General features: G+C 64.7%; 43 protein-coding genes and 2 pseudogenes (2 of these 45 only partly in view). 15 read left to right on the top strand and 30 right to left on the bottom strand.

The genetic code is table 11. From position 1 onward, the window contains the following. From OKW30_RS07745 to OKW30_RS07720, 6 genes are all read left to right on the top strand, one after another. Nucleotides 1-760, top strand: the 3' portion of a protein-coding gene (locus OKW30_RS07745) for an MFS transporter (RefSeq protein WP_429346417.1). 524 nt of this gene lie to the left of the window's left edge; only the last 760 of its 1284 coding nucleotides appear in the window; its start codon lies beyond the left edge, outside the window; it ends in the stop codon at nt 758-760. Between the two features lie 51 nt (nt 761-811). Continuing rightward, the gene (locus OKW30_RS07740) at nt 812-1792 is read left to right on the top strand and encodes an amidohydrolase family protein (RefSeq protein WP_429346416.1); all 981 of its coding nucleotides are present in this window, start codon (nt 812-814) and stop codon (nt 1790-1792) included. A 565-nt stretch (nt 1793-2357) separates the two neighbouring features. Beyond that, entirely contained in the window at nt 2358-3818 is a 1461-nt protein-coding gene (locus tag OKW30_RS07735; protein WP_187630384.1) for a DUF3375 domain-containing protein, read from the top strand. A 2-nt stretch (nt 3819-3820) separates the two neighbouring features. Next, nucleotides 3821-4477, top strand: coding sequence for a DUF4194 domain-containing protein (locus tag OKW30_RS07730; RefSeq protein ID WP_090800540.1), 657 nt, complete (start codon nt 3821-3823; stop codon nt 4475-4477). Continuing rightward, complete coding sequence (locus OKW30_RS07725; RefSeq protein WP_429346415.1) at nt 4470-7841, top strand: ATP-binding protein; 3372 nt, start codon at nt 4470-4472, stop codon at nt 7839-7841. Before OKW30_RS07730 ends, OKW30_RS07725 begins: the two co-directional genes overlap by 8 nt. Further along, nucleotides 7838-9022, top strand: a complete 1185-nt coding sequence (locus OKW30_RS07720; protein WP_429346414.1) for a Wadjet anti-phage system protein JetD domain-containing protein — start codon at nt 7838-7840, stop codon at nt 9020-9022. Before OKW30_RS07725 ends, OKW30_RS07720 begins: the two co-directional genes overlap by 4 nt. A 92-nt stretch (nt 9023-9114) precedes the next feature. Here the strand turns inward: OKW30_RS07720 and OKW30_RS07715 are convergent, their stop codons facing one another. Continuing rightward, on the bottom strand, nt 9115-10827 hold the full coding sequence (locus OKW30_RS07715; protein WP_429346413.1) for a DEAD/DEAH box helicase: 1713 nt from the start codon (nt 10825-10827) through the stop codon (nt 9115-9117). On the opposite strand from OKW30_RS07715, the gene OKW30_RS07710 reads away from it, so the two are divergent. Next, nucleotides 10771-11559, top strand: coding sequence for a hypothetical protein (locus tag OKW30_RS07710; protein WP_429346412.1), 789 nt, complete (start codon nt 10771-10773; stop codon nt 11557-11559). The two genes, OKW30_RS07715 and OKW30_RS07710, sit on opposite strands and share 57 nt — an antisense overlap. A gap of 582 nt (nt 11560-12141) precedes the next feature. Here OKW30_RS07710 and guaA read toward each other — a convergent pair. The 3 genes from guaA to guaB all read right to left on the bottom strand — a co-directional run bounded on the left by guaA (nt 12142) and on the right by guaB (nt 16151). Continuing rightward, nucleotides 12142-13725, bottom strand: coding sequence for a glutamine-hydrolyzing GMP synthase (guaA, locus tag OKW30_RS07705; RefSeq protein WP_429346411.1), 1584 nt, complete (start codon nt 13723-13725; stop codon nt 12142-12144). A 215-nt stretch (nt 13726-13940) separates the two neighbouring features. Next, entirely contained in the window at nt 13941-14684 is a 744-nt protein-coding gene (locus OKW30_RS07700; protein WP_429346410.1) for a hypothetical protein, read from the bottom strand. A 6-nt stretch (nt 14685-14690) separates the two neighbouring features. Further along, entirely contained in the window at nt 14691-16151 is a 1461-nt protein-coding gene (guaB, locus tag OKW30_RS07695; RefSeq protein ID WP_429346409.1) for an IMP dehydrogenase, read from the bottom strand. Nucleotides 16152-16468: 317 nt separating this feature from the next. Here guaB and OKW30_RS07690 point away from each other — a divergent pair, with 317 nt between their 5' ends. Next, a complete protein-coding gene (locus OKW30_RS07690; RefSeq protein WP_184066148.1) occupies nt 16469-17455 on the top strand; it encodes a DMT family transporter in 987 nt (328 codons plus the stop codon). A 69-nt stretch (nt 17456-17524) separates the two neighbouring features. On the opposite strand, the gene OKW30_RS07685 is transcribed toward OKW30_RS07690, so the two are convergent. Next, a complete protein-coding gene (locus OKW30_RS07685; protein WP_184066151.1) occupies nt 17525-17857 on the bottom strand; it encodes an RnfH family protein in 333 nt (110 codons plus the stop codon). Further along, nucleotides 17854-18291, bottom strand: coding sequence for a type II toxin-antitoxin system RatA family toxin (locus OKW30_RS07680; protein ID WP_018417666.1), 438 nt, complete (start codon nt 18289-18291; stop codon nt 17854-17856). The genes OKW30_RS07685 and OKW30_RS07680 overlap by 4 nt, the downstream gene beginning before the upstream one ends. Nucleotides 18292-18391: 100 nt before the next feature. On the opposite strand from OKW30_RS07680, the gene smpB reads away from it, so the two are divergent. After that, nucleotides 18392-18838 (top strand): SsrA-binding protein SmpB, encoded by a 447-nt coding sequence (smpB, locus tag OKW30_RS07675; protein WP_013089686.1) that lies wholly within the window; start codon nt 18392-18394, stop codon nt 18836-18838. A 100-nt stretch (nt 18839-18938) separates the two neighbouring features. Here smpB and OKW30_RS07670 read toward each other — a convergent pair whose 3' ends face one another. The 3 genes from OKW30_RS07670 to ppsA all read right to left on the bottom strand — a co-directional run bounded on the left by OKW30_RS07670 (nt 18939) and on the right by ppsA (nt 22950). Then, a complete protein-coding gene (locus OKW30_RS07670) occupies nt 18939-19886 on the bottom strand; it encodes an SPFH domain-containing protein (RefSeq protein WP_184022647.1) in 948 nt (315 codons plus the stop codon). Between the two features lie 87 nt (nt 19887-19973). Continuing rightward, nucleotides 19974-20429 carry an NfeD family protein gene (locus OKW30_RS07665; RefSeq protein ID WP_090805347.1) on the bottom strand — a complete coding sequence of 152 codons (456 nt, stop codon included), beginning with the start codon at nt 20427-20429 and terminating at the stop codon, nt 19974-19976. A gap of 118 nt (nt 20430-20547) precedes the next feature. After that, the gene (ppsA, locus tag OKW30_RS07660) at nt 20548-22950 is read right to left on the bottom strand and encodes a phosphoenolpyruvate synthase (protein WP_184066154.1); all 2403 of its coding nucleotides are present in this window, start codon (nt 22948-22950) and stop codon (nt 20548-20550) included. A 515-nt stretch (nt 22951-23465) separates the two neighbouring features. On the opposite strand from ppsA, the gene ppsR reads away from it, so the two are divergent. Beyond that, nucleotides 23466-24281, top strand: a complete 816-nt coding sequence (ppsR, locus tag OKW30_RS07655) for a posphoenolpyruvate synthetase regulatory kinase/phosphorylase PpsR (RefSeq protein WP_184066329.1) — start codon at nt 23466-23468, stop codon at nt 24279-24281. Between the two features lie 58 nt (nt 24282-24339). Here the strand turns inward: ppsR and OKW30_RS07650 are convergent, their stop codons facing one another. From OKW30_RS07650 to rpsB, 16 genes and pseudogenes are all read right to left on the bottom strand, one after another. Beyond that, entirely contained in the window at nt 24340-25128 is a 789-nt protein-coding gene (locus OKW30_RS07650; protein ID WP_184022645.1) for a TrmH family RNA methyltransferase, read from the bottom strand. 92 nt (nt 25129-25220) lie between these two features. Continuing rightward, a complete protein-coding gene (gene rnhB / locus OKW30_RS07645) occupies nt 25221-25970 on the bottom strand; it encodes a ribonuclease HII (protein ID WP_429346408.1) in 750 nt (249 codons plus the stop codon). Then, on the bottom strand, nt 25967-27136 hold the full coding sequence (lpxB, locus tag OKW30_RS07640; RefSeq protein WP_429346407.1) for a lipid-A-disaccharide synthase: 1170 nt from the start codon (nt 27134-27136) through the stop codon (nt 25967-25969). Before lpxB ends, rnhB begins: the two co-directional genes overlap by 4 nt. 3 nt (nt 27137-27139) lie before the next feature. Beyond that, the gene (gene lpxA, locus OKW30_RS07635) at nt 27140-27928 is read right to left on the bottom strand and encodes an acyl-ACP--UDP-N-acetylglucosamine O-acyltransferase (RefSeq protein ID WP_184066163.1); all 789 of its coding nucleotides are present in this window, start codon (nt 27926-27928) and stop codon (nt 27140-27142) included. Nucleotides 27929-28027: 99 nt separating this feature from the next. After that, the gene (fabZ, locus tag OKW30_RS07630; RefSeq protein WP_006048683.1) at nt 28028-28492 is read right to left on the bottom strand and encodes a 3-hydroxyacyl-ACP dehydratase FabZ; all 465 of its coding nucleotides are present in this window, start codon (nt 28490-28492) and stop codon (nt 28028-28030) included. A gap of 186 nt (nt 28493-28678) precedes the next feature. After that, nucleotides 28679-29791 carry a UDP-3-O-(3-hydroxymyristoyl)glucosamine N-acyltransferase gene (gene lpxD / locus OKW30_RS07625; protein ID WP_429346406.1) on the bottom strand — a complete coding sequence of 371 codons (1113 nt, stop codon included), beginning with the start codon at nt 29789-29791 and terminating at the stop codon, nt 28679-28681. 94 nt (nt 29792-29885) lie between these two features. After that, entirely contained in the window at nt 29886-30407 is a 522-nt protein-coding gene (locus OKW30_RS07620) for an OmpH family outer membrane protein (protein ID WP_026225318.1), read from the bottom strand. 89 nt (nt 30408-30496) lie between these two features. Continuing rightward, a complete protein-coding gene (gene bamA / locus OKW30_RS07615; RefSeq protein ID WP_184066169.1) occupies nt 30497-32800 on the bottom strand; it encodes an outer membrane protein assembly factor BamA in 2304 nt (767 codons plus the stop codon). 67 nt (nt 32801-32867) lie between these two features. Further along, the gene (gene rseP / locus OKW30_RS07610; RefSeq protein WP_184066172.1) at nt 32868-34262 is read right to left on the bottom strand and encodes an RIP metalloprotease RseP; all 1395 of its coding nucleotides are present in this window, start codon (nt 34260-34262) and stop codon (nt 32868-32870) included. A gap of 7 nt (nt 34263-34269) precedes the next feature. Beyond that, the gene (locus OKW30_RS07605; protein WP_429346405.1) at nt 34270-35475 is read right to left on the bottom strand and encodes a 1-deoxy-D-xylulose-5-phosphate reductoisomerase; all 1206 of its coding nucleotides are present in this window, start codon (nt 35473-35475) and stop codon (nt 34270-34272) included. Nucleotides 35476-35485: 10 nt separating this feature from the next. Beyond that, a pseudogene (locus OKW30_RS07600) lies at nt 35486-36308 on the bottom strand (phosphatidate cytidylyltransferase). Further along, nucleotides 36302-37081, bottom strand: a complete 780-nt coding sequence (uppS, locus tag OKW30_RS07595; protein ID WP_184022637.1) for a polyprenyl diphosphate synthase — start codon at nt 37079-37081, stop codon at nt 36302-36304. The pseudogene OKW30_RS07600 and the gene uppS overlap by 7 nt, the downstream one beginning before the upstream one ends. Nucleotides 37082-37143: 62 nt before the next feature. Next, a complete protein-coding gene (gene frr, locus OKW30_RS07590; protein WP_090800586.1) occupies nt 37144-37704 on the bottom strand; it encodes a ribosome recycling factor in 561 nt (186 codons plus the stop codon). Nucleotides 37705-37801: 97 nt separating this feature from the next. Further along, entirely contained in the window at nt 37802-38515 is a 714-nt protein-coding gene (gene pyrH / locus OKW30_RS07585) for a UMP kinase (protein WP_090800588.1), read from the bottom strand. Nucleotides 38516-38737: 222 nt separating this feature from the next. Continuing rightward, nucleotides 38738-39619, bottom strand: a complete 882-nt coding sequence (gene tsf, locus OKW30_RS07580; protein WP_184066181.1) for a translation elongation factor Ts — start codon at nt 39617-39619, stop codon at nt 38738-38740. A 218-nt stretch (nt 39620-39837) separates the two neighbouring features. Next, the gene (rpsB, locus tag OKW30_RS07575) at nt 39838-40590 is read right to left on the bottom strand and encodes a 30S ribosomal protein S2 (RefSeq protein ID WP_013089705.1); all 753 of its coding nucleotides are present in this window, start codon (nt 40588-40590) and stop codon (nt 39838-39840) included. A gap of 554 nt (nt 40591-41144) precedes the next feature. Between rpsB and map the strand changes: the two genes are divergently transcribed. From map to OKW30_RS07560, 3 genes and pseudogenes are all read left to right on the top strand, one after another. Continuing rightward, nucleotides 41145-41954: a type I methionyl aminopeptidase gene (gene map / locus OKW30_RS07570; RefSeq protein ID WP_184022635.1), complete on the top strand. Its 810-nt coding sequence runs from the start codon at nt 41145-41147 to the stop codon at nt 41952-41954. 29 nt (nt 41955-41983) lie between these two features. Then, a pseudogene (locus tag OKW30_RS07565) lies at nt 41984-44564 on the top strand ([protein-PII] uridylyltransferase). 6 nt (nt 44565-44570) lie between these two features. Then, complete coding sequence (locus tag OKW30_RS07560) at nt 44571-46769, top strand: pseudouridine synthase (RefSeq protein ID WP_429346404.1); 2199 nt, start codon at nt 44571-44573, stop codon at nt 46767-46769. Nucleotides 46770-46865: 96 nt separating this feature from the next. On the opposite strand, the gene def is transcribed toward OKW30_RS07560, so the two are convergent. The 5 genes from def to OKW30_RS07535 form a co-directional block, all read right to left on the bottom strand. Next, complete coding sequence (gene def / locus OKW30_RS07555) at nt 46866-47399, bottom strand: peptide deformylase (protein WP_090800596.1); 534 nt, start codon at nt 47397-47399, stop codon at nt 46866-46868. Further along, the gene (ligA, locus tag OKW30_RS07550) at nt 47396-49462 is read right to left on the bottom strand and encodes an NAD-dependent DNA ligase LigA (protein WP_429346403.1); all 2067 of its coding nucleotides are present in this window, start codon (nt 49460-49462) and stop codon (nt 47396-47398) included. The genes def and ligA overlap by 4 nt, the downstream gene beginning before the upstream one ends. A gap of 166 nt (nt 49463-49628) precedes the next feature. Continuing rightward, nucleotides 49629-50945, bottom strand: a complete 1317-nt coding sequence (locus OKW30_RS07545; RefSeq protein ID WP_184066197.1) for a cell division protein ZipA C-terminal FtsZ-binding domain-containing protein — start codon at nt 50943-50945, stop codon at nt 49629-49631. A gap of 113 nt (nt 50946-51058) precedes the next feature. After that, the gene (smc, locus tag OKW30_RS07540; RefSeq protein ID WP_429346402.1) at nt 51059-54577 is read right to left on the bottom strand and encodes a chromosome segregation protein SMC; all 3519 of its coding nucleotides are present in this window, start codon (nt 54575-54577) and stop codon (nt 51059-51061) included. Between the two features lie 184 nt (nt 54578-54761). Beyond that, entirely contained in the window at nt 54762-55823 is a 1062-nt protein-coding gene (locus tag OKW30_RS07535) for a DMT family transporter (protein WP_187615382.1), read from the bottom strand. 304 nt (nt 55824-56127) lie between these two features. On the opposite strand from OKW30_RS07535, the gene dapC reads away from it, so the two are divergent. Together dapC and dapD are read left to right on the top strand one after the other, a co-directional pair. Then, nucleotides 56128-57348: a succinyldiaminopimelate transaminase gene (gene dapC / locus OKW30_RS07530; RefSeq protein WP_429346401.1), complete on the top strand. Its 1221-nt coding sequence runs from the start codon at nt 56128-56130 to the stop codon at nt 57346-57348. Between the two features lie 73 nt (nt 57349-57421). Continuing rightward, nucleotides 57422-57671, top strand: partial view of a 2,3,4,5-tetrahydropyridine-2,6-dicarboxylate N-succinyltransferase gene (gene dapD, locus OKW30_RS07525; RefSeq protein WP_184066209.1) — the 5' portion only. 578 nt of this gene lie beyond the right edge of the window; the window shows 250 of its 828 coding nt (coding positions 1-250); the start codon lies at nt 57422-57424; its stop codon lies beyond the right edge, outside the window.

Raw genomic sequence — 57671 nt, 5'->3', positions numbered from 1 at the left:
GTTCACGCATGAGGCGCTCGAGTCGTGGGCATGGCGCATTCCGTTCCTGCTTGGTCTGCTGATCGGCCCGGTCGGCTTCCATATCCGCCGCAACCTGCCCGAAACCGAGGCGTTCCAGAAGCTCGGCGCGCGCGTGAAGGTGCCGTTCTCGCGCGTCGTGATGCACTATCCGCGCGAGTTGTTCGTCGCGACCGCGCTGTCGGCCGCGCTCAACGTGATGGCCTACGTGATCATCACGTATCTGCCGATTTACGCGGTGCAGAACCTGCATATGCCGGTGACGCTGCCGTTTTCCGTGCTGCTCGCGAGCGTGCTGCTGCGCGTGGTGACGATTCCTCTATTCGGTCATCTCGCGGATCGCATCGGCGGCGAACGCATGATTCGCGTCGCGCTCGCGCTGTTTCTCGTCGTGCTGTACCCCGCTTACTACTGGATCGTCAACGCGCCGTCGTTCGCGTCGATCATGTCCGTCGAACTCGGCTTCGCACTGCTGATCAGCGCGTCGAACGCGCCGATTCCGACCGCGCTCGCCGGCCTGTTCCCGACCGAAGTCCGCTCGACCGGCCTCGCGATCTCGTACAACATCGGCGCGGCCGTTTTCGGCGGCTTCTCGCCGATGGTGCTGACGTGGCTGCTGCACGTGACTGGCAACAACATGATGCCGGCGCATTTCTGCGCGGTGTTCTTCGCGCTCGGCCTGATCGGCGCGTTCATGCTGAAACGCCGCGCCGCGCCGGTGAACGAGTTCGCCACCCAGTAGCCCGCTCATCCCCGTTTTCCTCTCACCCGCACTTTCTCCGGGAGATCCCGCATGCCTGTCATTGACGTTCATACGCACATCTTCACGCACAAATGGCTCGAACTGCTGCGGCAGCGCGGCGGTGCGTACAACATTCAGACGCGCCCCGACGGTCAGCAGGAAGTGTTTCGCGGCAACACGCCGGTCGTGATTCCGCAAAAAGGCCACTTCGATTTCGACATGCGGATCCGCCAGATGGATGAATCGGGCATCGATATTTCGGTCGTGTCGCTGACCTGCCCGAACGTGTACTGGGGCGATCAGGCAACCAGTTGCCTCGCCGCGCGCGAATCGAACGACACGATCGCCGAAGCACAGGCCAAATATCCCGGCCGCATCCGCTGGTTCACGTCGCTGCCGTGGGAATATCCGGAAGCGGCGCTCGAAGAACTGCGCCGCGCCTGCGAGAACGGCGCGAGCGGCGTGATGGTGCTCGCGAACATCGCGGGACGCAGCCTCACCGATCCGATGTTCGCGCCGATCTGGGCCGAGATCGACCGTCGCGCGTTGCCGGTGCTCGTGCATCCGACCGATCCGCCCGGCGTCGATCTGATGGACATGACGAAGTTCGATCTGAGCTGGGCGGTCGGTTTCATGTTCGACACGACGCTCGCCATCACGCGCATGATCTTCGAAGGCTTCTTCGATCAGTATCCGGATCTGAAGCTCATCGCGTCACATGCGGGCGGCGCGTTGCCTTATCTGGCGGGCCGCTTCGAGAAAGGCAACGAGGTCGAGATCCCGCAACGTCGCAAGATGAAGCGCAAGCCGATCGATTATCTGCGCCATATCTACTACGACTGCATCACGTATAGCCCGGCGTCGTTCGAATTTCTCGTCTCGGTGGTCGGCGCGGATCGCGTGATGTTCGGGACCGACTGGCCGCATCAGGTGTACGACATTCGCGGCGCGTTCGCCAACACCGCGCGTCTGCCGAAGGAGCAATGCGACGCGATCCGCGGCAACAACGCGCTGCGGGTCTTCGGGTTCTGACGCGAGTCGCGGCGGCAGCTACCTGCCAGGAACCGTCAGCTGGTCGCCACCTACGCGGCGCTGCTCGACGATCCGATCGCGCGAGCGCCGCGGTAGTCGTCGCGCGCGGTGCAAGGGCGAGGTGTCGTTGCGAGAACAGAATTGCCAGCGTATTCCGGCGCATCAGCTCCTCCGATCGTGCCGGTACGTGCGGGACCGTCCAATCACTCCCACTCGATCGTCAATCAACCGGCTGGAGCCTTGTGGGAACGGCGTTTCCGCCTGGTCACGCGGGGTCGATACCGTCACGAAATTCTAGCTCGGCAGTTAATGGCTTCCATTGCACGGCATTGGACAATAGGCACCCGCTCCGTTTAAAAAGCCAGCAAGACCGAGCATCTGAAGCCGATTCGATACCGTGAGCGAACCCCTGCGCGGGCGCCCACGTACACCGCCAGAAACACCGTGAGATTCATTCCAGAGCGGAGCCTTGCAAAATTGGGATGACAATCGGAGTAGGATACTGGCCTTTTGAGCCAAAGATCGGCGATCTCCTCAGGGGTGCCGAACCCGTCATCTCGCACCGATGCCCCTCGACTACCCTACCCTCGATGCGCTGCGCACGCGCCATCCCGCTTGGCGCCTGTTACGCTCCGACCACGCGCCGCTCGCTGTCAGCTTCCTGCACCGCGTGTTCGTCGCGCCAAACGTGCGCGTGGTGGCGGCTCCGCTTCTTGCCGAAGCACTCGAAGATGAGCTTTACGCGTTGCGCGAACAACTCGGCGATGACGCCTTCCCGAAGCCGGCGCTCGAGTATCTGAACGACTGGGCCAGCCCTGAAAAGGGATGGTTGCGCAAGTACTATCGCCAAGGATCCGATGAACCGCAGTTCGACCTGACACCCGCCACGGAGAAAGCGATCGCGTGGCTCGGCACGCTGACGGAACGCAGCTTTGTCGGCACGGAATCGAGGCTCTTGACACTTTTCGAGCTGCTGCGGCAGATGGGCGAAGGCAGCGAGGCGGACCCCGAAAAGCGTCTTGCCGAGCTCCACACGCGGCGCGGCCAGATCGACGAAGAAATCGCCCGCGTGGAGGCCGGTGACGTTCGGCTGCTCGACGATGCCGCGCTCAAGGACCGCTTTCAGCAATTCATGCAGATGGCGCGCGACCTGCTCACGGATTTCCGTGAAGTCGAACAAAACTTTCGGCTGCTGGACCGACATGTGCGCGAGCGAATCGCGCTCTGGGAAGGATCGAAGGGTGCGCTCATCGAGCAAATCATGGGCGAGCGCGACGCGATCGCCGATTCGGACCAGGGCAGCAGCTTCCGGGCGTTTTGGGACTTCCTGATGTCGAGCCGCCGTCAAGAGGAACTCTCGAAACGGCTCGAGCGTGTGCTGGCGCTGCCGGCGGTCATGGAAATGAGGCCCGACGCGCGCACGCGGCGCGTCCACCATGACTGGCTGGAAGCCGGCGAGCATACGCAGCGCACGGTAGCTCAGCTCTCGCAGCAGCTTCGACGCTTCCTCGACGATCAAGCGTGGCTCGAAAACCGCCGCATCATGGACATTCTGCGCGGTATCGAAACGAAAGCGCTTGCGCTGCGCGAAGCGCCCCCACCAGGCTCCGTCATGGAGATCGAGACCGCATCCACTGACATCGAGCTGCCGATGGAACGCCCGCTTTACGCGCCGGCGCTGCGCCCTATCATTGCCAACGTCTCTATCGAAACCGGTGAGGCGAACCTCGATGCCTCGGCACTCTACACGCAGATCGTCGTCGATCGCGCGCGCCTCGCAGGCCATATCCGCCGATGCCTGCAAGATCGGTCGCAAGTGACGCTTGCCGAACTGACCGCTTCGCAGCCTCTCGAGCATGGGCTCGCCGAGCTTGTCGCCTATTTGCAACTGAGCGCCGAAGCTGGATCATTTCGCGCGACCGTCGATGAGACCATTTCCGATACGATCGAGTGGCAGGCGAACGACGCCAACGGAACACCAATCATTAAGCGCACGACGATGCCGCGTGTGATTTTCACAAGGTAGAGATGACGGAAGAACAGCAAGCCTCGTCGCCTGGTCGAGGCGATTTGTCGACAGTTGCCATCGCGCTGCTCAAGGGCGTGGTTTATCGTGATGGAAACGAGCGCCTCTGGGCCGCACTGCTCGAATTGCAGACGCACGCGCGCGACTACGTCGCCGTGCTTGGCCTCGAGCTCGTCGTGGACGAGGCGGAAGGCTACGCCTTCGTAAAAAGCCGCGCCGCGCATGACGCTGAAGTCGATGGGGAACAGGCCAAGCTACCCCGGCTCGTTGCCCGGCGTCCACTCTCGTTCCCCGTGAGCCTGCTGCTCGCGCTGCTGCGAAAGAAGCTGGCGGAATGGGATGCTGGCGGCGGCGACACGCGGCTCGTCCTTGCGCGCGAGGACATCGTCGAGCTCGTACGCGTATTCCTTCCCGCGAGCACCAACGAGGCGCGCCTGGTCGATCAGATCGATACACACGTGAACAAGATCGTCGAGCTCGGCTTCCTACGCCGGATGAAGACCACGAGCGGACCGCCCACATTCGAGGTGCGGCGCATTCTCAAGGCGTTCGTCGATGCGCAATGGCTGCTCGATTTCGACGCGCGGCTCGCGAGCTATCGGGCGCACCACCTTCAAGATTCGACGGTTTCTGACCAACAGGAGAGTCGCGATGAATGAGCCGCGTACGCTCGGCCTCGATTTTGCCGTCGACGACGCCCTGACGGGCTTTCGCCTCGAGCGGCTCGAGGTTTTCAATTGGGGAACCTTCGACCAACGAGTCTGGGTGCTGCGGGTCGATGGCCGCAACGGCCTGCTGACAGGAGACATCGGCTCCGGCAAGTCGACGCTCGTCGACGCCATCACCACCCTCCTCGTGCCCGCGCAGCGCATCGCCTACAACAAGGCGGCAGGCGCGGACAGCAAGGAACGTACGTTACGCTCGTATGTGCTTGGCTACTACAAGTCGGAGCGCAACGAGGTCACGGGGACGGCCAAGCCCGTGAGCCTGCGCGACCATAACAGCTATTCGGTGATTTTGGGCGTGTTTCGTAACGCCGGGTACGATGCCACAGTCACACTCGCGCAGGTGTTCTGGATGAAAGACGCACAGGCTCAACCCGCGCGATTCTTCGTCTGTGCCGAACGCGATCTCTCGATCGCCGCCGACTTCTCGCGCTTCGGCACCGAGATCGCACAGCTGCGCAAAAAGCTGCGCGGGCTGGGTGCCGAAATCGAGGACACATTTCCGAAATACAGCGCCTGGTTCCGGCGGCGCTTCGGAATCGAAAACGAGCAAGCGCTCGAGCTCTTCCATCAAACGGTATCGATGAAATCGGTGGGCAATCTCACCGACTTCGTACGCAGCCACATGCTTGAGCCGTTCGACGTTGCACCGCGCGTCGACGCACTGATCACTCACTTCGACGATCTGAATCGCGCGCACGAGGCGGTACTGAAAGCCAAGCGCCAGGTGGAACTGCTGACACCGCTCGTCGACGACTGCGATCGCCACAGCGAGCAAGGACACGTTCTCGACGGCTGGCGAGCGTGCCGTGAAGCACTGAAACCCTACTTCGCCGGGCTCAAGCTCGGCCTCATCGAGCGCCGCCTCCAATTGCTCGACGAGGATCACGCGCGTGCAATATCACGCAAGGCGCGGCACGAAGAAGCGCGCGACCAGGCGCGCCAGCGCGTGGACGATTTGCGCCGCGCCGTGGCCGAACAAGGCGGCGATCGCATCGCGCAGCTCGAGGTCGAAATCCGCCAGCACGAGCGAGAAAGCGCGCGTCGCCGCGAACGCGCGCAACGCTATGCCACCATCGTTACGCTGCTCGGCGAAACCGAGGCCACGGATGAGGCCGCATTCGCTTCCCAACGCCAACGTCTGGCCGAGCGGCGCAGCTCGCTCGTCGACGACGAAGCGCAAGAGCAAAATGCGATTACCGAATGGAGCGTGGCCTTTCGCGAAGGGAAAGCGCAGCGTGATCTGCTAGAGGACGAAATCGCGAGCCTGAAAGCTCGACGTAACAACATCCCGAAGGAACAAGTCGCGATGCGGGCGAGCCTATGCTCGGCGCTCGGTCTGGAGGAAGACGCCCTGCCGTTCGCCGGCGAACTCATTCAGGTGCAAGAGGATGCGCGCGATTGGGAGGGCGCCGCCGAGCGCGTCCTGCGCAACTTCGGCCTGTCGCTGCTCGTGCCCGACGAGCACTATGCGAACGTCGCGGCGTGGGTCGATCGCACTCATCTCCGGGGGCGGCTCGTCTACTTTCGCGTGCGCTCTGAACGCGCCGCGCGTGCAGCCGAGGCCATCGAGCTACACCGCCACTCGCTCGCGCACAAGCTCGCGATCAAGCCCGATTCGCTGTTCTATGGCTGGCTCGAGCGCGAAATCGGCCGCCGGTTCGACTATGCATGCTGCGATACGCAGGAGCAGTTTCGGCGCGAGATGCGCGCGATCACGCGTGCGGGCCAGGCAAAAGCGCTTGGCGAGCGCCACGAAAAAGACGACCGCCGCGCGCTTGACGATCGCAGCCGCTACGTGCTGGGTTGGAGCAACACGGCCAAAATTGCCGCCCTCGAAGCACAACGGCGAGCGCTCGAGGTTCGGCTTGGCGAGATCGGACAGAAGCTTGGAGAAGCTCAAAGCGAGCACGCGAAGGTGCGCGAGCAGCTCGAAGCGCTTGCGCGCATCGGCGAGTTCGTCGACTTCCGCGACATCGACTGGGCAAGCTGCGCGACCGCGATCGCACGTCTGGCAGACGAAAAAGCCCGCCTCGAAGCGGCAAGCGACGCCCTCGCGGAGCTAACGGCCCAATTGGACTCGGCGCAAGCGTCGTTGACAGAGAGTGAAGCGGCGATCTCGGAAACCGACTCGGAACTGGGCGGTATCCTGGCCAGGCGGGAGGCAGCGCAAACGTTGCGCGACGAGACGCACGCGCTCGTTGCGCAAGTGAATGCCGAACTTGCCGAGCGAATCGAGGCGCTGCGAGCGGAGATTCTCGGCGAACACCAGCTTTCCGTCGAGTCATGCGACAACCGCGAGCGGGACGTGCGAGAGGCGTTGACAACCCGTATCGACAACGAAACGAAGTCGCTCGGCCGCCTTGCCGAAAAAATCGTCAAGGCCATGGCGGCCTTCAAGGATGCCTACAAGCTCGAAACGGCCGACTTCGACGCGAGCCTCGACGCGACCTCAGAGTACCGTGACATGCTCGCGCGGCTGCAAGCGGACGATCTGCCGCGCTTCGAAGCGCGTTTCAAAGAGCTGCTCAACGTCAATACGATCAACGAGATCGCCAACTTCCACGCCCAGCTCGCCCGCGAACGGCAAACGATCAAGGAACGTATCGAACGCATCAACGAATCGTTGCGACAAATCGACTACAACGCGGGCCGATACATCGTCCTCGAGAGTCAGTCCAGCCCCGACGCGGAGATCCGCGAATTCCAGAGCGACCTGCGTGCTTGCACCGAGGGCGAACTCACCGGCTCGGACGATAGCCAATACTCGGAGACCAAGTTCCTGCAAGTCAAACGGATCATTGACCGCTTCCGCGGCCGCGAAGGGTTGACCGAGCAGGACCGGCGCTGGCGCGCCAAAGTGACCGACGTGCGCAACTGGTTTCTGTTCGCCGCCAGCGAGCGTTGGCGTGAGGACGACAGCGAATACGAGCACTATTCGGACTCGGGCGGTAAATCGGGCGGCCAGAAGGAAAAGCTCGCCTATACGATCCTTGCCGCGAGTCTCGCCTATCAGTTCGGCCTCGAATGGGGCGCCGTGCGTTCTCGATCGTTCCGCTTCGTCGTCATCGACGAGGCGTTTGGACGAGGCTCCGACGAATCGGCGCAATACGGTCTCACATTGTTTCAAAAACTGAACCTGCAACTGCTGATCGTCACGCCGCTGCAGAAGATTCACATCATCGAGCCGTTCGTTTCGAGCGTCGGATTCGTTCAGAACGAGGGCGGACGCGCCTCGAAGCTGCGCAACCTGTCGATCGAGGAGTACCGCGCGCGCAAGGCGGAGTTCGAGCAATGAATTGGACGACGACCGCCGAACTGCGCGTTCGCCTCCAGCGCCTATGGGAGCGCGGCGAATGGCTGCGGAGCCTCGTAGACGGCACCGAGGGGCTGTTCCCGCTACGTCTGACGATAAAAGGCCCGAGCTCGTCCGAATTGGCCGAACGCTTCGACGCGGTACGCGCATGGATCGCGGAGATTGCCGCGACACCGCGCGTACGCATCGAATGGCGAGAAATCAATCATCGAATTCTCGGCCTGCAGCGTTTGCCACAAGCAGCTTGGGTGGACAGTCTGGACGATGCGCTCGCGGTCGCCGGCAAGCGCCGCGACGCAGCGCAGTTCGAGCGGCTGCTCGAAATCACACGCTTCCGCCAGCCGAAGCTCACCACGTGGCTTGCGCAGCGCCCGTTGCAAGCACTCGAATTCGCAGGCGATTGGGAACGACTGCTGGCAGTCGTCGATTGGCTGCAAGCACATCCGCAGCCGGGCGTATATCTTCGCCAAGCCGAAATCGCCAACGTCGACACGAAATTCATCGAGGCGCGGCGCGGCGTCCTCGCCCAATGGCTCGATCTCGTGCTGCCGTCGGAGTCAATCGACAGCAGCCGGACAGCCGCCGCCCAATTCGCTGCTCGCTACGGGTTCCGCGAGAAGCCGCCTCGGATTCGATTTCGCGCGCTCGATGACAGGCTCGCCGTTCTGCCCGGCATGGGCCGGCCCGACATCGCACTCGACGCTGACAGCTTCGCGCGCCTCACACTGCCATGCCGCCACGTGTTCATCACGGAAAACGAGATAAATTTTTTGGCGTTTCCCGACGTTCCGCAGTCGATCGTGCTCTTCGGGGCGGGCTACGGTTGGGAAGCTCTCGAGCCGGCGCGATGGCTCACGGACTGTGCGCTCCACTACTGGGGCGACATCGACACGCACGGCTTCGCCATTCTCGATCAATTGCGCAGCCGGTTCCCGCATGTTGGATCGTTCTTGATGGATCGCGCGACGCTGGTGGCGCATGAAGCGTTCTGGGGAGAAGAAGGCGATCAGGTCACGCGCGATCTGCCGCGGCTCACTGCCAAAGAGCGGGAACTCTTCGATGACCTCCGCGACAACCGGATTCGCCATGGATTGCGGCTCGAGCAAGAGCGCGTGGGATTCGGGTGGGTCAGGGCGGCGCTCGAAGAGCGGGCTTGCGCTTAGAACTTCCCCATCTCACCGCCAGGTACAACTCGAATACGACTCGAAGCAGGCCGCCTCGAAGATGCCTGCCCCAACTCCCACGTTCAGCGACTCTAGTTTGCGCTGCCGTTGCGCAGCAGAGCATCCGAGATCGTCGACAGCACCTCAGCCAGTCGTCTTGCCGTCTCGGGAGATGGCAGCGGCAACCTGAGACTTCGCGCGCCCGTCACGGCATCGCGCTCGACCCACGGGTGTGCGGCAACCGCGCCGTCGCCCGGCTCATTCAACGCCGACGCCAGCGCCGCGCCGAACTGCAGCAACCCTGACCACGGTTCGAGGGACGCGCCTCGTGGCGCTGTATCGATGGTCGAAGCTTGAGGCCGCTCTCCGGTACCGGCGAAATCGGTTTCCACGACGCTCGCGTCACGCGCCGCGTCGCCGGACACGACTGCGCCGCTCGCGGCTTCCTCCGCCGCGGCCATGACCTCGCTCTCTCCCATGCGCCCCGCGACGTTTTCGACATCCTTCATGAAGCGGGTCAGGCGCGAACCACCGAGCAGAATTTCGCTGGCGCCGCCATCGAGGATGCCTTCCGCCAGCGAGCGCTTGAAAGCCAGCACCGACAGCATGCCCTCCTCGATCGTTCCCTTCGCGATGTAATTGACGACTTGTACCGGCTTTTTCTGGCCCAACCGATAGATGCGCGCGATGCGCTGTTCCAGCACCGCCGGGTTCCACGGCAGATCCATGTTCACGAGCGTCGCCGCGTGCTGGAGGTTGAGCCCCGTGCTACCTGCGTCCGTCGACAGAAATACCCGACAGTCCGAATCGTCCCGAAAGCGCTGCACCAGCGCGGGCCGATTTTCCGACGGCACGCCGCCATGGAAGCTGACGTAGCCGATGCCGAGCTTCTTGAGCCGGCGAATGACTATCTCATGCGTGCGCGTCCATTGGCTGAACACCACGACTTTCTCGTCCGGCTGCGTGAAAAGCGACTCGAACAACGTCGCCAGCTCGTCGGCCTTCACGCCATGATCGGTTTCCTGGTCCAGCAGATAGGTGCTGTTGCACGACATGCGCATGTTCTGCAAAGCGCAGGTGAGGCGCCGCTGGTCCTGATCCGACAGAAACCTGGTGTTACGCCAGCGCCGGACGATTTTGGCCACGATGTCCGCGTTTTCCGTGTGATACGCCATCTGCAGCTCGGTCATGGGCACCAGCAGATTCTGGTCGGTGCGCCCGGGCAACTGCAGCAGCACCTCGGACTTGCGACGCCGTATCATGATCGGTGCCAGGGTCTGGCTGATCTTCTCGAGGCCCGTGTATCCTGTCACGCGTCCCGCCTCGTCCTTGACCTGATGTTCGTGCAGCAGCTTCCACGTGGGCCCGAGACGGTGCTGGTCGACGAATTGAACGATGGAAACGAGTTCCTCCAGCTTGTTTTCGAGAGGCGTTCCCGTCAGCACGACGGCATAGGGGCTGTCGATTCGCTTGAGAGCCTTCGCCGCAATGGTGTTCCAGTTCTTGATGCGCTGCGCCTCGTCGACGATGACCAGCTCCGGCGCCCACGCGGAAATCACGTCAAGGTCCGATTTCAGCTTCTCATAGTTGGTGATCTTGTAGAGATCCTGGGCCGCATATTCGCCCCGCCTCTGGGCAAGGCCGCCCGCGACTACCCTCGAAGCGTGGCCGGAGAACCGCGTGATCTCGCTCTGCCACTGATACTTGAGCGAAGTCGGGCAAATCACCAGCACTTTCGACACGCCAAAATGCCGGATCAGGATTTCCGCCGCCGCGACGGCCTGCACCGTCTTGCCGAGGCCCATTTCGTCGCCGATCAAGGCGCGCCCGGCACGCACGGCGAACAATGCGCCTTCGGCCTGGTACGGATAGAGCGGCACCTTGAGCAGCTTCTTCAGCGAGGGCGTCGCCCCTCCTTGCGGAAACTGCCCGTCGAGCATCCCGGCACGCCGCGCCGCATCGTTTCGGCCGGCGATGAAATCGAGCGCGTCGTCATGGGCGCGCAATTCGTGCCCGGCCTTCGCCACCCTGGAGAGAAAGCGCCCGAGATCGTCGAAACGGTCCTCCGGCAGATGCCATCGCCGAGACTCGTCGAACAAAGCGGCGGCCGCTTTGGCTACCTTTGCCGGACAATCCGCGCCGGCGCGAAAATGGACCGCTCGCCCTCCCTCGTTTCGCAAATACAGCTCCGAGAATGCGGGCTGATAACCACGGGCGAAGGCCGCCTTTGCGCCTCGCTTGCGCAGCAGTCGCGACAAGGTAAATTCAATGTGCTTGCAGGTGCCGAGTTCGTTGGTGGCGTAATCGGGACAGTCGCAAAAGTTGTCGCCCGGGCAGGTCCCACGAATCGACACGCGATAGCTGAAGTTCGACTCCGGATTGCCGACGCGGAATTCGGAGAAATACGTCTCCGTCCCGAGATTCTCCAGCGAGAACGCTTGCTCTTGCCCGAATTGCCGACGCAAGGCGCGCTGCCAGTCGGCGGGCGACATGTGATCGGGGGCGTGGATGCGGGAAAGCTTCGAGGATCGACGTGACTTGGTGGAAGAGTGTTTGCTAGTCATGACTTGACGTGATATTTGCGCGACCGGCCCGCTCCAACAATGCGAAGTCCAGCGGGTCTCGGATTGCCTCCCACGCGGGCAGATCCAGTCAATCCGCCAACGGCTGAATCCGCCCCCGGATCGAGTCCGTAACGCGTCGTTGATTGCCTACCGGCTCGGTAAAAAAGAGGACACACAGTATATCCCGGGCCTCGTCCTCCATCGCCCGCAGATTCGACACACAAGGTGGCACTCAGCACCGGCACTACCACATTCACCAACCACAAGACCTACAGACGCCCGCAAACCCACGCGGAGTCTAGCTTTTCGGGGAAAACTTTACCGTCATGCCCAGAATCGCATGACGGTAACAATTGAAACCCGAATTTCGAACGGAACCATACCGTCCGGTTTACCGACACTTGTGCCGTCTTTGATACCGTCAAATACGCCCAGCTTTCTACGGAATGGTGGAGATACTCATTAAAAATCAAATACTTAGAGGCAACGTTGCACTCTGATAGGCAATCCGAACACGCCTCGTAAGCCATTGATTTAATTGAGATATTTTTACCCTCATTCCCACTCGATCGTCGCAGGCGGCTTCCCCGAGATGTCGTAGACGACCCGGTTGATCCCGCGCACTTCGTTGATGATCCGGTTCGACACATGCCCAAGCAGTTCATGCGGCAGATGCGCCCAATGCGCGGTCATGAAGTCGAGCGTCTGCACCGCGCGCAACGCGACGACGTACTCGTAGGTGCGCCCGTCGCCCATCACGCCGACGCTCTTGACCGGCAGGAACACCGCGAACGCCTGGCTCGTCAGGTCGTACCACGACTTGCCGGTTTCCTTGTCGATCGTGTTGCGCAGCGTCTCGATGAAAATCGCGTCCGCGCGGCGCAGCAGGTCCGCGAAATCGCGCTTCACTTCGCCGAGGATCCGCACGCCCAGCCCCGGACCCGGGAACGGATGGCGATACACCATCGAGTGCGGCAGACCCAGCTTCACGCCAAGCTCGCGCACTTCGTCCTTGAACAGCTCGCGCAGCGGTTCGAGCAGCTTCAGGTTCAGCGTCTCCGGCAGACCACCGACGTTGTGGTGGCTCTTGATGGTTTGCGCGGCCTTCTTGCCCTTGCCCGCCGATTCGATCACGTCCGGATAGATCGTGCCTTGTGCCAGCCACTTCGCGTCGGTCAGCTTGCCGGCTTCGGCCTGGAACACTTCGACGAACTCCGCGCCGATGATCTTGCGCTTCGCTTCAGGATCGGTCACGCCGGCGAGCTTGCCGAGGAATGCTTCGCTCGCGTCGACGTGAATCACCTTCACGCCAAGGTGATCGGCGAACAGCGCCATCACCTGCTCGGCTTCGTTCAGGCGCAGCAGGCCATGGTCGACGAACACGCAGGTCAGTTGATCGCCGATCGCGCGGTGCAGCAGCGCCGCCGCCACCGACGAATCCACGCCGCCCGACAAGCCCAGAATGACGTGCTCGTTACCGACCTGCTCGCGAATCTTCGCGACGGCTTCGTCGATGTAGTGGCCCATTTCCCAATCGGCCTTCGCGCCGCAGATCTGCAGCACGAAGCGCTCGAGCATCGCGCGGCCCTGCACCGTGTGCGTGACTTCCGGATGCCATTGCAGGCCATAGAAGCGGCGCTGCTCGTCGGCCATCGCGGCGATCGGGCACGATTCCGTCGATGCCATCAGTGCGAAACCCGGCGGCATCTCCAGCACCTTGTCGCCGTGGCTCATCCATACCTTCAGCATGCCGTGGCCTTCGGACGTGGTGAAGTCGCTGATGCCTTCGAGCAGGCTCGTATGGTTGCGCGCGCGCACTTCGGCGTAGCCGAATTCGCGCAGATGACCGATGTCGACCTTGCCGCCGAGCTGCTGCGCCATCGCCTGCATGCCGTAGCAGATGCCGAGCACCGGCACGCCGAGTTCGAACACGGCTTGCGGCACGCGCGGCGTGTCTTCCTCGGTGACCGAGCGCGGGCCGCCCGACAGAATCACGCCCTTCGGCGCGAAGTCGCGGATGAACGACGCGTCGACGTCGTACGGATGGATTTCCGAATACACGTTGGCTTCGCGAACGCGACGTGCAATCAGTTGGGTGACTTGCGAACCGAAGTCGAGAATCAGGATCTTGTCATGCATGGCAGCGGACGGAATCAGAAGTGAGCGGATACGGAATGCCGCGCGCGAGGCGCGGCGTCGAATTCAAAGCGGTCCGCGCGGCGACGGTCTTGGCGCGGCGCGGACAGCCAACATTACGATGAAGCACAAGGGCGCGGCCAACCACGGAACTCGCCGCCTGCGATGCGCGCGAACGAAATCCGGTAGCTTCGGCAAACGGCCTCGCGCGCGGCGCTTCAATCATGAAACGGCGGGCGGGGTGCGCCGGGCACGTCGTTGCTGGTGTCGCGCGCAGCGCGTTCGGACTCGCTCAGGCCGGGCTCGCTTGCGGCCGGATGAAGCGGCGCGGTAGTGGCAACGGAAGCCGCGGCAGCCGGATTGGCCGGCCGCGTGACCGGCACGACGGGCTCTGGCACCGGCTCGGCGTGATAGACCGGAAAGCCCGCTGAGGCACGTGGCTCGCGCGCGTTGTCGCGTTCGGGTTCACGCTGCCGTGCGGCATCCTTTTCGGCTTCTTTCGCGGCACGCTTATCGGCACGACTGTCGGCCTTGCTCGACGAGGGCTTGACCACGATCCCCTTCTCGCGCCGCCGCACCGCACCCGACAGTCGCACGCCGCCGAGCCCGATCACCACCAGCACGACACCGGCCAGCACCGCCACCATCTGGCCGAAACCGGTCAGCGACGGCGTATGCAGCCCGAGCAGCCAGACCAGCATCAGCACGCCGATCAGCCAGTGCACATGACCGACGACCTTCGCGACCGTCGAGGTCAGCGCCCCGTCGAACGACGCATGCACCGCGAGCCACGCGAGCCCGATCAGCGCGACGCCGAACGCCTGGCCGACCAGCATCGGCTCCGTTGGCACCAGTTGCAACGCGTCGTACAGCGAGGTCCACGGCGTCAGCACGAACAGCAGCCCGAGCGCCAGCAGCAACAACGCATCGAGGATCAGTACAACGCGCAGCAGTGGCTTCATGGGCGTTTAGTCCACGTGGTAGTTGGGCGCTTCCTTGGTGATTTGCACATCGTGCACATGCGACTCGCGCAGGCCCGCACCGGTGATCTGCACGAACTCGGCCTTCTCGTTCATTTCGGCGATGGTTCGGCAGCCGCAGTAGCCCATGCTCGCGCGCACGCCGCCGATCAGCTGGAACAGGATCGCGTTGACCGAACCCTTGTACGCGACGCGACCTTCGATGCCTTCCGGCACCAGCTTGTCGATGTTGGCCGAGTTGTCCTGGAAGTAGCGGTCCGCCGCGCCGTCCTTCATGGCGCCGACCGAGCCCATGCCACGGTACGACTTGTACTGGCGGCCCTGGTACAGGAATACCTCGCCCGGCGACTCCTCGGTACCGGCGAACATGCTGCCCATCATGACCGCGCTGGCGCCCGCCGCGAGCGCCTTGCTGACGTCGCCCGAGAAGCGCACGCCGCCGTCGGCGATGACCGGCACGCCGGTGCCGTTCAGCGCTTCGGACACGTTGGAGATAGCGGTGACCTGCGGCACGCCGACGCCTGCGACGATTCGCGTCGTGCAGATGGAGCCCGGGCCGATACCGACCTTGACGCCGTCCGCGCCGTGTTCGACGAGCGCCCTGGCGGCCGCGGCGGTTGCGATGTTGCCGCCGATCACCTCGACGTGCGGGAAGTTCTGCTTGACCCACTTGACGCGCTCGAGCACGCCCTTGCTGTGGCCATGCGCGGTATCGACGACGATCACGTCGACGCCGGCCTGCACGAGCAGCTCGACGCGCTCTTCGTTGTCCGCGCCGACGCCGACCGCCGCGCCCGCGCGCAGCTTGCCGTGCTCGTCCTTGCATGCATCCGGGTGCTCGGTCTGCTTGGTGATGTCCTTGACGGTCATCAGGCCGCGCAGTTCGAATGCGTCGTTGATGACCAGCACGCGCTCGAGGCGGTGGCTGTGCATCAGCGCCTTCGCTTCGGCGAGCGGCGTGCCTTCCTTGACGGTGACGAGGCGCTCGCGCGGCGTCATGATGTTGCGCACCGGCTCGTCCAGACGCTCTTCGAAGCGCAGGTCGCGATTCGTCACGATGCCGACGAGCTGCGAGCCCTCGACGACCGGGAAGCCCGAAATGCCATGCTGGCGCGACAGTGCGATCACGTCGCGCACTTTCATATGCGGCGGCACGGTGATCGGATCGCGCACGACGCCCGACTCGAAACGCTTGACCTTCGCGACTTCACGCGCCTGCTCGGCCGGCGTGAGGTTCTTGTGGATGATGCCGACGCCGCCCATTTGCGCCATGGCGATTGCCAGACGTGCTTCGGTGACCGTGTCCATCGCGGCGGACACGAGCGGCATATTGAGGGAGATGTTGCGGGTCAGCCGGGTCTTGAGGCTGGTGTCGCGCGGCAGAACATCGGAGAAGGCCGGGACGAGGAGCACGTCATCGAACGTGAGTGCTGTTTGGATCAGACGCATGGCAAATCCTATAGGCGCAAAAGCGAATTATACGCGATACCACCCCGGTTTTCACTGCGCGAACAGCAGCTTAGCGAATTTCAGACGATTTTTTGCCGCTCCGGCATGCGTCGATTTCGCTTGCCTGTTCGCGTCGGGTTCGAACGGGTTTCGATTGCGCGTTCGCAGGCGAAATCGGGGCAGAGCCGGCGGCATTTTCGCGGCACGTACCCTGTCGAGCGGCGGTCGAGCGGTCCGAATGCAGGATCGAACAAGACGCCCTGCTCGCAAAACCGCTATTCTGCCGGCCATTCCAGTTTATCCAGCAGAGGCAGTCGATGCAGCGCGGTGTCGTCTATGGCGTCATGGCCGGAGCCTTGTGGGGCATGGTGTTTCTGGTGCCGCGGGTGCTGCCCGACTTCTCCCCGCTCCTGCTCGTCGCCGGCCGCTACTCGATGTACGGCGTCGTGTCGCTCGCCGCGGCGCTGCCGATCGCGCGTTCGCTCGCCAAACGGCTGAGCCGCGAGGATCTGATCGCGCTCGTCAAGCTCGCGCTGGCCGGCAATATCGTCTATTACCTGCTGCTGACGGCCGCCGTGCACCTGATCGGAATCGCGCCGGCCTCGCTGATCGTCGGCGTGCTGCCGGTCACGGTCACGCTGGTCGGCCGGCGCGATCACGGCGCGGTGCCGCTCGCGCGCCTCGCATGGCCGCTCGCGACCGTGATGGCGGGCATCGTCTGCATCAATATCGACGTCTTTACGGTGGCCGGCGCGGCGCCGGTGAGCATCGCGACGCGCCTGCTCGGCGTGGCCTGCGCGGTGGGCGCGCTCATCTGCTGGACCTGGTTCGCGGTCGAGAACGCCCGTTACCTGCAGCGTCAGACGCATTTCAGCGGCAATGAGTGGTCGGTGCTGTGGGGCGTCGTGACTGGCGCGCTCGGCGGCGCGTTGTGGCTCGTGGTCGCGGTGCTGCCGTCGGGCGGCCCGCAGGGTGAGTTGGCCGACCCGCGCTGGCACACGTTCTGGCTGCTCAACCTCGCACTCGCGATCGGCGCGTCGTGGCTCGGCAACGGCCTGTGGAATGCCGCGGCAAAACGGCTGCCGCTAACGCTGTCCGGCCAGATGATCGTGTTCGAGACGCTGTTCGCGCTGCTTTACGCGTTCATTTACGACGAGCGCCTGCCGCGCCCGCTCGAACTCGCGGCGATCCTGCTGCTGGTGGCGGGGGTCTGGTGGTCGGTGCGCCGGCATTCGGACGACGATTCGTCGGGTGCGGCGCGCATCGAGGGCATGAACGATAAGGCGCAGACGGCGGCGCCTTGAGGTGATGTGACGCGATGATGCAAGACGGGCGGCGCGCGAAAAAGTCCGCCGCCCCCCAACTAGCGCCGCCTAGCGCGAATCCTTGTTCAACCAACGCCGCCCCTCGATCGACCCCGCCTTGCGTGTCTTTTCGACGCGGCGTTGGCGCGACACCTTCGGATCCACCAGCAACGGTCGGTAAATCTCGACGCGATCATGGTCCGCCAGCACTGTATCGAGCGGTTTGAGCTTGCCGAACACGCCCACCTTCTGCGTGTTCAGATCGATCGACGGAAAGCGCTGCAGAATCCCGCTTGCGCCGATCGCCTGTTGCAGCGTCGCGCCCGCGGGCAACTCGACCGCAATCAGCGCCTGCTCGGCAGCGAGCGCATAGCAGACCTCGACCGTTAGCCGCGTGCTCATGACTGACCATAGCGCTGGTTGGCGCGCTTCACGAAAGATTCGACGAAGGTATTGGCGATGTGATTGAACACCGGCCCGATGATCTTCTCGAGCAGGATGCTGGTGAACTCGTAGTGCAGCGCGAATTCGATCTTGCACGCATCGGCGCGCAGCGGCGTGAAGCGCCAGAAACCGGTGAACTTGCGAAACGGACCGTCGGCGAATTCCATGTCGATGCGCGTGGGGCGCTCCATCGAGTTGCGCGTGGCGAAGTGCTGCTTGATGCCCTTGAAGTTGATATCGATCCTCGCCTCCATGCTGGTATCGTCCCGGTGACGGATTTCGATGCCCCCGCACCATGGCAGGAACTTGGGGTAATCGTCGACGTCGGTGACGAGGTCGAACATCTGCTCCGCCGAGTGGCGAATCAAAACGGTTTTCTGGACATCTGCCATAAATTGAACAGCGCGTGGCAACGGTGGACGAGCGCCGCGGGCTTTCCTTGCCCCGCTTTGCTAAAATCGTGATTTTAAACGAGTTGGGCACTTTCCATTCATGAGCATCATAGACAACAGAAAAGCCTTCTACGACTACTCGGTCGAGGAACGCTATGAGGCAGGCCTCGTGCTCGAAGGATGGGAGGTCAAGGCGTTGCGCGCCGGGCGCGGCCAGATCAAGGAAGGCTACGTGGTGATCCGCAACGGCGAGCTGTTCCTGATCGGCACGCACATCAGCCCACTGCCCGAAGCGTCGACGCACATCCATCCCGATCCGGTGCGCACGCGCAAGCTGCTCCTGCATAGCGAGGAGATCAGCAAGCTGATCGGCAAGGTCGAGCAGCGCGGCTACACGCTCGTGCCGCTGAATTTTCACTACAAGAACGGTCGCGTCAAATGCGAGATCGGTCTCGCGAAGGGCAAGAAGATGCACGACAAGCGCGAGACCGAGAAGAAGCGCGACTGGGAGCGCGAGAAGGCGCGCTTGATGCGCTCGCCGACCTGAACGCGATTCGTTTCCGGCTCATGCAAAAATGGCCCGCGCATCGATGTGCGGGCCATTTGCTTTTACGTCACGCACTCATTGCGCATGCATTGCCCGTTCGTCAGCGCAAGTCGCCGCGCGGCGGCTCCGCTGCCGCCTTGCTCCTGTTCACGATGGTCAGCGCCGACGCGATCATCGAACTCATGTTCGACATGTCGCCCGGCACGATCAGTGTCGTGCCCTGCCTGGCGAGGTTCGAGAACGCGTTCACGTACTGTTCGGCCACCTTCAGATTCACCGCGTCCATGCCGCCGTTCAGCTGGATCGCCGCCGCGATCTTCTGGATCGCCTGCGCGTTCGCCTCGGCTACCGCCAGAATCGCCGCGGCCTGCCCCTGCGCCTGATTGATCGCTGCCTGACGCTCGCCTTCGGACTTCTGGATCGCCGCCTCGCGGCCGCCCGACGCGATATTGATCTGCTCCTGCTTGCGCCCTTCCGATGCCGCGATCAGCGCGCGTTTCTCGCGCTCGGCGGTGATCTGCGCCTGCATCGCGTGAAGGATTTCCTTTGGCGGCGTCAGGTCCTTGATCTCGTAGCGCAGCACTTTTACGCCCCAGTTCGCGGCCGCCTCGTCCAGCGCGGACACGATGCTGTGATTGATGAAATCGCGCTCCTCGAAGGTCCGGTCCAGCTCCAGCTTGCCGATGACCGAGCGCAGCGTGGTCTGCGACAACTGCGTGATCGCGAACACGAAGTTGCTCGATCCGTACGATGCCTTCATCGGATCGGTGACCTGGAAATACAGCACACCGTCGACCTGCAGTTGCGTGTTGTCGCGCGTAATACAGACCTGGCTCGGCACTTCGAGAGGAATTTCCTTCAGCACGTGCTTGTACGCGACCCGGTCGACGAACGGGAACGCGAAGCTCAGACCCGGCGTCAGCGTCGCGTGATAACGGCCGAGGCGCTCGAGCACCCACGCATGCTGCTGCGGCACGATCTTGATGGTCTGCGACGCGAGCACGATCACGACGATCAGCAGCACTGCCCCGACGATGGTTGAATCCATATCGCTACCCTCCGATTCTGCTTCGAATAGTTGTGCGCAGGTTGGTCGGGCCTGCGTTTTCAGCTTGGGCGGCCGGCGCTCAGATCGTCAGGTCGCGCTCGCGCGCGCCTTCGGCTGCCGGCTCGCGACGACGACGAGGCAACTGCCCCGCAACTCCTTGATCTCGTAGACCTGCGCGTCTTCGGGTTCGCCCGCGGCCAGCTCGATGTCCCATGCCGCGCCACGATAGGTCGCGCGTGCTTTGCGCCCCTGCCAGGCCGGCACGTTCAGCGTCTGCCCGATATCCAGATTGACATCCGGATTGCGCGACGCCTGCTCGCGCCTACGACGGCCGAAGCGCGAGCGTCTGAGCACCACGACCGCCGCGAGCGCAACCAGCGCCGCCACTACGAATTGCAGATCGGTCCCGGCGCCGGCAATGCGCGCAAGCGCGGCCGCGACGAAGCCGAACGCGATCATCAACAGATAGAAGGTGCCGCTCATCAGCTCCAGCACGACAAGCACACCCGCCCCGATCCACCAGAACAGTCCACCAGGCGCCACGTCGACCTCCACAAAGCAAAACACCCCGGTTCTACCGGGGTGTTTATAGCACGAAGCGCACGTGCCTTTAACGCGTGCCGAATGCCGCCTGCGAAAGCGGCATTCGATACCTCGCGAGTTACTGCTTCGCCTTTGCCAGCTGCTGCCACGTATCGATGATCGTGTCGGGGTTGAGCGAGATCGACTCGATGCCTTCGTCAGTCAGCCATTGCGCGAAGTCCGGATGATCCGACGGCCCCTGGCCGCAGATACCGACGTACTTGTCGAGACGCAGACAGGTTTCGATCGCGCGCTTGAGCAGGAACTTGACCGCTGGATCACGCTCGTCGAAATCGACCGCGAGCAGCTCCATGCCCGAGTCGCGGTCGAGGCCGAGCGTGAGCTGCGTCAGGTCGTTCGAGCCGATCGAGAATCCGTCGAAGTACTGCAGGAACTCTTCCGCGAGGATCGCGTTCGTCGGCACTTCGCACATCATGATCAGACGCAGGCCCTTCTCGCCGCGCTTCAGGCCGAACTTCGCGAGCAGCCCGACCACGCGCTCCGCCTGCTTCAGCGTACGCACGAACGGCACCATGATCTCGACGTTGTCGAGGCCCATCTCTTCACGCACCTTCTTCAGCGCGACGCATTCCATCTGGAACGCCTCGGCGAAGTCTTCCGCGATATAGCGCGACGCGCCGCGGAAACCCAGCATCGGGTTTTCCTCGTCCGGCTCGTAGCGCGAACCACCGATCAGCTTCTTGTACTCGTTCGACTTGAAGTCCGACATACGCACGATGACGGGCTTCGGATAGAACGCCGCCGCGATCGTTGCGATACCTTCGGTCAGCTTGTCGACGTAGAACGCGCGCGGCGACGCGTGACCGCGCGCGACGCTTTCGACCGCCTTCTTCAGGTCCTGATCGACGTTCGGGTACTCCAGGATCGCCTTCGGGTGCACGCCGATGTTGTTGTTGATGATGAACTCGAGCCGCGCGAGACCCACACCTGCGTTCGGCAGTTGCGAGAAGTCGAATGCGAGCTGCGGATTGCCGACGTTCATCATGATCTTCACCGGAATCGGCGGCAGTTCGCCGCGCTGCACTTCGGTGATTTCGGTTTCGAGCAGGCCGTCGTAGATCTTGCCTTCGTCGCCTTCCGCACATGACACGGTGACGAGTGCGCCGTCCTTCAGCACGTCGGTCGCGTCGCCGCAGCCGACCACGGCCGGCACGCCCAGCTCACGCGCGATGATCGCCGCATGGCAGGTGCGGCCGCCACGGTTCGTGACGATCGCCGACGCACGCTTCATGACCGGCTCCCAGTTCGGGTCGGTCATGTCGGCGACGAGCACGTCGCCCGGCTGCACGCGGTCCATCTCCGACGGGTCGTGGATCACGCGCACCGGACCCGCGCCGATCTTCTGACCGATCGCGCGGCCCGTTGCCAGCACGGCCGACTGGCCCTTCAGCTTGAAGCGCTGCTCGGCCTTGCCGCCGCCCTGGCTCTTCACCGTTTCCGGACGCGCCTGCAGGATGAAAATCTTGCCGTCGCGGCCGTCCTTGCCCCACTCGATGTCCATCGGACGCTGGTAGTGCTTCTCGATGATCACCGCGTACTTCGCGAGCTCGATCACGTCTTCGTCGGTGATCGAGAAGCGGTTGCGCTGTTCGTGCGCGACGTCGACGGTCTTCACGCGGCCCGGCTCGCCCGGCTTCGTGAACTCCATCTTGATCAGCTTCGAGCCGATCGAGCGGCGAATGATCGGGTACTTGCCCTGCGCGAGCGTGGTCTTGAACACGTAGAACTCGTCCGGATTCACCGCGCCCTGCACGACGGTTTCGCCGAGGCCATAGCTCGACGTGATGAAGACGGCGTCCTTGAAGCCCGATTCGGTGTCCAACGTGAACATCACGCCCGCGGCGCCGACGTCCGAACGCACCATGCGCTGCACGCCCGCCGACAACGCGACTTCAGCATGCGTGAAGCCCTTGTGGACGCGATAGGAGATGGCGCGGTCGTTATACAGCGACGCGAACACGTGCTTCATGCGATCGAGCACGTCGTCGATGCCGACCACGTTCAGGTAGCTTTCCTGCTGACCGGCGAACGATGCGTCCGGCAGGTCTTCCGCGGTCGCGGATGAACGCACGGCAAACGACAGTTCCTCGGGCGAGCTCTGTTGCAACGTGTCGAACCCCACGCGAATGTCAGCCTCGAGCTGCGGCTGCAGCGGCGCGTCGACGATCCATTGACGGATCTCCTTGCCCGCTTCGGCGAGCGCCTTCACGTCGTCGACGTCGAGCGTCTCGAGACGTTTGGCGATGCGTTCGGTCAGATTGTTGTGCTGCAGGAAGTCACGAAATGCGAGCGCGGTGGTCGCGAAGCCGGTCGGCACGCGCACGCCGGCTTCGGCGAGCTGGCTGATCATCTCGCCCAGCGACGCGTTCTTGCCGCCGACGATTTCCACGTCGGTCATCCGCAACTGCTCGAACGGAACTACATACGCCTTGTCCTTTGCGACGGTAACTGCGTTAGTCATACAAGCCCCTAAGTGTGAAAGAAATTCACGGCTGTGCAAGTGGGCTTGAACACGGGCAGCCCATTGGAAGCCTCGACCCCGTGTCTTGCACAACCTGTTAGATAAGCAATCGCCTGGACGGCAGAGATGCGTTGCATGGCGCGCCGGCCATGGAGCACGAGGCGGACGCACCGAAGAACGCGATTGAGCGGACTTACCGCTCGATCTGTTGCGTTCAATGCATATTGACATTAGATAACGTGACGTTGAACGACCGTTCGCGGCAAGTTAGCGGCCAATCGCCTGCAATTGCTTATCCAACAGGTTGCCGCTATTCTACCGTGCCGACTCCTGAAATGTGGCAGTCGGTCGAGAATTGCGCCTCGAATCGCGCGCCGACCGAGCCAGCCGGCTTTTGCGAGACCGCCCGCGCGGGGCACGAGCGCGGCGCGCCCGCCGCCGCGCGGTTTGATTCGAGCGCGTTGTCGCGCTCGCGCTTTCCGGCTCATTTGCCTTTCACGTTCACAGCTCCTCTGATGCCGCCCACCGTATTCATCGTCTCAGACGGTACCGGGATTACTGCCGAAACCTTCGCGCATTCGATCCTCTCCCAGTTCGACCAGAAATTCCGCCTGGTCCGCGTGCCATTCGTCGACTCGACCGAGAAGGCCTACGCAACGCTCGAAAAGATCAACGAAGCGGTCGCGCAGGACGGCCGTCGACCGATCGTGTTCACCACGCTGGTCGATAGCTCGTCGAATCAGATCGTGAAGGGTTCGAACGCGCTCGTGCTCGACATGTTCCAGACCTTCGTCGAGCCGCTCGAGCAGGAACTGGAACTGAAGTCGAGCCACGCGATGGGGCGCGGCCATCAGAACGCGGACACCGAGGAGTACAAGAACCGGATCGAGGCGATCAATTTCTCGCTCGCGCACGACGACGGTCAATCGAATCGCAATCTCGCAGACGCCGACGTGATCCTCGTCGGCGTGTCGCGCAGCGGCAAGACGCCGACGAGCCTTTACCTGGCGATGCAGTACGGCGTGAAAGCGGCGAACTATCCGCTGATTCCTGAAGATTTCGAACGCGGCAAGCTGCCGACGCCGCTACGCGAGCATCGACAGAAGATGTTCGGCTTGTCGATCGATCCGCAGCGGCTGTCGGAGATCCGTAACGAGCGGCGGCCGGGCAGCAAGTATGCGGCGCCGGAAAACTGCCGCTATGAGATCAACGAAGCCGAAACGATGATGCGGCGCGAGGGGATCAAGTGGCTGTCGTCGACGCACAAGTCGATCGAGGAGATCGCGACGACGATCCTGCAGGAGATCAAGCTGGATCGGCCGTCGTATTGAGGGATGGCCGAGCAGGCGTTGCGTTGCCGGGCCAGAGCCCTCGCAACGCCACTTAATTCTACTTTTTGCGCCCGCGCTGCTGCCGGCACTGCTCGAACACGCAGACCGCCGCCGCGGCCGCCACGTTCAGCGACTCCATACCGCCGGGCTGCGGAATCGTCACCCGCAACGACACGGCATCGCGCCACGCCTGCGACACGCCCGCCCCTTCGTTGCCGAACACCCACGCGAGCGGCCTGCTCAGGTCGCTGTCATAGATCGCTTCGGCACCGTGCGAATCGGTGATGACGATCGGTACCGCGAGCCGTTCGATCAGCGCACGCGCTTCGACATCCTCATGCATCTGCAACAGGAAGTGCGCGCCCATCCCGGAACGCAGCACCTTCGACGACCACGCGTATGCGGTGCCCGGCGCGCAGAACACGTGCTCGATACCCGCAGCCGCTGCGCTGCGCAGAATCGAGCCGACGTTGCCCGCGTCCTGCACGCCGTCGAGCACGAGACAGTTTTGCTCGACGCGCTCGGGCAGCGGTGCGTCGAGCTTCTCGACGAGCAGCAGAATCCCGACCCCATGCACGACATTCGACAACTGCCCGAACAATGCATCCGGCAGCGTCACGAGCCGATGCTCGTCGATCCGTGACACGATCGCCTGCGCTTCGTCGTGACGCAACGCGCCGTCGGTGACGACGCATAGCTCCGGCTGACCTGCGACGTCCAGATACGTGCTCGCGAGATGGAAGCCCTCGAGCAGCGCGTGGCCGCTGCGGCGCTGTTGATGCGTCGAGCCGGCCAGTGCCTTCAGGCGCTTGTAGAGCGGATTATCCCGCGAGGTGATGGCTTTCACAGGCAGCGAAGGCGGTGAGAAGGGAAAAGGAATCAGCGGCAATCAACGGCACGCAAGCGCGCAGCGCGCTCGAGCCGCGCTGATGGGGTCGGTCACGCGAAGCCGGCTTCGCCGAACGCATCGCCGTCGAGCAGCAGCGCATCGGCCACGACGACGGCGTCCGCCGGCGGCAACGGCACGCCAGTGCCGAACCGCAAATGCGCTTCGCGCACCGGCGCGAACGATCGCCGATGATGCTCGCACGGCCCATGCTCGCGCAGCGCCGCGAGATGCTGCGGCGTGCCATAACCGGCATGCGCGTCGAAGCCGTACATCGGATACGCCTGGTGCAGTTCGACCAGCATGCGGTCGCGCGTGACCTTCGCGAGAATCGACGCCGCCGAGATGCTCTTCACGAGCGCGTCGCCGCCAATCACCGCCTCGCTACGGATGCTGAGCGTCGGGCAACGGTTGCCGTCGATCTTCACGAGCGTCGGCACGACCGACAGGCCCTCGACCGCGCGCTTCATCGCGAGCATGGTGGCGTGCAGGATGTTCAGCGAATCGATTTCCTCGACTGTCGCCGACGCGACGCAGTACGCGAGCGCACGCTCGACGATCTTGTCGTACAGCGCTTCGCGCTTGAGTGCGCTCAGTGCCTTCGAATCGTCGAGGCCACGGATCATCGGTTTGGCGGGATCGAAAATCACCGCCGCCGCGACGACCGGACCGGCCAGCGGTCCGCGCCCTGCCTCGTCGACGCCGCAGACGATGTCGTCGGCGCTCTCGAAGTTCAGGCCGGCTTGCGCCACTACCCGAACGGTGGCCGCCATCTTCCGGCGAGGCGCGCGCGCGGCGGTCATGGCCGCCCTGCCCGCTGCTCGACGACGCTCGCCACGACTTCGGCCGCGCGCTGCGCGGTGTTCTGCTTCAGCACGTGATGCATCTCCGTGAAGATTTCCTTCAGCGTGCGCCGGTTCGCCTCGTCGCGCAACTGTTTCAGCGTCGCCTCGGCGAGCGCCTGCGGCGTCGCGAAGTGCTGCAGGATCTCCGGCACCACGAAACGCCCGGCCAGGATGTTCGGCAGGCCGACGTACGGCAGATAGCCCTGGCGGCGCATGATCTGGCCGGTCAGCCAGGGCACCTTGTACGAAATCACCATCGGCTTTTTCAGCAGCGCGGCTTCGAGCGTGACGGTGCCGCTCTTCACGAGAATCGCGTCGGCGGCGGTCATCGCGAGTTGCGACTGGCCTTCGGTGATGGTCAGCACGAGGCCCGGATGTGCATCGACGAGCGGCTGCAGCAACGCGCGCAACGCGGGCGTCGCCGCCGGCATCACGAAGCGCACGCTGGGCTCCTGGTGCTGCATCATCTCCATCGCCGCGAAGAACGTCGGGCCGATCAGATCGATCTCGGAGCGCCGGCTGCCCGGCAGCACCGCGATCACCGGCCCGCTTTCCGCGAGACCGAGTGCGCGGCGCGCACCGAGGGTGTCGGGTTCGAGCGGGATCTGATCGGCCAGCGGATGCCCGACGTACGACGCCGCGACACCCGCCTTTTCGAGCAGCGCGGTTTCGAACGGGAACACGCACAGCATGTGGTCGACGGCCTTGGCGATCTTTTTGATGCGCCCGCCACGCCACGCCCAGATGGACGGGCAGACGAAGTGCACGGTCGGAATGCCGGCCTCGCGCAGTGCGTGCTCGAGCCCGAAATTGAAGTCGGGCGCGTCGACGCCGACGAACACGGACGGCGGCTCGGCGAGCAGCTGACGCTTGAGCTCGTTGCGGATACCGAGGATTTCAGGAATGTGCCGCAGTGCTTCGACATAGCCGCGCACCGTCAGCTTTTCCATCGGCCAGTGGGCGCCGAAACCCGCAGCGATCATGCGCGGACCGCCGATGCCGTAGTACTGCGTGGCGGCCGGCAACCGGCTGGCGAGGCCGTCGAGCAGCGACGCGGCGAGCAGGTCGCCGGACGGCTCGCCGGCCACCATCGCGACGCGCAGCGGACTGGGTTGCAACGTCATCGGTTAGCGGATGATGCCGCGCTGCGACGCTTCGACGAACGCGAGCAGCGTCTGCACCGGGGCGTCGCCGTCACCGCCGGCCGAACCGAGTTCCCTCAGTTGCACCTTCGCTTCTTCGAGCGACAGGCCGTTCTTGTACAGCACGCGATACGCGGTGCGCAGCACCGAGATCGCGTCGGCAGAGAAGCCGCGGCGACGCAGCCCTTCGACGTTGATGCCGTGCGGCTCGGCCTTGTTGCCCGCGGCGATCACGTACGGCGGCACGTCCTGCACGAGCGCCGACGCGCCGCCGAGCATCGAATGCGCACCGATGCGCACGAACTGATGCACGCCCGACATGCCGCCGATGATCGCGTAGTCGCCGATCGTCACGTGACCGGCCATCTGCGCGTTGCTCGACAGGATCACGTTGTTGCCGACGTGGCAGTCGTGACCGATGTGCACGTAGGCCATGATCCAGTTGTCGTCGCCGAGCGTGGTGACGCCCGCGTCCTGCACCGTGCCGGTGTGGATCGTCGTGAACTCGCGGATCATGTTGCGGTTGCCGATCACGAGCCTGGTCGGCTCGTCCTGGTACTTCATGTCCTGCGGACGCCCGCCGACCGATGCGTAGTGGCCGATGCGGTTGTCTTCGCCGAGCGTGGTATAGCCTTCGATCACGCTGTGCGAGCCGACCGTGCTGCGCGCACCGATCGTCACGTGTGCGCCGATCACCGCATAGGGCCCGACTTCGACGGATTCGTCCAGCTGCGCGCCCGCTTCGATGATCGCGGTGGGATGGATCCTGCTCATGCGTCCTCGCTTCTGATTCTGTTGCGTTGTGTGGATGGCCTTGCCGTCAGGGCCGCCGCGCGCGCGCCTTGCCGCGCCGCGACCTGCCCCGACGCGGCTTTACGCGTCTTTGTCCGTGTGGCGCACCGCGCACATCAGATCGGCTTCCGCCGCGACGACGCCATCCACTTCGGCGCGCGCCTTGAACTTCCAGATGCCGCGCATGTGACGCTCGAACGTGCAGTTCAGGATCAGCTGATCGCCGGGTTCCACCACGCGCTTGAAGCGCGCGTTGTCGATGCCGACGAACAGGTATAGCGTGTTCGACGGATCGCTCGGCTCTTCCGAGAACGTCAGCAGCGCCGCGGTCTGCGCGAGGGCTTCGAGGATCAGCACGCCTGGCATCACCGGCCGCGTCGGGAAATGTCCCTGGAAATACGGCTCATTGATCGACACGTTCTTCAACGCTTTGATGCTCTTGTGCGGTTCGAGTTCGAGCACCCGGTCGACCAGCAGGATCGGATAACGATGCGGCAGCAGCGTGAGAATCTTATGAATGTCGAGATTGATTTTTTCGGTGCTCATGGTGTTTCTGCTCACGCATTGACTGCGCGATGATGACTGCGGATGCTGGGTGCAGGTGGGTTGAAAACGCGCACGACCGGCGCCTCTGATGACCGGTGGTCGTGCCACCCGGTCGCGGCCACCGGCTTTGCTTCATGATGCTCGACCACTATTTTACGCGGTGCGGATGGGTCGCCGGGATAACTGTCAGATCTTGTTGCCTGCGGGTTGACCTGCGGCGCCGTCAGTGGCATTGCCGGCTTTGTCGACGGTGGCGTTCTCCAGCGCTTTGATGCGATCGCGAAGCTTGTCGATATTGCGCAGCAGCGCGGCGCTTTTGTTCCAGTCCGCGTGGTTCACGGCCGGGAACGCGCTCGTGTACATGCCGGGCTTCAGCAGCGACTTCGACACGCCCGACTTTGCGGTGACGATCACGTAATCGGCGAGCGTCACGTGTCCGGCAATGCCGACCGCGCCGCCGATCATGCAATGACGGCCGATGGTCGTGCTGCCCGCGATGCCCGCGCAGCCCGCGATCACCGTGTAGGCGCCGACCTTGCAGTTGTGGCCGATCTGCACGAGGTTGTCGATCTTCACGCACTCCTCGATGATCGTGTCGGCCATCGCGCCGCGGTCGATCGTGGTGTTCGCGCCGATTTCGACGTCGTTCGCGATCGACACGCCGCCGACCTGCGGAATCTTGACCCAACTGCCGGTGCGTGCGTCGCCCTCGCCGACGAAGTCGGGCGCGAAGCCGAAGCCGTCCGAGCCGATCACCGCGCCCGCGTGGACGATCACGCGCTCGCCGAGCTTGCAGCCGTGGTACACGGTCACGTTCGGATACAGATGTGAGTTCGCTCCGACCCGGGTGCCGCGGCCGATTACGACGTTGGCGTCGAGCCGCGCGTGCTCGCCGATCACGGCGCCCGCTTCCACGGCGACACGCGGACCGATCACCGCGCTCGCGGCGACCTGGGCGGAAGGATCGACGGTTGCGCTCGGATGCACGCCGGGGACCGCCCTCGGCGCGGCCAGGTCGATGAAGGTTTGCGCGATGCGCGCAAAGTAAGCGTAGGGATTCGGCGTGACGATGAAGTTTCGAGCTTCGCGCGAGGCGAGCTTCGCAAGGTCGCCGGCATTGATCAGCACTGCGCCGGCGCGGGTCGTTTCGACCTGCGACAGATACTTCGGATTGGCGAGGAACGCCAACTGGTCCGGGCCTGCCTGGTCGAGCGGCGCAAGACTGCTCACGCGCTGCGCCCCGTTACCGACTACTTCACCGCCGAACCGCTGGACGATGTCCTCGAGCGTAAATGCCATGCCTATCCTGTCTCCAACCTGTTCAATCATTGCGAGGGCGCGCGCCGAGGCGTGCGGGGCGACCGTGCGCCGCCCTCAGTCGCCCTCATTGTCCTTAGTTGCCCGATGCCGCAAGTGCCTTCAGCACCTGGTCGGTGATATCGATGCGCGGGCTCACGTACACCGCTTCCTGGACGATCAGATCGTAGTGCTGCGTTTCGGCGATCTGCTTGATGACCTTGTTCGCGCGATCGAGCACCGCCGCGAGTTCCTCGTTGCGGCGCTGGTTCAGGTCTTCGCGGAACTCACGCTGCTTGCGTTGGAAGTCCGAGTCGAGCTGCGACAGGTCGCGCTGCTTTTGCGCGCGATCGGTCGCCGACATTGTCGCGCCATTCTTGTCGAGTGCATCGGACATCGACTTGAGCTTTTGCGCCATGTCGGCGAGATCCTTGTCCCGCTTCGCGAATTCGGCCTCGAGCTTCAGCTGCGCGGCTTTCGCCGCCGCCGATTCGCGCAGGATGCGGTCGGAATTCACCGCGGCGATCCTCGCCTCCTGCGCGTGCGCCATGCCGACCCCGAGGGTCATTGCCAGCGCCAATGCGCACGCTACACGTTTCGAAAACATACCGGTTAGCAAAGTCATCCTCTCGATACTGTAGTTTGACCGGGTCCGCCGCCGCAGCCGGCCGCCGGCAACGCCGGCCGCCGGGAACACCCGCCGCCCGATCAGAACGCCGTCCCGATCTGGAACTGGAACTTCTGGTACTGGTCGCCAGTGTGCTTCGTGAGCGGGAAGCCAAGGCTCAACTTGAGCGGGCCGATCGGCGAGATCCACGCGAGACCCACACCGTAGCCGTAACGCAGGCCATTTGCGCCGATGCTGTTACCTTCCGTTCCCCACACGTTACCGGCGTCGAGGAACGTGAACACACGCAGCGTGCGATCGTAGCCCGTGCCCGGCAGCGGGAACGTGAGCTCGATATTGCCGACGAGCAGCTTCGAGCCGCCGATCGGGTCGTTGGTCTTCGCGTCTCGCGGACCGAGCGAGCTCGGCTCGTAGCCGCGCACCGAACCGATACCGCCGGCGAAGTAGTTCTTGAAGATCGGATAAGGCTTGCCGCCGAGGCCGTTACCGTAGCCGCCCTGGAAGTTGAAGCCCAGCACGAAGCCACGCGCGAACGAGTAATAGTACTGCGCGTTGATGTCGGCCTTGTAGTACTGCGTGCCCCCGATCGGCGTGCCGTACTCGGCGTTCGCCTGCGTGAAGTAGCCGCGGCTCGGCACCAGCGCGCTGTCACGCGCGTCGCGCGACCAACCGACCGTCAGCGGTACGTTGTTCGACACGCGGCCGAACTGGTTCACGTAGTCGATATAGCTTTGCGGCGTATTCGAGTCGATGTCGAGCTGGTTCTGCTCGAAGCCGACGCCGAAAAACACCGTGTCGACTTCGGAGAACGGAATGCCGAACTTCAGGTCACCGCCAATCGTGACGATCTTGAAGCTCGAATCGGTCGAATAGTACAGCGGCTGGTACGTGCGGTAGTAGACGTCGGTGATCCGCTTGATACCGTCCACCGTGAAGTACGGGTCGACCTGCGTGACCGTCAGCGTACGGTACGTCTTCGCGGTATTGATGTTCACCGAGAGGCTCGTGCCGGAGCCGAACACGTTGTCCTGCGAGATACCCGCCGACAGCACCACCTTGTCCGTCGACGAGAAGCCCGCGCCAAGCGTGATCGCGCCGGTCGGCTTTTCGGCGACCTTCACGTCGATGTCGACCTGGTCGGGCGTGCCTTCGACCGGCACCGTGGTCACGTCGACGTCGGTGAAGTAGCCGAGACGGTTGATACGGTCCTTCGACAGCGCGAGGCGGTTCGAATCGAACCACGAGCTTTCGAGCTGGCGCATTTCGCGGCGCACCACTTCGTCGCGCGTGCGCGTGTTGCCGACCACGTTGATGCGGCGCACGTACACGCGACGGCTCGGGTCGACCTGAAGCGTCAGGTCGACGGTATGGTTGTTCTGGTCGATCTGCGGCTGTGCATTGACGGTCGCGAACGCGTAGCCGTACTCGCCGAGCTTGTCGACGATCGCCTTCGTCGTGGCCTGCAGCTTTTCGGCCGAGAAGCGGTCGCCCGGCTTGATCTTGATCAGCTTCTTCAGTTCCGCTTCGCGGTCGAGCAGATTGCCGGCGAGGCGGATGTTCGAAATCGTGTACGGCTGACCTTCATGCAGCGTGACCGTCAGGTACATGTCCTTCTTGTCCGGCGAAATCGACACCTGGGTCGATTCGATGCTGAACTCGAGATAGCCGCGGTTCAGGTAGTACGAGCGGACGTTCTCGAGGTCGCCGGTGAGTTTGTCTTTCGCGTACAGGTCGTTCTTCGTGTACCACGAGAACCAGTTCGGCGTGGACAGCTGCATTTCGTCGCGCAACGTGCCGGTGCTGAATGTCTTGTTGCCGATGAAGTTGATCTGACGGATCTTCGCGCTCGGACCTTCGGCCACCGAGAACAGGATGCCGACGCGGTTGCGGTCGATCGGCGTGATCGTCGTGGTGACTTCAGCCGCGTAAAAACCGCGCGTCAGATACTGGCGCTTCAGTTCCTGCTCGGCCTTGTCGACGAGGGCCTTGTCGTAGTAGCGGCCTTGCGACAGCCCGACCGCGCGCAGCGCCTTGATCAGGTTGTCCTTGTCGAACTCGTGGATACCGGCGAAGTCGATCGTGCCGATGGCCGGGCGCTCTTGCACCTGCACGATCACCACGTTGCCTTCGGTCGCGATCTTGACGTCGTTGAAGAAGCCCGTCGCGTACAGCGCGCGAATCGCTTCGGACGCCTTGTCGTCGGTAAAGGTATCGCCTTGCTTGATGGGCAGGTACGCGAACACCGTGCCCGGTTCGACGCGTTGCAATCCCTCAATGCGAATGTCTTGCACCACGAAGGGCGTCGTTGCGTGAGCAACCAGCCCATGCGCGGCGAACGCCGCGGCTACAACCGTCTTTGGACCAAAGCGATGAGGTTTGAACAACGTGCTTCCCCAGTATGTATAGCTGCATCAGGCCTGGCGGCCGCCCTCGTGAACGCCGCCGGACACTTTAAAAATGGATTAAACGAGCCAGATCGTTGAACAGCGCAATCGCCGACAACGCGACGATGCAGGCAAGCCCCGCCCTCTGAAAAACGAGTTGCCAGCGATCGGAGACAACTTTACCGGTCACAGCTTCAACCAAATAATATAACAGATGACCCCCATCCAATACCGGAATTGGTAGCAGGTTCAGCACGCCGAGGCTAATGCTGACAAGGGCCAGGAACGACAGAAACGCGGCAGGACCCAGACGTGCGCTCTTTCCCGCGTAGTCGGCGATCGTCACCGGACCGGACAGATTCTTCAGCGACGCCTCGCCGACGATCATCCGGCCGAACATCCTGACCGAGTACACCGCGAGATCCCAGGTACGGCGCGCGCCGAGGTGGAGGCTCTCGAGCGGCCCGTAGCGCACGTCGATCGACGGCACCTGGGTCGCCAGCTCCGCGCCGATGCGGCCGATCTGCTGCCCGCTCGCTGCATCGCGCTGCAACTGCGGCACGATGGTGATTTCTTCGAGCGCGCCCGCCGCATGACCGCCACGGCCCCCGCGCTCCACCCGCAGCGTGACCGGCACGCCGGCGTGCGATTTTACAAAAGCGATGAAGGCCGAGGCATTATCGGTCGGCGTGCCGTTGATCGCGCGCAGCCGGTCGCCGGCGACGAGCCCCGCCTTTTGCGCGGCGCTGCCCGCCTGCACGCCCGCCACCGTCAGCTTGCCGCCGCCGGGCTCGAAGCCGAGGCGCGACATCAGATCGTCGTCGACGTCTTTCTCGCCGAGGCCGCGCAGGTCCATCGGAAAATCGGACGTGCCGTGCGCGTCTTTTGCACTGAGCACGATGCGCTGCTGATCGAACGCGGCGCCGAGCAGCTTCCAGCGCAGATCCGACCACGACCGCACCGGCTCGGTCTCATCGCTATGGCCGGTGCGCACACCGACGATGGTCTCGCCGCCCTCGAAGCCCGCCAGCGCGGCCGGCGTGTTCGGCGCGGGTGTCGCGATCACGGCGGCCGGTTCGGTCACGCCAGTTGCGAACACGAGCGCGAACAGCACGATCGCGAGCAGGAAATTCGCGACCGGACCGGCCGCGACGATCGCGAAGCGCCGCCACACCGACTGGCGGTTGAACGCATGCGGCAGATCCGCCTCGGGAATCGAACCGGGGCCGGTCTCGCGCTCGTCGAGCATCTTCACGTAGCCGCCGAGCGGCAGCGCGGCAATCGTCCACTCGGTGCCCGTCTTCGGACTGACCCACTGAACGAGCGGCTTGCCGAAGCCGATCGAGAAGCGCAGCACCTTCACGCCGCACAGACGCGCGACGCTGTAGTGCCCGTACTCGTGGACTACCACGAGTACGCCAATCGCAACCGCGAAAGCGACCAGTTCGATCAGCAGATTCATAAACGCCTCACTGGACGACGCGTTCCGTGCGACGGGCGCCGTCAGGCAGACGAGCGATGAATTCGGTAGCAGCTCGGCGCGCGGCGGCGTCCGCTTCGATGACGTCGTCGAGCGCGTGCGCGCTGCGGTTCGGCAACGCGTTCAGCACCGAGTCGACCGCCTCGGCAATCGCCATGAAGCCGATGCGGCGCGCGAGAAATGCCTCCACCGCGATCTCGTTCGCGGCGTTCAACGCCGCGCTCGCGACGCCGCCTTCCGCAAGCGCCTTCATGGCGAGCGCGAGGCACGGGAAGCGCGCGTAGTCGGGTTTTTCGAACGACAGCGACGCGATCTCCGCGAGATCGAGCTGCGCGACCCCGGAATCGACGCGATCCGGAAACGCGAGCGCGTGCGCGATCGGCGTGCGCATGTCGGGGTTGCCGAGCTGCGCGAGCACCGAACCGTCCGCGTACGACACCAGCGAATGAATCACGCTCTGCGGATGGATCAGCACGTCGATGCGCTCGCCGGGCAGGTTGAACAGCCAGTGCGCCTCGATCACTTCGAGGCCCTTGTTCATCATCGTGGCCGAGTCGACCGAGATCTTGCGGCCCATCACCCAGTTCGGATGCTTGCAGGCTTCGTCAGGCGTCACGTCGACGAGCGTGGCCGGTTCGCGCGTGCGGAACGGGCCGCCCGATGCGGTCAGGATGATCTTTGAAACGCCGCCATGCAGCGACGCTTCACGCGGCAGGCATTGGAAAATCGCGTTGTGTTCGCTGTCGACCGGCAGCAGCACCGCGCCGTGGTCGCGCACCGCGTCCATGAAGATCGCGCCGGACATCACCAGCGCTTCCTTGTTCGCGAGCAGGATGCGCTTGCCGGCGCGCGCCGCGGCAAGGCTCGGCGCGAGACCGGCCGCGCCGACGATCGCCGCGACCACCGTGTCGCAGCCCTCGCTCTTCGCGACGTCGACGAGCGCCTGCGGCCCGTACGTGACCTCGGTCTTGCTGCCCACTTCGCGCAGCTTCGCGGCGACCTTCGCGGCCGTGTCGGCGTCGCCGACCACCGCCACTTCGGGCGCGAAGCGCAGGCATTGCCCGACGAGCTTGTCGCCGTTGCGATGCGCGCTCAGCGCGTAAATCGAAAAACGCTCGGGATGACGCGCGACCACGTCGAGCGTACTGTCTCCAATCGAGCCCGTGGAACCGAGCAATGTCAGACGTTTTTGCATATCTCTTTCTCTAGCCGAGCAGCAGCATGGCGAGCGGCAGCACCGGCAACAACGCGTCGATGCGATCGAGCACGCCGCCGTGCCCCGGCAACAGGCCGCTCGAGTCTTTGACGCCGGCCTGACGTTTCATCATCGATTCGAACAGGTCACCGACCACGCTGAAAACCACCAGCAGGGTCAGCGCGAGCACCGTGCGCAGCGCACCCAGTTGCGCCAGCAGCGGCAGAATACAGGGTCGGCTCGAACGCGTGCAAAAAGATCGCCGCGGCCGCGACGATCATGACCAGCAGCCAGCCGCCGATCGCCCCCTCCCAGGTTTTACCCGGACTGATCGCTGGCGCCAGCTTGTGCTTGCCAAATGCCTTCCCGGAGAAGTATGCGCCGATATCGGCGAGCCATACCAATAGCAGCAGCGACAGCACGAACGGCACACCCTGCATGCGCGCGGCGACGAGAGCATGCCAGCACGCGATGAAACCGACGATTCCGGCAAGAAACAGAAACGCGCGCCACGCGCCCTGCGCGAGCACGGGCTTGCGCAGCAGCACGAATGGACCGGCGATCACCCAGAAAATCGCCGCCGCCTGGAAGAACGGCCGCGCAGGTTCGGTGCCGATGCCCACCCGCGTACTGGTGACGAGTCCGAGTGCCGCGACGAGCGCGTACAGCACCGGACCCGCGCCACCGAGCTTCAGCAGGCGCGCCCACTCCCACGCGGCGAACACGACGACGAAAGCGATCAGCGCGCCGAATGCGCCGACAGGCGCGAACAGCGTGACAGGCAGGAACACTGCCAGCAACACGATCGCCGTGATGACACGGGTCTTTAGCATGGAAGCGAATCGACGTTCTGCGATTGCGGCTCGAGCTGAGCACTGGTGCGGCCGAAGCGGCGTTCCCGCTCCGTGTACGAAGCGATGGCGTGACCGAGCGCGTCGGCGTCGAAATCCGGCCAGAACGTGTCGGTGAAATAGAACTCGGTGTAGGCAAGCTGCCACAGCAGGAAGTTGCTGACGCGGCGCTCGCCGCCGGTGCGGATGAACAGGTCCGGCTCGGGTGCGTAGGCCATCGACAGGTGCTCGGCGAACGCGTCCTCGTTGACCTCGACCGGCTTGCCCGCCGCCGCTTGCTCGACGAGCTTGCGGGTGGCCTGCATGATGTCCCACCGCCCGCCGTAGTTCGCGGCGATGGTCAGCGTGAGACGGGTATTGCGCGCGGTCTTGGTTTCCGCGCGCTTGATCAGATCGCGGATCTTGTCGTCGAAACGCTCGAGATCGCCGACCACGCGCAAACGGATCCCGTTCGCGTGCAGCTTGCCGATCTCACGCTCGAGCGCGGTGACGAACAGGCGCATCAGGAACGATACCTCTTCGTTCGGACGGCGCCAGTTCTCCGAGCTGAACGCGAACAGCGTCAGATATTCGACGCCCCGCCGCGCGCACGCCTCGACGGCCGCCCGCACCGCGTCGACGCCGCGCGTATGGCCCGCCACGCGGGGCAGACGCCGCTGCGTGGCCCAACGGCCGTTGCCATCCATGATGATCGCGATATGTCGCGGCACCGCGGCGACTTCAGGCACGCGCACGGTTGAGCTGGTATAGGTCATGGCCGTCGGGACAGTAATGCCAGTAAAGAAGTGGAAATCAGAAGGTGCTGAGCCGAACGGCGTCAGACCGTCATGATCTCGGCTTCTTTCGTTGTGACGAGCTTGTCGATTTCGGCGACGAACTTGTCCGTCAGCTTCTGGACGTCGTCACCGGCACGACGCTCGTCGTCTTCCGAGATTTCCTTGTCCTTGACGAGCTTCTTCAGTTGCTCGTTGGCGTCGCGGCGCAGGTTGCGCACGGCCACCTTGGCCGTTTCGGCTTCGCTGCGAACGACCTTGGTCAGCTCGCGGCGACGCTCTTCGGTCAATGCTGGCATCGGTACGCGGATCACATCGCCATGGGTAGCTGGGTTCAGACCGAGATCCGACTCGCGGATCGCCTTTTCGACGACCTGGACCATCTTCTTTTCCCACGGCTGCACGCCGATCGTGCGCGCGTCGATCAGCGTCAGGTTCGCGACCTGCGAAATCGGCACCGGCGAGCCATAGTAGTCGCACTGGATATGATCGAGCAGGCCCGTGTGCGCACGGCCCGTGCGGATCTTCGACAGGTCGTTCCTGAACGCGTCGATGGAGCGCTGCATCTTCTGTTCAGCGCCCTTCCTGATATCAGCCACAGACATTTTTAAACCTCCGAACCTTCAAAACGGTGCGAGCCGCCTGGCACGCGCGATGCGGCGGCCCGGGCTCGCGTCAAAGCCCACGTAATGTAAACGAAGTTTACACGTGGACGAGGGTGCCCTCGTCCTCACCTAGCACGATGCGCTTGAGCGCACCGGGTTTGACGATCGAAAACACGCGGATCGGCAGCTTCTGGTCGCGGCACAGAGCGAAAGCCGTCGCGTCCATCACCTGCAGATTGCGGCCGATTGCCTCGTCGAAGCTGATCGTGCTGTAGCGGGTCGCGCTCGAATCCTTCTTCGGATCGGCCGAATAGACGCCGTCCACCTTGGTCGCCTTCAGCACCACTTCCGCGCCGATTTCCGCGCCGCGCAATGCAGCGGCCGTGTCGGTCGTGAAGAACGGGTTGCCGGTGCCGGCCGCGAAGATCACGACCTTGCCTTCCTCGAGCTGGCGGATCGCGCGGGGCCGGATGTACGGCTCGACGACCTGGTCCATGCGCAGCGCCGATTGCACGCGCGCCTCGATGCCGGCGTGACGCATCGCGTCCTGCAGCGCCAGCGCGTTCATCATCGTGGCGAGCATACCCATGTAGTCGGCCGTTGCGCGGTCCATACCCGCCGCACCGCCCGCGACGCCGCGAAAAATATTGCCGCCGCCGATCACCACGGCCAGTTGTGTTCCGAGACGGACCACTTCGGCCACGTCCGCCACCATTCGTTCGATGGTTCCGCGATTGATGCCGAAGGCATCGTCGCCCATCAGAGCTTCACCGGAGAGTTTGAGCAGGACGCGTTTATAGGCAGTGGGCATAGGGGTATCCAGATCGCGCAGAACAGGGCAACAACAAGGGACTAATGTAGGGGTGAAATGCTGATTCGGGCAAGCACCGCCAAATTGGCGAACCCTGAGGTTCGCCAGCGGCGGCCGCGCGGCGAGGGTCAACTCGTGCGCGGCCTTGCGGCGCTGCCGACCGCGGCGAGGTCTTGCCTCGCCGCGGGTCCAAACGGTACGGCGGTGAAACTTGGGTAACGCTTATTGTTGCTTTGCCGCAGCGACCTGGGCGGCCACTTCCGCTGCGAAGTCGTCCTGCTTCTTCTCGATGCCTTCGCCGACCACGAACAGCGCGAACTTCTGCACGCTCGAGTTGCCCGCCTTCAGCATCTGCTCGATCGTCTGCTTGTCGTTCTTCACGAACGTCTGGTTCAACAGCGACACTTCCTTCAGGTACTTCTGCACGCTGCCGTCGACCATCTTCGCAACGATTTCAGCCGGCTTGCCCGATTCGGCGGCCTTCTGTTCAGCGATGCTGCGTTCCTTGGCGATCAGGTCCGCCGGCACGTCGTCCGACGACAGCGAGACCGGCTTCATCGCGGCGATGTGCATCGCCACGTCCTTGCCGACCTGTTCGTCCGCGCCGGTGTACTCGACCAGCACGCCGATGCGCGTGCCGTGCAGGTACGCCGCCAGCTTGTTCGCGGTGTCGAAGCGCACGAAACGGCGGATCGACAGGTTTTCGCCGATCTTGCCGACCAGCGCGAGGCGCACTGCGTCGACGGTTTGGCCGTCGAGCGGCAGGGCTGACAGCGCCGCGACGTCAGCCGGGTTTTGCGTCGCGACGAGTTCGGCGATCTTCTTCGAGAACGCGAGGAAGTCGTCGTTCTTCGAGACGAAGTCGGTTTCGCAGTTCAGCTCGACGAGCGAACCAGCGTTGCCGTTGATGAACGATGCGACGACGCCTTCGGCCGTCACGCGCGATGCCGCCTTGCTCGCCTTGTTGCCGAGCTTCACGCGCAGCAGTTCTTCAGCGCGCGCCAGATCGCCGTCGGCTTCCGTCAGCGCCTTCTTGCATTCCATCATCGGCGCGTCGGTCTTCGCGCGCAGTTCTGCAACCATGCTTGCGGTAATTGCCGCCATCATTTGCTCCTTGAGTTCTGTCTGTCACACGCCGCCCGCATTTCGATGCCGGCGGCAGGAATTCGTTTCAGCGTTTTCGCGCATTTTTTGCGAGCGACGCGCCTCGCGTCGCCTCGAGCACTCTGCCAGATGCCCGTTACAACAACTGTCATAGACGTCGCGACTTAAAAAAAGGGGGCCTGTAGAAAGCCCCCTTTTATGCCGGACACTGGGCAGCCTTACGCTTCCGGGTTGACCTCGACGAACTCGTCGCCGTCGCCGCCACGCGCAGCCTGGACCACTTCGTTGACCGCGTTGGCACGGCCTTCGAGGATCGCATCGGCCACGCCAGCCGCGTACAGGGCGACGGCCTTGCTGGCGTCGTCGTTACCCGGGATCACGTAGTCCACACCTTCCGGCGAGTGGTTCGTATCGACCACGGCGATGACCGGAATGCCGAGCTTGTTTGCTTCGGTCACGGCAATCTTGTGGTAGCCGACGTCAACCACGAAGATCGCGTCCGGAATGCCGCCCATGTCCTTCACGCCGCCGATCGACTTCTGCAGCTTGGCCATCTCACGTTCGAACAGAAGCGCTTCCTTCTTGCTCATGCGCTCGGTTTCACCGGCTTCCAGCGCCGCTTCCATGTCCTTCAGGCGCTTGATCGAAACCTTCAGCGTCTTGAAGTTGGTCAGCATGCCGCCGAGCCAGCGCGCGTTCACGAACGGCATACCAGCGCGCTGCGCTTCCTGGGCGATCGTGTCACGCGATTGACGCTTCGTACCGACGAACAGGATCGTGCCGCGGTTCGATGCCAGCTGACGCGCGTACTTCAGCGCGTCGTTGTACATCGGCAGCGTCTTTTCGAGGTTGATGATGTGAATCTTGTTGCGATGACCGAAAATGAAGGGGGCCATCTTCGGGTTCCAGAAACGGGTCTGGTGACCGAAGTGGACACCTGCTTCCAGCATTTGACGCATCGTAACTGCCATGAAATTCTCCACGAGGGTTGGGTCTTAAACCGGCTGCCGTATCGGCCGCGCTCGCCTCTACCTTGGCTGGAACGCGACGACACCCTGGGTGCGCCGGCTTGCGAATTGGTTGCCTGACACGACTTTCTCTCACTCACGACACCCAACAACCGGAGTGCCGCGAGAAGCCGCTCCGCCCAGCTGCCATGCGCGAATTTGCGGACTCGCGAATAAAAGCGGACTAGGACCGACTTAGCCCGAGAGTATAGCACGCGACGACCGACTGACTCAACCGGCCCGACCAGCGGCCGATGGTCCTACGCACGGGACCGCGCCGCCGGGCCCGAAGCCCGGCCTGGCGTCCTTTGGGCCGCCAATTTGCCGATTCTGGCGCTTTTCGCCCATTGCCGCCCGATCCTGCGCAACGACCCGGCCCCCACTGCTGTAAAATGGCTCGATTCCGCCACGCGCGGGGGTGTTAAGGATCGACCGGCATTCCGTGCCCGGCAGACGCCCCTCCGCCCGGCCACCGCAACACCCAGCAAGCCTTATCCAGCAAGGCTTCCGAGGAAACCATGGCTATCACCATCAAAAACGAAGACGATATCGCGAAGATGCGCGTCGCCTGCCGGCTCGCGAGCGAAGTGCTCGACTACATCACGCCGTTCGTCAAGGCCGGCGTCACCACTGGCGAGCTCGACCGTCTGTGTCACGAATACATGCTGAAGGACCAGGGCACGGTCCCCGCGCCGCTGAATTACCAGCCGCCCGGCTACCCGCCCTACCCGAAAGCCACCTGCATTTCCGTCAACGACGTGATCTGCCACGGCATTCCGGGCGACAAGGCGCTCAAAACCGGCGACGCGCTGAACATCGACATCACCGTGATCAAGGACGGCTATTTCGGCGACACGAGCCGCATGTTCATCGTCGGCGAAGGGTCGATCATGGCAAAGCGCCTCGTGCAAGCCACTTTCGAATGCATGTGGCTCGGCATCGACCAGGTGCGACCCGGCGCGCATCTCGGCGACATCGGCTATGCGATCCAGAAGCACGCCGAAGGCCTCGGCTACAGCGTGGTGCGCGAATATTGCGGACACGGCATCGGCACCGTATTCCACGAAGATCCGCAGATCCTGCACTACGGTCGCCCCGGCACCGGGTTCGAACTGCAGGCCGGTATGATCTTCACGATCGAGCCGATGATCAACGCCGGCCGCCGTGACATCCGCACGATGCCCGACCAGTGGACCGTCAAGACCAAGGACCGCAGCCTGTCCGCGCAGTGGGAGCATACGGTGCTCGTCACCGAGACAGGCTACGACGTGCTGACCGTGTCGGCCGGCACGCCCGCGCGTCCGCCCGTGGTCGCGGCCACGGCCTGACCGATTCCGACCACACCGCCTTCCTGCCAATGAGTAGCGTTCCAGCCGTCGCCCCCTCCCATGCCTCGTCGCTCAAGGCGGACTACAAAGTGGCCAAAGCCCAGTTGCTGGAACGCTTCCGAACGGCCACCAACGTCGACGCGTTGATGGCCGCCCTCGCGCGCGCCACGGACCATTCGCTGCGCGCCGCCTGGGACACCTGCGAGCTGCCCGACGACCTCGCGCTGGTCGCGGTTGGCGGCTATGGGCGCGGCGAACTCGCGCCGCACTCCGACATCGACATCCTGGTGCTGTTGCCCGACGCGCGGCTCGAGCATCTGGACGCGCGCATCGAGCGCTTCATCAGCCTCGCGTGGGATCTCGGGCTGGAACTCGGCAGCAGCGTGCGCAGCGTGTCGCAATGCATCGAGGAAGCGGCCAACGACGTCACGGTGCGTACCTCGCTGCTGGAAGCGCGCCGCATCACCGGCAGCACCGCACTGTTCGACGATTTCGCTCGGCGCTACCGTGCGGCGCTCGACCCGAAGGCGTTCTTCCAGGCGAAGGTGCTCGAAATGCGCCAGCGTCACGCGAAGTTTCAGGACACGCCCTACGCGCTCGAGCCGAACATCAAGGAAAGCCCGGGCGGGCTGCGCGACCTGCAGCTGATCCTGTGGATCACACAGGCGGCCGGCTTCGGCAGCAGCTGGCGCGAACTCGAAGCACGCGGACTGATCACCGAGCGCGAGGCGCGCGAGTTGCGCCCACAACGAAGGCTTTCTGAAGTCGCTGCGTGCGCGGCTGCACGTGATCGCCGGGCGCCGCCAGGACATCCTGGTGTTCGACCTGCAGACGCCGGTCGCGGAAAGCTTCGGCCTCAAGCCGACCGCGACCAAGCGCGCGAGCGAGCAGCTGATGCGCCGCTACTACTGGGCCGCGAAAGCGGTCACGCAACTCGCGACGATCCTGATCCAGAACATCGAGGCGCAGCTGTTTCCGAGCACGAGCGGCATCACGCGCGTGCTGTCGGATCGCTTCGTCGAAAAGCAGGGCATGCTCGAAATCGCCTCCGACGACGTGTTCCAGCGCGAGCCGAATGCGATCCTCGAGGCGTTCCTGCTATACGAGCGCACCCCGGGCGTGAAGGGACTGTCGGCGCGCACGCTGCGCGCGATCTACAACGCCCGCGACGTGATGGACCAGCACTGGCGGCGCGATCCGGAAAATCGCCGGCTCTTCATGGAAATCCTGAAGCAGCCGGCCGGTATCACGCATGCGTTCCGGTTGATGAACCAGACGAGCGTGCTCGGGCGTTATCTGCTGAATTTCCGGCGCATCGTCGGGCAGATGCAGCACGACCTGTACCACGTGTTCACGGTCGATCAGCACATCCTGATGGTGCTGCGCAATCTGCGCCGCTTCGCGGTCGCCGAGCATGCGCACGAATACCCGTTCTGCAGCCAGTTGATCGTCAACTTCGACCGGCCGTGGGTGCTGTACGTGGCCGCGCTGTTTCATGACATCGCGAAGGGCCGCGGCGGCGATCATTCCACGCTGGGCATGGCCGACGCACGGCGCTTCTGCCGCCAGCACGGCATCGAAGGCGAGGATGGCGAGCTGGTCGTGTGGCTCGTGCAGCAGCATCTGACGATGAGCCAGGTCGCGCAGAAGCAGGACACGAGCGACCCTGAAGTGATCAAACGCTTCGCCGAGCTGGTCGGCACCGAGCGCCGCCTGACCGCGCTCTATCTGCTGACCGTCGCCGACATCCGCGGCACCAGCCCGAAGGTCTGGAACACGTGGAAAGGCAAGCTGCTCGAAGACCTCTACCGCACCACGCTCGCCGTGCTTGGCGGTGCCCAGCCGGACGAGCATTCCGAGCTGAAGTCGCGCCAGGAAGAGGCGCTCGCGCTGCTGCGTCTCGAAACCGTGCCGGAAGGCGCGCAACGGGCGCTGTGGGACAAGCTGGACGTCGGCTATTTCCTGCGCCACGACGCGGCGGACATCGCGTGGCAGACGCGCGTGCTGTACCGCCACGTCGAAACGCCGACGCCGCTCGTACGCGCGCGGCCGTCGCCGATCGGCGAGGCGCTGCAGGTGCTCGTCTACGTGAAGGACCAGCCCGATCTGTTCGCGGGCATCTGCGCGTATTTCGACCGCAACGGCCTGTCGGTGCTCGATGCGCGCGTCAGCACGACGCGCCACGGCTACGCGCTCGACAACTTCCTCGTCGCGCACACCGAAGAGGACGTGCACTATCGCGACATCGCCAATCTGGTCGAGCAGGAGCTGACCGCGCGCCTCGCGGGCCACGGCACCTTGCTGCCGGGACCGTCGAAGGGCCGGCTGTCACGGCTGTCGCGCACCTTCCCCATTACGCCGCGCGTCGACCTGCGGGCCGATGAGCGCGGCCAATACTACATCCTGTCCGTGTCGGCGAACGACCGGCCGGGCCTTCTTTATTCGATCGCGCGCGTGCTGGCTGAGCACCGGGTCGGCGTCGCCTCGGCGCGGATCAATACGCTCGGCGAACGCGTCGAGGACGTGTTTCTGCTCGAAGGACACAGCCTGTCGGACAACCGCCTGCAAATTCAGGTCGAGACCGAACTACTGCGCGCGATCGCAGTGTGAGATTTCATGCGAATCAAATTAACAGCGAAGCATCCGCGGCCGGCGTCGTCCGAACGCGCCCCTGTCCGCCCCGGCAGCGCGTCGGCGCGTAAGCCGACCCGTCCAGCGCGGCCGAAGCCATTCGAGGCCGAGGCCGGCGCGAAGCGCGAAGGCGCGGCATCGACGGGTGGTGGCGCGAAGCGGCCGGTCGGTGCGAAGCCGGCGGGCGCCGGTGCACGCGCGCCGCGTGCCGAAGGGTCGGGCGTGCGCGAACGGGGCGCGGCTGCCGCGGGCGCACCGCGCCGCTTCGAAGGTGCGGCTCAGCGAGGCGAGCGCGGAGAACGCGCGCCGCGTCGTTTCGAGGGCAACGCCGAGCGTGGCGAACGGGCGCCTCGGCGCGAATTCGGCGAACGGACTGAACGCGCGCCGCGTCGTCTCGAAGGCAGCGCTGAGCGTGGTGAACGCGGGCCTCGGCGCGAATTCGGCGAACGGACTGAACGCGCGCCGCGTCGTTTCGAAGGCAACGCTGAACGTGGCGAACGGTCGCCTCGACGCGATTTCGGCGAACGGACTGAACGCGCGCCGCGTCGTTTCGAAGGCAACGCTGAAGGTGGCGAACGGGCGCCTCGGCGCGATTTCGGCGAACGGACTGAACGCGCGCCGCGTCGTCTCGAAGGCAACGCTGAACGTGGCGAACGGGCGCCTCGGCGCGATTTCGGCGAACGGACTGAACGCGCGCCGCGTCGTTTCGAAGGCAGCGCTGAGCGTGGCGAACGCGCGCCTCGACGCGAATTCGGCGAACGGACTGAACGCGCGCCGCGTCGTTTCGAAGGCAACGCTGAGCGTGGTGAACGCGCTCCTCGACGCGAATTCGGCGAGCGTGGCGAACGCGCGCCGCGTCGTTTCGAAGGCAGCGCTGAGCGTGGCGAACGCGCTCCTCGGCGCGAATTCGGCGAGCGTGCAGAACGCGCACCCCGTCGTTTCGAGGGCAATGCGGAGCGCGGTGAGCGCGCACCGGGCCGCGACGCCGGCGAACGCCGTCCGTTCAGCGGTCCGCGTCCAGGCACAGGCAGGCCGTCGGAAGGCGGCGCGCGCGGCGATCGTCCGGTGCGCCGGGAGCGCGAGGCCGCCGACCGTCCGCGCTTCGGTAGCGATCGCGGTGAGCCGCAGGAGCGTCGCGGTGGCGATCGAGGCGCGCGCAGCGACAGCACCTCGCGCCGCTTCGAAAGCGAGCGTGGCGAGCGCAGCTTCGCGAAGCCGGCAAAAGGCGGCTACGGCGAACGCACCGAGCGTCGCGAGCGCCCTGCGCGCAGCTTCGACGACACGTTGCCGGCCGCGAACCGCCGCTTCGGCGACGACCGACCGGCCCGCGCCGCCAAGCCGCGAGCCTCGGCATCAGCAACCGCCCGCCCCGTCGACACCACCATCGACACCCCGCACCCGCCCCGCCGCGATCGCGAAGACGCGCCGGGCATGCTGCGTCTGTCGAAGCTGATGTCCAAGCTCGGCCTGTGCTCACGTCGCGAGGCCGACGAATGGATCGAGAAAGGCTGGGTCATGGTCGATGGCGAGCGCGTCGATACGCTCGGCACGAAGGTGTTCCCGGATCAGCGCATCGACATCGACCCGGCCGCCGAAGCCTTTCAGTCGAGCCAGGTGACCGTGATCGTTCACAAGCCGGTCGGGCTCGTGTCGGGCCAGGCGGAGGACGGCTATCAGCCGGCCATCACGCTCGTCACGCCGGAGAATCGCTGGGAAGGCGACCGTTCGGGGATCCCCTTCTCGGCGTCGCATCTGCGCCAGCTCGCGCCGGCCGGGCGTCTCGACATCGATTCGACGGGCATGCTCGTGCTGACGCAGGACGGCCGCATCGCGAAGCAACTGATCGGCGGTCACTCGGACGTGGACAAGGAGTATCTGGTGCGCGTCGCCTACGGCGATCACACGGTCGACGTCGAAAGCCATTTCCCGGCCGAAAAACTCGCGCTGCTGCGCCACGGCCTGTCGCTCGACGACGTCGCGCTGAAGCCCGCGCAGGTCAGCTGGCAGAACGGCGAGCAGCTGCGTTTCGTGCTGCGCGAAGGCAAGAAGCGTCAGATTCGCCGCATGTGCGAACTGGTCGGTCTCGAGGTGGTGGGCCTGAAGCGCGTGCGCATGGGCCAGGTGATGCTCGGCGCGCTGCCGCCGGGACAGTGGCGCTATCTGTCGGAAGACGAGTCGTTCTGAGGTCCGTCCAATGCGCCTCCTTGCTGAGAGCGGGCGCATCGGCACAACAAAAAACCCACGCACTTTGGCGTGGGTTTTTTGTTGGCGGCAGCTGTGTCAGTCGTCGCTATTCGTATCGAGATCCGGGAACAGGACCTCCGTAAAGCCGAACTTCGAGAAATCGGTAATCCGCATCGGATACAGCTTGCCGATCAGATGATCGCATTCGTGCTGCACAACCCGTGCGTGAAAACCCTCGGCGACCCGGTCGATCGGATTGCCGAACTGGTCGAAGCCGTGATAACGGATCATCGAAAACCGGCTCACCACGCCGCGCAGCCCCGGCACCGACAGACAACCTTCCCAGCTTTCTTCCATGTCCTGCGAGACCGGCGTGACGGTCGGGTTGATCAGCACCGTTTCGGGCACCGGCGGCGCGTCCGGATAGCGCTCGTTCGAACCGAAGCCGAAGATCACCACCTGCAGATCGACGCCGATCTGCGGCGCGGCGAGACCCGCGCCGTTCGCCGCGTGCATGGTCTCGAACATGTCTTCCACGAGCCGGTGCAGCTCGGGCGTGTCGAAGTGATCGACCGGCTCGGCGATTCGCAGCAGGCGCGGATCGCCCATCTTCAGAATGTCGTGAATCATCGGTGCCCCTCCAGGAGCTTGCGCATACCATCTTCGTCGAGTACGGGGATGCCGAGTTCCTCGGCCTTCGAAAGTTTGCTGCCCGCGTCGGCCCCCGCCACCACGTAACTGGTTTTCTTCGATACCGACCCCGCCACCTTCGCGCCGGCCGCCTCGAGCATTTCCTTCGCGTCCTCGCGCGACAGGTTTGGCAGCGTACCGGTCAGCACGACCGTCTGCCCGGCCAGCACGCCCTGCGGCGCCTTCGGCGCTGGCGGCTCCTCGGGCCACGTGACCTTGCCCGGCGCGCGCAGCTGTTCGATCACCGTGCGGTTGTGGTCCTCGGCGAAGAACTGGTGGATCGATTCGGCGACGACCGGCCCCACGTCGTTGACTTCGAGCAGTTCCTCCAGCGACGCATCCATGATCGGATCGAGCGAGCCGAAGTGCTTCGCGAGATCCTTCGCGGTCGATTCGCCGACATGGCGAATCCCCAATGCGTAGATAAAGCGCGCGAGCGACGTGTGCCTGGCCTTGTCGAGCGAGTCGAGCAGGTTCTGCGCGGACTTTTCGGCGAAGCGGTCGAGTTCCGCGAGCGTCGTGAAGCCGAGATTGAACAGATCGGCCGGCGTGCGCACCAGGTTCTGTTCGACCAGTTGATCGATGATCTTCTCGCCGAGGCCGTCGATATCGAGCGCGCGCCGCTGCGCGAAGTGCCACAACGCCTGCTTGCGCTGCGCCGGACAGAAGAGCCCGCCCGTGCAGCGCGCGATCGCCTCGTCGGGCAGCCGCTCGATCGCCGAACCGCACACCGGGCACTGCGTTGGCATCACGAACTCGCGCGCGTCGGCCGGACGACGCTCGAGCAGCGCGCTGACCACCTCCGGAATCACGTCGCCGGCGCGCCGCACGATCACCGTGTCGCCGATGCGGATGTCCTTGCGGCGCACTTCATCCTCGTTGTGCAAGGTCGCGTTCGTGACCGTCGCGCCGCCGACGAACACCGGTTCCAGCCGCGCGACCGGCGTGATCGCGCCGGTGCGGCCGACCTGCACGTCGATCGCGACCAGCTTCGTCAGCGCTTCCTGCGCGGGGAATTTGTGCGCGAGCGCGAAGCGCGGCGCGCGCGACACGAAACCGAGCGCATCCTGCTCGTCGCGCCGGTTGACCTTATAGACCACGCCGTCGATGTCGTAGGGGAGCCTGTCGCGCTTCTCGCCGACCGCGTGGAAGAAGCCGAGCAGGCCTTCGGCGCCCTGCACGACCGCACGCTCGCCATTGACCGGCAAGCCCATCTCCTTGTACCAGTCGAGCAGTTCGCTATGGGTGGCCGGCATCTCGATGCCTTCGAGCACGCCGATGCCATACGCGAAAAACGACAGCGGCCGCTGCGCGGTGATCTTCGAATCGAGCTGCCGCAAGCTGCCCGCCGCCGCGTTGCGCGGGTTCGCGAATTCGCGTTGTTCGGCGGCGCGCTGGCGTTCGTTCAGGCGCTCGAAATCGCGCTTGAACATCAGCACTTCGCCGCGCACGTCGAGCACGCGCGGCACGCGCTTACCCTTCAGCTTCAACGGAATCGAGCGGATCGTGCGGACGTTTTCGGTGACGTTCTCGCCGGTTGTGCCGTCACCGCGCGTGGAGGCCTGCACGAACACGCCGTCGGCGTAGCGCAGCGAGATCGCGAGGCCGTCGAATTTCAGCTCGGCCGCGTAGTCGACGGGGACCGGCGGCTCGCTCGCGTTGTTGCCGAGCGCGTCGCCGATGCGCTTGTCGAACGCGACGATGTCTTCGTCGGCGAAACCGTTGTTCAACGACAGCATCGGCAGATCGTGCACGACCGGCTCGAAACCGCTCGCGGCCTCGCCGCCGACGCGCTGCGTCGGCGAATCCGGCACGATCAGATCGGGATGCTCGGCCTCGATGCGCTCCAGCTCCTTGAACAGCTTGTCGTACTCGGCGTCCGGCAGGTCCGGTTGATCGAGCACGTAATACGCGTAGTTCGCGCGTTCGAGTTCCGCGCGCAACCACACGGCCCGCTCGGCCGGAGCGCTGGTTGCGGAAGGAGGGACGGAGGATCGGGCCATGCTGTCGGAAGCTTCTCGAGAAGAAAGTCGGACATCGGATTATCGCAGGAAGCGTGCCCCTTTACATCGCTGAATCGGGGCGGGCCGCGCTGCGACGCAAGCCGGAAACGACGACGGCCGCACATCGTGCGGCCGTCGTCAAAACGCGTAGAACGCTGCAAAAGGCTTACTGGCTGAACAGGCGCCGCGTGGCCGGCGAACCCGCCGGAATACCCGCCTGTTCGAGCTTCGCGTACAGCGTCATCAACTGTTTTTCGATCGCGAGCAGCGCGCTTTCCGGCAGCGGCCGGCGACCGTCGTCGACCACGCGTCCGCCGATGCGCTCGGCCAGCGACTTCGCGTAATCGCACATCAGCCGGAACGGCAGGATGTCTTCGTCGGCGACCGGCACGTCGAGCACCAGCGTGATCATCTCACCGCCTTTGTACGTGAGGTCGTCGCGCAGGAAGTTGGTGTCGCCGAACTGCAGCATGAACACCGGGCTTTGCCGCGAGTCGAGCTTGACGAAGCGCGTGCCGTCGCGCGACAGCAGCAGACCGTCCTGCGAGGCGACCGCCTGCACGTAGTTGGCCGACCACGGCGCGCCGTCCGACAGCACGTTGATCGACAACTGCGCGTCGCACTGGGCGGCAAAGCCGTCGAGCTCGCGCGCCATCGCGACGGTTTCGAGCATGTCGGGGAATTCCGGCGCCGCGTCGAGCGCATCCGCGAACTGCTGTACGCCGGTCACGAACTCGGAAAATTCGAGCTCGTTCAGCGCGCCGCTACGGTTCGCGAGCTGCGCGGCCGCCCGCAGCTCTTCATAGCGCGTGCCGTTCTGCAGCAGCTCCCACGCGCCGCCGCCTTCGGGTTTGCCTTCGATGTGCACGGGCTTGCTGCCCGCCCGACGCAAGCGCTGCGCGAGCGGAAGCACCTTGTCGCCGGCCACGGGGCCGTTCAGCCGGATCGGCACGATACAGTCGATGCGTCGATCGACGATCGCAGGCGGCGCCGACGAAATCGTCGTGGCGGCCGGCAGGATCGGTTCGACCCGCTCGTGCCCGGCGGACGCGGGCTGGGCCGCGGGCGCTTCGGCCGTGGGCCGCTTCGCGTGCGCGCCCGGCGCCGCCGCATGTTCGCCTTCGCCCACGGTATCGGCGTCCGCCGATGGATAACCGTTCGGCGACGTCATCTCGGCCTGGATATCGGCCGGCGTATCGAGCGGTGCGGCGCCCGCGCCGAACGTCGGCTCGACGCGCGCCGCGCTCGGGTCCGCGGCCGCCTCGGCGCTCACGCTCGGCTCGCGCCGCGTGGTCGGCCGGGCCGGCTCGATGAACGGGCTCTGCTCCTCATGCTCGTCCCGCGCAAAGCTCTCGGCGGTGTCGGCCGGCATCGGCCGCGGCATCTTGCGGCGCACCTTCGCGCCCTGCCACGCGTTGTACACGACCACGCCCCCCACCACCACGGCACCCGCGCCGATCAAACCGAGTGTCAACTCGTCCATGCATGCTCCATCAGCAATTCTTCTATCCGCGCGGGCCTGTCGTCCGCTCCACGTACCGCGCGGCGCTCATCGAGGCCGCTGCGCTGGATGCGGATGCCCGCGAAGGCGTTAACTCAAACGATATTCTGGGCGAAACCCGCCGCCGTTTCCATGTCGACCGCGACGATCCGCGAGACGCCCTGCTCCTGCATCGTCACGCCGATCAGCTGCTGCGCCATCTCCATCGCGATCTTGTTGTGCGAAATGAACAGGAACTGGGTTTTGTCGGACATCGCCCGTACCAGATTCGCGAAACGCTCGGTGTTGGCGTCGTCGAGCGGTGCGTCCACTTCGTCGAGCAGACAGAACGGCGCGGGATTCAGCTGGAACATCGCGAACACGAGCGCGGTCGCGGTCAGCGCTTTCTCGCCGCCCGACAGCAGGTGAATCGTCGAATTCTTCTTGCCCGGCGGCTGCGCCATCACCTGCACGCCGGCGTCGAGGATTTCGTCGCCGGTCATGATCAGCTTCGCCTGGCCGCCGCCAAAGAGACGCGGGAACAGCTCGCCGAAATGGCGGTTCACTTCGTCGAACGTGCTTTGCAGCAGCGTGCGCGTTTCGGCGTCGATCTTGCGGATCGCGTCTTCGAGCGTTTCGATCGCGCTCGTCAGGTCGGCCGACTGCGAATCGAGGAAGCTCTTACGCTCGGTCGCGGCCTTCAGCTCGTCGAGCGCGGCCATGTTGACCGGCCCGAGCGCGGTGATCGCGTTGTTGATGCGCGTGACTTCGCCCTGCAGGTACGACGGCTTCATGTCCGCCGTCAGCTTGGCTTGCAGTTCGGCTTCATCGACACCGGCCGCGGCCAGCTGCTCGACGAACTGCTCGCCGCTGATGCGCGCGGCCTGCTCCTTCAACTGCAATTCATTGATGCGGTCGCGCAGCGGCTGCAGGGCGCGCTCGGCGGTGAGGCGCGTTTCGTCGGCCGAGCGCAGCTTCGCGGTCAGGTCGTCGAGCTCGACGCGCGCGGCGCGCAGCGCCTCTTCTTTCACGGCGCGGATGTCGAGCGCGTCCTGCAGCCCGGTGTGCGCGGTCTGCTCGTTGATCGTTTCCAGTTCGGCGCGCGCGTCTTCGAGCGCGCCCGCGACGCGCTCGCTCTGCTCGTGCGCGACCTGGATGCTGCGCTTCAATTCGTCGATGCGGTTCGCCATGTTGCGCGCGGCGAAGCGCGCGTCGGTAGCGGCGCGGTCGAGCTCGCGTGCTTCGCCGCGGGCGGTCGTCAGTTCTTCGTCGAGTGCTTCGAACGCGAGCTGGTGGTCTTCGAAGCGCGCCTGCAGTTCGGCGAGCTCGCCGTCGTGACGCTCGAAGTTCGCTTCCGACTCGGCGCGCAGCGCCCGCTGCTCGTCGATCTGCGCGGCGATCTCTTCGAGTTCCTCGCGAATCTGCGTGCTGCGCTGCGTGTAGCGTTCGTGTGCCTGGGTGAGCCTCAGCACGTCCATCTGCAACGCGTGCACCCGCTGCGTCGCGCGTTCGGCCTGCTGGCGCAGCTCGGCGAGCGCCTGCGCGGCTTGCGTGTGCGCGGCTTCGGCGCGGATCGCGGCGGCCTTCGCCTCGTCGGCGAGCAATGCCTGCGCGCGCACCTGGCGGCCGAGGTTTTCGATTTCCTGCTGACGCGCGAGCATGCCGGCCTGTTCGGAATCGGCCGCATACAGCTGTACGCCGACGCGCGTGACCACGTGCCCCGCCTTGACGACGAACGCGCCGCCCTCGGGCAGCTGCGCGCGCATCGAAAGCGCCTGCTGCAGATCGTCGGCGACGAACGCGAGGCCCAGCCAGTCGGTCAGCACCGCGCGAATACCCGCGTCCTCGATGCGCACGAGCGACAGCAGCGAGCGCAGCGCGCCCGCCGCCGGGGCAGGCTGACCAGCCGCGGGCGGCGCGTAGAACGCGAGCTTGGCCGGTGGCGCGTCGGTTGCGAACGCCTTGACCCAGTCGAGATTCGACACTTCGAGCGCGGCGAGGCGCTCGCGCAGCACCGCTTCGAGTGCGGTTTCCCAACCGGCCTCGACATGCAGCTTCTTCCACAGACGCGGTAGGCTGCCCAGCTCGTGCTTGTCGAGCCACGGCTGGATCTTGCCTTCGGTCTGCACGTTTTCCTGCAACTGCCTGAGCGCGGCGAGGCGCGCGTCGAGCTGATGGATCTGCGCGCTTTCGGCCTGCACGCGCTCCTGCGCGGCGCGGCGTTCACCGTCGAGCCGCGGCAGTGTTTCCTGCGCGTCGGCGAGGCGGCCCTGCGCGTCGTGAAGGATTTCCTCGTGCTCGGCGAGCTGCACGCGCAATGCCTCGAGCTGCGCCTCGTCGGGCGCGTCGAGGCCACCCTGTTCCGATTTCAGCCGCTCATGGCGCTGCTGCAGCTGCTGCAACTGCTGATCGGCATTGCGCTGATGCGCGGCTTCGAGCTTCAGCGCCTGCTCGGTCTGCGCGATGCCGCCGCGCTCGGTGTTCAGCTCCGCCTGGGCGTCGCGCCAGCGCGCTTCGAGGGCGGGTAGCGCATCGTGCTTCGCGGCGGCGTCCTCTTCGGCGAGCACGGCTTTTTCTTCAGCGACGGCCAGTTGCTCTTCAGCGTCGGCAATATCGTCCTGCGCCTTGTCGGCCTGCGATTGCCACTGCTCGCGCTGCGCGGTCAGCGCGGCGATCTGCGCCTGCGCGCGGTTGCGCGATTCGACGATGAAGCGGATCTCGGCTTCCAGCCGGCTCACTTCCGCGTTCGCCTCGTACAGCGCGCCCTGCGCGCCCTGCATCGCGTCGCTCGCCGAATAGTGCGCGACGCGCAGCGTTTCGAGTTCCGCCTCGACTTCGCGCAGCTTCGCGGTTTGCGCCTCGAGGTCGATCTGCGCCTGCTCGATCGCGCGTTGCTGGCGCTGCTGCTCGCCGGCCGCCTCGTTCTTGCGCAGCAACCACAGCAGACGCTGCTTTTCCTCGCCGTCGCTTTGCAGCTCGCGATAACGGGTCGCGACGACCGCCTGCCCCTCGAGCTTCTCTAGATTCGTGCCGAGCTCGCGGACGATGTCCTCGACGCGCGTCAGGTTCTCGCGCGTGTCGTGCAGACGGTTCTCGGTCTCGCGGCGGCGCTCCTTGTACTTCGACACGCCGGCGGCTTCTTCGAGGAACACGCGCAGCTCTTCGGGCTTCGCCTCGATCAGCCGCGAAATCATGCCCTGCCCGATGATCGCGTACGCACGCGGCCCGAGGCCGGTGCCGAGGAAGATGTCCTGGATGTCGCGGCGCCGCGCCGGCAGATTGTTGATGTAGTAGCTCGACGTGCCGTCGCGCGTCAGCACGCGCTTCACGGCGATCTCCGCATACTGGCCCCACTGGCCGGCGGCGCGGCCGTCCGCGTTGTCGAACACGAGTTCGACGCTCGCGCGGCTGCCGGGCTTGCGGGCGGTCGAGCCGTTGAAGATCACGTCCTGCATCGACTCGCCGCGCAATTCAGAGGCGCGCGATTCGCCGAGCACCCAGCGCACGGCGTCGATGATGTTGGATTTGCCGCATCCGTTCGGACCGACCACGCCAACCAACTGGCCTGGGACCTGGAAATGCGTGGGATCGACGAAGGATTTGAAACCAGCGAGTTTGATCGAGGTGAGCCGCACGGCGATTTCGCTGTTTGAAAAGAGAGAGTGATAGGTGGCTCGCGAGGTTGCGCCAGTCGTTCACCGCCGCAGCGGGACGGCCCCGCGCAACCTCGCGAGCCTTCGCAATTTGGTTGCCGGCTGCATGCGCTCATGCATCTCTGAGGCACACACAGGTACGCATGCGCCGGCTAATGAGGGGGAATCATACCATCGCGCGTGGACGATTCTTACCGCCCTTTCGGCGGTCGTCACTGTCGCCGTCAGGGCCGGGTTCGTCACCGCGATGGTCGCCGCGTTTGCTACCGCATTGACCACCGCGTCCATCGTCGCCGCCGGGCCCCTCCGTGTCCCCGATGGCGGGATCGGGCGGCGCCAGTTTCGTCCGATGCACCCAGCTCGACAAGGCCGACGCGAGCACGATGCACGCGCCGCCGGCCCATTCGCGCGGGCCCGGTACTTCGCCGGCGAACAGCCACGCCGACAGCGCCGTCACGACGAGTTCGAACAGCATGATGATCGACGCGCGATTGGCCGGCACGCGCGAGAGCCCGTATTGCACGAGCATGTTGTTCGACGCGAGCAGCAGACCGAGACCGAGCACCAGCAGCGCCGCCGTGCCCAGATGCGCGCCGACGGGCGGCGCGGGCATCGGCTCGAACAGCGACGCGAGCGCGCCGAACAGCGCCGCGCCGCCGAAGATCACCGCGGTGCGCATTTCGGGCTTCATGTCCGGCAGCACGCGGCTCGTCTTCAGGATCAGCACGTTGCTCATCGCGAAGCCCATGCCGCCGGCGAGCCCGGCCCATTCGGCGGGATTGCCGGGTACCGGAATGCCGAGACGCGGCGACCATAGCATCGTCATCGCGCCCGCGAGCGACAGCGCGGCCAGCGCCGCGCCCGACCACGTGAGCCGCTCGTGCAGGATGAAATGCGCGAACAGCGCGGTCCACGCGGGCGTCAGATAGAACAGCAGCAGCACGCGCATCACCTGACCGTGGATAGCGCCCCACACGAAGCCGAGATTCGTGACGCCCGCGGCGAGCGCGAGCGCCGGCAGCAGCCAGTGCCACCGCACGGTCTTCAGCGCGCCATTCCGCACGAGCAGCACGAACAGGCAGCCGGTGCCGCTCGTGAGCGCGCTCGCGGCGGTGCCGGTCACCCCGAGCGCGGCCAGCATCCGCAGCGGATACCAGACCATCCCCCAGACCGACGCGCCCAGCATGATCGCGAGCGTCGGCCAGCCGTTGCGAAGCCAGTTGGTCACGGGGCGGGACTCCGACGGGCGTCGTGGGCGGGTCGTATGAGGGTCCAGCCGGCCGTCTCCTGAACTGCTGCGTACATTGCTGCTCCTGCGTATTCTTTTACACGAACCGTGGCGGATTTCGCGCCGTTCCCGCCGCGGCGCCCCGGTGTGCCGCCTCGCGGATTGCTCCCGCGCCGCGCGCCTGGCTCCCGCCTGGTCCGCGGGCGCGCCACGCTATAATCGTCCGTTCGCCGCCGCCCGCCGGCGCGCGTGCCCGGTTGTCCCGCCATTCGTCCGCGTCCATCCCGATCAGGCCATTTCGTCCGTGAATCCGCTACTCGACTCCCTTCAGCCCTATCCGTTCGAAAAGCTGCGCCTGCTTTTCAAGGACGTCACGCCGCCGGCCGGCCTTGCGCACATCAGCTTCGGCATCGGCGAGCCGAAACATCCAACCCCGCCGCTGATCCGCGACGCCGTCATCGACTCGCTCGGCGGCCTCGCCGCGTATCCGGCCACCCTCGGCTCGGCGCCGCTGCGCGAGTCGATCGCGAAATGGGTCACGCAACGCTACGACCTGCCGCCGCTCGATCCGCTGACCGAGGTGCTGCCGGTGGCGGGCTCGCGCGAGGCGCTGTTCGCGCTCGCGCAGACGGTGCTCAATCCGCGCCGCGATGCTGACGGCGAGCCTGCGATCGTACTCTGTCCGAACCCGTTCTACCAAATCTACGAAGGCGCGGCGCTGCTCGGCGGCGCGCAGCCGTACTTCGTCAACAGCGACCCGGCGCGCAACTTCGCGTGCGACTACTCGGCGGTGCCCGCCGACGTGTGGGCCCGCACGCAACTGCTGTACGTCTGCTCGCCGGGCAACCCGACCGGCGCCGTGCTCACGCTCGACGACTGGCGCGAGCTGTTCGCGCTATCGGAGCGCTACGGCTTCGTGATCGCTTCGGACGAGTGCTACTCGGAAATCTATTTCGACGAGTCGACGCCGCCGCTCGGCGGACTGGAAGCCGCGCACAAGCTCGGACGCGGCTTCGAGCGCCTCGTGATGCTGTCGAGTCTGTCGAAGCGCTCGAACGTGCCGGGCATGCGCTCGGGCTTCGTCGCCGGCGACGCCGCGATTCTCAAGGCATTCCTGCTGTACCGCACGTACCACGGCACGGCGCTGTCGACCGTGTTCCAAAGCGCGAGCGTGGTCGCATGGAGCGACGAGACGCACGTGCGCGAGAACCGCGCCAGGTACCTGCGCAAGTTCACGACCGTCACGCCGATGCTCGCCGACGTGCTCGACGTGCGGCTGCCCGACGCCGCGTTCTACCTGTGGGCCAACGTCGAGCGCACCGGCCTCACGGACACCGAGTTCGCCCAGCGCCTCTACGCCGACTATAATGTGACGGTTCTGCCGGGCTCGTTCCTCGCGCGCACCGCGCACGGCGTGAACCCCGGCCGCAATTTCGTGCGCCTCGCGCTCGTCGCCGACGTCGACGAATGCACGGCGGGCGCGCAGCGGATCGTCGAATTCTGCCGCTCGCTCAGTGTCAACTGAGTTCAGCCTGAGCCTCGCTTGAGCTACACGGCATGCCCTTCTTCAGACTTCAACCCTTCAGATAATCACGCCTATGTCGCAACAACTTCAGAGCATCATCGATACCGCCTGGGACAACCGCGCCGAACTGTCGCCGAAAGCCGCGCCGGCAGAAGTGCGCGAAGCCGTCGCCCATGCGATCGAGCAACTCGATAAGGGCGCGCTGCGCGTCGCCGAAAAGAAGGACGGCGACTGGGTCGTCAACCAGTGGCTGAAGAAGGCCGTGCTGCTGTCGTTCCGTCTGGAAGACAACGCGCCGATGCCGGCCGGCGGCTACAGCCAGT

The organism is Paraburkholderia sp. Clong3, assembly GCF_050436485.1.
GTDB classification, from domain to species: domain Bacteria; phylum Pseudomonadota; class Gammaproteobacteria; order Burkholderiales; family Burkholderiaceae; genus Paraburkholderia; species Paraburkholderia tuberum.
This window is presented reverse-complemented; position numbering and strand designations above follow the sequence as displayed.

Bases quoted from the DNA above. Each gene is read 5' to 3' on its own strand.
- OKW30_RS07740 (WP_429346416.1), top strand. From the start codon at position 812: ATGCCTGTCATTGACGTTCATACGCACATCTTCACGCACAAATGGCTC.
- OKW30_RS07735 (WP_187630384.1), top strand. From the start codon at position 2,358: ATGCCCCTCGACTACCCTACCCTCGATGCGCTGCGCACGCGCCATCCC.
- OKW30_RS07730 (WP_090800540.1), top strand. From the start codon at position 3,821: ATGACGGAAGAACAGCAAGCCTCGTCGCCTGGTCGAGGCGATTTGTCG.
- OKW30_RS07725 (WP_429346415.1), top strand. From the start codon at position 4,470: ATGAATGAGCCGCGTACGCTCGGCCTCGATTTTGCCGTCGACGACGCC.
- OKW30_RS07720 (WP_429346414.1), top strand. From the start codon at position 7,838: ATGAATTGGACGACGACCGCCGAACTGCGCGTTCGCCTCCAGCGCCTA.
- OKW30_RS07710 (WP_429346412.1), top strand. From the start codon at position 10,771: ATGCCGGATCAGGATTTCCGCCGCCGCGACGGCCTGCACCGTCTTGCC.
- OKW30_RS07715 (WP_429346413.1), bottom strand. From the start codon at position 10,827: ATGGGCCTCGGCAAGACGGTGCAGGCCGTCGCGGCGGCGGAAATCCTG.
- guaA (WP_429346411.1), bottom strand. From the start codon at position 13,725: ATGCATGACAAGATCCTGATTCTCGACTTCGGTTCGCAAGTCACCCAA.
- OKW30_RS07700 (WP_429346410.1), bottom strand. From the start codon at position 14,684: ATGAAGCCACTGCTGCGCGTTGTACTGATCCTCGATGCGTTGTTGCTG.
- guaB (WP_429346409.1), bottom strand. From the start codon at position 16,151: ATGCGTCTGATCCAAACAGCACTCACGTTCGATGACGTGCTCCTCGTC.
- OKW30_RS07690 (WP_184066148.1), top strand. From the start codon at position 16,469: ATGCAGCGCGGTGTCGTCTATGGCGTCATGGCCGGAGCCTTGTGGGGC.
- OKW30_RS07685 (WP_184066151.1), bottom strand. From the start codon at position 17,857: ATGAGCACGCGGCTAACGGTCGAGGTCTGCTATGCGCTCGCTGCCGAG.
- OKW30_RS07680 (WP_018417666.1), bottom strand. From the start codon at position 18,291: ATGGCAGATGTCCAGAAAACCGTTTTGATTCGCCACTCGGCGGAGCAG.
- smpB (WP_013089686.1), top strand. From the start codon at position 18,392: ATGAGCATCATAGACAACAGAAAAGCCTTCTACGACTACTCGGTCGAG.
- OKW30_RS07670 (WP_184022647.1), bottom strand. From the start codon at position 19,886: ATGGATTCAACCATCGTCGGGGCAGTGCTGCTGATCGTCGTGATCGTG.
- ppsA (WP_184066154.1), bottom strand. From the start codon at position 22,950: ATGACTAACGCAGTTACCGTCGCAAAGGACAAGGCGTATGTAGTTCCG.
- ppsR (WP_184066329.1), top strand. From the start codon at position 23,466: ATGCCGCCCACCGTATTCATCGTCTCAGACGGTACCGGGATTACTGCC.
- rnhB (WP_429346408.1), bottom strand. From the start codon at position 25,970: ATGACCGCCGCGCGCGCGCCTCGCCGGAAGATGGCGGCCACCGTTCGG.
- lpxB (WP_429346407.1), bottom strand. From the start codon at position 27,136: ATGACGTTGCAACCCAGTCCGCTGCGCGTCGCGATGGTGGCCGGCGAG.
- lpxA (WP_184066163.1), bottom strand. From the start codon at position 27,928: ATGAGCAGGATCCATCCCACCGCGATCATCGAAGCGGGCGCGCAGCTG.
- fabZ (WP_006048683.1), bottom strand. From the start codon at position 28,492: ATGAGCACCGAAAAAATCAATCTCGACATTCATAAGATTCTCACGCTG.
- lpxD (WP_429346406.1), bottom strand. From the start codon at position 29,791: ATGGCATTTACGCTCGAGGACATCGTCCAGCGGTTCGGCGGTGAAGTA.
- rseP (WP_184066172.1), bottom strand. From the start codon at position 34,262: ATGAATCTGCTGATCGAACTGGTCGCTTTCGCGGTTGCGATTGGCGTA.
- OKW30_RS07605 (WP_429346405.1), bottom strand. From the start codon at position 35,475: ATGCAAAAACGTCTGACATTGCTCGGTTCCACGGGCTCGATTGGAGAC.
- uppS (WP_184022637.1), bottom strand. From the start codon at position 37,081: ATGACCTATACCAGCTCAACCGTGCGCGTGCCTGAAGTCGCCGCGGTG.
- frr (WP_090800586.1), bottom strand. From the start codon at position 37,704: ATGTCTGTGGCTGATATCAGGAAGGGCGCTGAACAGAAGATGCAGCGC.
- pyrH (WP_090800588.1), bottom strand. From the start codon at position 38,515: ATGCCCACTGCCTATAAACGCGTCCTGCTCAAACTCTCCGGTGAAGCT.
- tsf (WP_184066181.1), bottom strand. From the start codon at position 39,619: ATGGCGGCAATTACCGCAAGCATGGTTGCAGAACTGCGCGCGAAGACC.
- rpsB (WP_013089705.1), bottom strand. From the start codon at position 40,590: ATGGCAGTTACGATGCGTCAAATGCTGGAAGCAGGTGTCCACTTCGGT.
- map (WP_184022635.1), top strand. From the start codon at position 41,145: ATGGCTATCACCATCAAAAACGAAGACGATATCGCGAAGATGCGCGTC.
- OKW30_RS07560 (WP_429346404.1), top strand. From the start codon at position 44,571: ATGCGAATCAAATTAACAGCGAAGCATCCGCGGCCGGCGTCGTCCGAA.
- def (WP_090800596.1), bottom strand. From the start codon at position 47,399: ATGATTCACGACATTCTGAAGATGGGCGATCCGCGCCTGCTGCGAATC.
- ligA (WP_429346403.1), bottom strand. From the start codon at position 49,462: ATGGCCCGATCCTCCGTCCCTCCTTCCGCAACCAGCGCTCCGGCCGAG.
- OKW30_RS07545 (WP_184066197.1), bottom strand. From the start codon at position 50,945: ATGGACGAGTTGACACTCGGTTTGATCGGCGCGGGTGCCGTGGTGGTG.